We start from the raw sequence: 57,671 nt of genomic DNA, 5'->3' as shown, positions 1-57,671 counted from the left end.
AAATAGTGTGAAGTCATAAACAAAATTTAAACATTTAAACGTTAATTTCTTGTTAAATGCAGTTAACCTATTCTAGGATTGATGTGAATGCTTTATCTGTTGCTGTAAGAAATTATTTTAATTAAAAACTGAAAAGATCATTAATGCGCAACGAAGTGCAACGTTCCTGTACAAGTCAAAAGCATACCGATGATCGGAAACAGATTTATGGAGAACTGCAATTATGGCCTTAACTTCGCCAATGCTAATTACATTTACGATCTATATCTTGGGTATGCTTTTTATTGGCTACCTTGCTTATCGTTCAACAAAAAACTTTGATGATTATATTCTTGGCGGTCGGCGACTGGGCAGTGTTGTTACTGCGCTTTCAGCGGGTGCTTCAGATATGAGCGGCTGGTTATTGATGGGATTACCGGGCGTGGTTTTTTTCGCCGGTATTTCAGAAAGTTGGATAGCTATCGGGCTCTGTTTAGGTGCGTGGCTAAACTGGCGTTTAGTTGCTGGGCGTTTACGTTTGCAAACTGAGAAAAACAATAATGCATTAACGTTACCCGATTATTTGACATCGCGTTTTGATGATAAAAGCAAAATGCTACGTATCATTTCAGCACTTGTTATTCTTACTTTCTTTACTATTTATTGTGCATCAGGTGTAGTTGCTGGTGGAATGTTGTTTGAATCTACATTCCATATTCCTTATCACGAAGCGATGATTTATGGTGCACTTGCAACGATTGCATATACTTTTTTAGGTGGTTTTCTTGCTGTAAGTTGGACTGATACTGTTCAGGCAACGTTAATGATTTTTGCTCTGATCTTGACACCTATTATTGTTATTTTCTCAGTAGGTGGCATTGATACTTCTATTGCTATCATTAAAGCGAAAGATCCATCTTATTTGGATATGTTTAAAGGGCTTGATTTTATCGCCATTATTTCATTATTGGCATGGGGATTAGGTTATTTTGGACAACCTCATATCCTTGCACGTTTTATGGCGGCTGATTCTAACCAAACTATTCGTAAAGCTCGCCGTATTGGTATGACGTGGATGATCCTCTGTTTAGGGGGAACTGTTGCGGTTGGATTCTTTGGTATTGCTTACTTTGAAATGAATCCAGCACAAGCGGGTGCGGTAACGGCTAAAAATGAACGTATCTTTATGGAGCTGGCTTCACTGCTCTTTAATCCGTGGATTGCTGGTATTCTATTATCTGCAATTTTAGCAGCGGTAATGAGTACACTAAGCTGTCAATTATTAGTCTGTGCAAGTGCGTTAACTGAAGATTTATACAAACCATTTATTCGCAAAAGTGCGAGCCAAAAAGAGCTAGTTTGGGTAGGGCGTGGCATGGTGTTATTAGTTGCGATTATTGCCATCTTCTTAGCGCGTGATCCTAACAATAAGGTGCTTGATTTAGTCAGTAACGCGTGGGCAGGTTTTGGTGCCGCCTTTGGTCCTGTGATCCTTATTTCTGTTCTGTGGAAACGTATGACCCGTAATGGTGCTTTTGCCGGAATGTTGATTGGTGCTTTGACCGTGTTAGTGTGGATGCAATATAAATGGTTTGGTTTATATGAAATTATTCCTGGTTTTATCTTTGCCTCTATCGCTATCGTTGTTATTAGTTTAATGGGCAAAGCGCCAAGCAAAGAAAACCAACAACGCTTTGATGAAGCTGAAACTCAATATCAGAATACATAATAAAATATAGAAAATTAGATAAATAAAAGGCCACTTTAATTTAATAAGGTGGCCTTTGTTATGTAATATCATAATAAACTAAAAATAGAGTGTGATTTTAAATTTATAACACTGGTAACTTATTCATAATATTCATATTCATGGTAGACAGTGGCAGTACTAGTGTCGATTAATTTATCATCTTTTCTTACTTCACTTACCATATCCCAGATTAAGCAATTATTATATTTATCCCATTCTCGACAGGTGTTGTCATATTCTCTTATATCATCATATAGACTGGTAAATATTTGCATCTGGCGCAAAATTCGACCATCTTTATCATAATTAAATTCTAATATAACGTCACTATGATCCATCGCTTTTAAAAGACGCCCTTGTTCATCATAATAATATTTAATTGAATTGCCTTGATTTTCAGCCGTGGATTTAATAATTGTTTCTGCTACAATTTTTTTATTATTGTATATTAGTTCAGCAAAGTCAGTGCCAATTAATGAGCCATCATCATCATAAAAATGAGAGGTTTTATCTATCAACTGATTTTGATTGTTTTTTCCATAAAATTCAACTAGATAAAGAGAGTGTGTTCTATGTCTGTTTTTTAACTGATATTTATACTTAATGTTATAAGGTGTAGACATTCTTAAAAGATTTGTCTCAATATGTTCATGAATATATTCTTGTGTAGAAAAATCATATTTAGTAAGAACGCCACATTCATCAAATTGTGCCTCTCCTTTAAAGGCTTTAAGTCGGCCTTTTTCAGGTAATTTGCTGGTGGTGATAATTGTTTTTATTGGGCCATAATTGAAATCAATCATTATGAACATATTGTTAGATGCATTCACTTGTTTTTGTGATTGCTCACAAGATGTTGATATCGCAGAAGCAGGAAATGTAATAAAAAGTGTGCATAAAGAAAAAATAAAAAATAATGGAAATTTCATATAATGAACCATCTTAAATTTTATTAAAAGAGAACATGCGATAAAGCATATTCATCATTAATTGATTTAAGTAGTTTTACACAAATTGTTTTTTAATGAAAGTATCACGAGGGGTATCTAACTATAGATACTAACTATAGATAAGAATATATGTAATAAATATAAAAACCAGTCTATTTTTGATAGTCTGATTTTTATATTATCAACTTAAATTTGATACAAAAAACATAATATAAATATTATTCGTAGTAAATAAACTCGTTATGAAGCATAGCCTTACTAAAATTCACCACCTCATCATCAAATTTAATCGTACTCTCAAGTTCTTCTTTTGAACAATTAGCAAATTTGTCCCATTCAAGGCAAGTAGTGATAAAGGCTTTATCTTCTCCATTAATGCCTTTGATATAGTTCGATTGAGTCACAACTTTTCCTTCAGGATCATATTGATACTCTACATTTATTTTGCCGTCTTCTATTACAGATTGTAGTTTTCCTTGAGGATTATAGCTGTACTCTGTTGTGATAATCTTAGTTGTAGGATCAGACGATTTGCTAGTTTCTTTAATAATGCGCCCGTCTTTATAGTCGAATTGGCTGGTGACTGTATCCAGTAAAGCGCCATCATTTGAGTAATATTGAATTACTTTTTTGTTGAAGCGGTTCTGCTCATCTTTATGATAGGTTTCTTGCATATAGATAGAGTGTGAGCCGTAGGCATTTTTTCTCTGGAATTGATATCGGATAACAGAAGGGTTATTAGGTAATGTTCTTATTAAATTAGTTTCTACATTACCTTCAAAGTACTCCTGCATTGATGTGCTATCTTTTAATAACTTTCCACACTCATCAAAGTGAATTTCACCTTTAAATGCTTTAAAACGGCCGTCATGGGGGATGGTGCTTGTCATCGTGACTGATTTAACCGGACCGTTATAAGAACTGAGCAATATAATATCGTTATTGGCAATATTGGTTTGTTTTTCAATATCGGTGCATTGAGTTGAAGCCGCGATTGCTGAAAATGAGGAAACTGCATAAAGGGAAAAGGTGATAAGGAGTAGTTGTGATTTCATAAGACCGTCCATGTTATGTATTCGTCATACTTCAAGTCGTAGCGTTGTTGACTAGGCTCATTCGCATTAGTCACATACTTTTATACTCGTCATACTTCAAGTTGCAGTGTTGTTGACTGCGTTCATTCGCACTAGTCGCATACTTGTGTATGCTCCTAGAGACTCATTCACCTGTCGCCTAGCGGCATCTTGAATTATTTAGAGTATATGAATTCAAGCTACATTTTGATTTATAAAATATAGGTCTAGTATAGGGAATTGGTTTGCTAAATAGTATAGATAAAATCCTATATGATTAACCGGTATATAAAGAGAAAAGATATTTTGGTACGTTTAGAACTGTTTTGGGAGCATTAAGATGTCAAACGTGTTTTCTTTTATGACTGATACAGCAACTCTGGCAATTTTTGATTTACAAGCAATCCAACATAGAAAATCAGATACAGCCGATTGGTGGAGCATACCAGACGATGAATTAGAGGAAATGAACAAAGGTAATATTGCATTTATTGGGTTAGGTAATGATGGTTTTTACACAATAAACCTATGCGACAACATCGAAGATCCAGATGTAAAAATAAATATCAGTTGCCCATCAGGTGAAATTTTTATTGGCGCAGGGGAGGATACAACTGGTGGTGATTTAGAGCCAGATGATCCACAGTATCGTGCCGGAGAAATTATTTTTCTCTCTGTAGGAGATTATGAGGTTTTATTAAAAAAGGCAGAAAACAGACTTTGTATTTCTATCACCCCAAGTAAATCGAAAGCAAATAAATTTGAGAATGTTTTACGTTTAGATTAAAGAAATATATAACGGTAATATAAAAATATAATAACGAGTGAAAAGATGACGTTATTTAAAAATATCATCATTATACTTTATTAATAAGTTAATAAAAATAAATTAAACAATCTATGGTTGTATTAAATTTGATATAACGAATATGCTGATTATAAATTAGATTAATCAATTAACTAAATATTAATTGATTAATCTAATTTAAATATCTCTGAAAGAAAATAGTGATATAAGTAATTATTAGATAATCAAATAAAGAATAGAAACGATTTTATTTTTAAATTTAAAAATAATTAATGAATGATTGGTATTTTTTTATTAAAAATGACAAATATCAAATTAAAGTAAAATAATATTATTTTTGATATTAACCCTAATAAAATTAACATTTTTTTGTTAAAAAATGCGTAATAGTCGTATTTAGACTATAAGAATATGCTTAAAATCGAAAGATATATACGTATTAACCGCTATATATGATGAAGATAGTTGCATTTTATGAGTAAATAAGTCGATAATAATACATACTTAAATATTAGTACGTAATAAACATGAAATAAGGTTATTGAACCTATTTTATTTCGTGTCTGCCTTTTCATTTATTAAAATCCCAAAATAACTTATTTAGATATATTACCGGAGAGAGTTTTATTATGAATAAAATACTTCTTGCTGCGATGATCGCAGGTGTTTTTTCATCAACAGTTTATGCAGCTTCTGATAATACCATTCGCTTTCAAGGTGAAGTTTCTGATGAAACTTGTACTGTAACTGTTAATGGTAATTCAGCGCTTCCAGTTGTTTTATTACCTACAGTGCCTGTAACTGCATTAGATACTGCGGGTAAAACAGCAGGTCAAACACCATTTACTATCGCAGTGAGTGGTTGTACAGGTTCTAAACCAACAGATACAAATATTAAAACTATTTTTATTGCTAATAATCTGACAACAGAAGGTCGTATTGGCAATACTGCAGCAAATAACAACGTAAGCTTAGAAATTATTGATCCTGCGAAAACAGGCACTAAAATTGATTTAACTGGTGTAGGTAACGAAGGTTTAGTATTAAAAGCAAACGAAAAATCAGCATCTTATGATTACGCTGTGCGTTATTATGCTGATGATGTTGCAACAGCAGGCAAAGTAGAAGGTAGCGTGCAGTACTCTATTTCTTATCAATAATGCTTATATGTCTCCTTTATATAAAGGAGACATTTTTCTATTTATATAAGAGGAAGAGAAGTAATGAAAAAAATAATAATGTTAATTGCCGTATTTTTCTTAAGTTATAGCACAGCATCGTATTCTAGTGTCACCATGTTAAAAACACGTATTGTATATTCATCAGATTCACGCTTTGAAGTTTTAAAGTTTATGAATAACGATGAAATCCCTTACATTATGCAAATATGGGCGGATAAAAATAATCCTAATTCGACCCCAGATAATGCAGATGCGCCTTTTGTTGTTCAGCCCCCAGTTTTTCGTATTGATCCTAAAACAGGGAGAGACGCTCGATTAATTTATACTGGCGAAGGCTTACCACAAGATAAAGAATCTATTTTCTATTTAAATGTGGCGCAAATTCCACCTAAAGATCTGAATAAAGACATAAAAGAAGGAAATAGCTTTACGGTTATTGTGCATCATAGATTAAAAATATTTTACCGCCCAACAGCGATTGCCTCAAAGCTAAATAATATCGAGAAGCAAATATCATTCTCAAAAGAAAGTAATGGCAATATAAAAATTAAAAACGATTCACCATTCTTTGTGTCATTTGCACAACTTGAAGCCACTAATGCTTCGGGACAAAAATTTATATTTAAATCAACTATGGTTTCTCCGTTATCAACAGAAGTATTAGTCGCTGAAAATGGTGGGAAGCTTTCATTTTCACCCGATAAAATGACCTATAAATACCTCAATGATCTAGGTGGGCAGAATAGCGCGACAGATTTAATTCATTAATAAAAATGGCATTGAAATGAAATTCATGGAAAAAAGCACAGCACAATTAAATAAGAGAATAAAAGTCGTATTCTTAATCGGCTCATTTTCTCTATTTATTCAATCAATGCCTTTTGCCTTTGCTGATGATTATGAATTTGATCCTTCTTTATTATTAGGTAGCAAAAATAATATCAACATTAATCAGCTTCATGACAGTAATTATGTGGAGCCTGGTGATTACGATGTTGATATATATATTAATAATCGTTTTTTTGAAAGAAAAACAGTGAGTTTTCAATTAAATGATAAAGGTAAAGTGACGCCTTGTTTTAATCAACAACAGATTGATGAAATGGGCATTTTGCTTGATAACGAGATCAATCAAGATAATGGTCAATGTTTAGTATTAAACCAAATTGATAAAAACATTGTAGATTCATTTGATGCTTCTAACTTTAGAATAATGATTGCAGTGCCCCAAATCTTATTAAAACGAAGACCACAAGGTTATGTTAATGAAGAAGATTTAGATGCAGGCAACACCATGTTGTTCACCAATTATTCTGGTAATTACTATAAGAATAAATCGAACGGACAAACTTCGGACTATGGTTTTGGTAGTGTCAACATGGGCGTAAATCTGGGAACTTGGCAATTTCGCCAACAGGCGTCTTATTCTTATAACTCATCGAAATCGGGAAGTAATAGTGAATTTAATTGGATAAGAACGTATCTACAAAAACCTTTATTGACATTAAAGTCGATGTTAGTTGTCGGCGATATTTATACAACAGGCGCACAATTTTCAAGTCTGGCATTTAAGGGTATTCAATTAATGTCTGATGAAAGAATGTTGCCGGATTCTCAAAAAGGCTATGCGCCTGTTATTCGTGGTATTGCGACGACTACTGCACGTGTAGTGATAAAACAAAATGGCACTGAAATTTATCAAACGACGGTATCTCCCGGACAATTTGAAATAAATGACCTTTATCCAACCAGTTATGAAGGGGATTTATTAGTCGAAATTAACGAAAGTAATGGTAAAGTTTCTTCTTTCACAGTGCCATTTACCGCATTACCAGAGTCAGTAAGGGCCGGTCGCTTTAAATATAATTTTACCGCAGGCGAAGTGAATAATTTCGGTTCAGAAAATAGTTATTTTTCAGATATCGCTCTGCAATATGGTGTGAATAATACGGTAACCCTAAATACAGGAATGCGTGTAGGACATCAATATCAAGCAGTATTTGTCGGCTCTGTTATTGCTACAAAATTAGGGGCAATTGGTTTTAATTCGGCATTTTCAAATGCGGAAGTGGGCGGCAAAAATTATCAAGGTGGGCGATTAGGCGTTAGTTATAGCCGTACTTTTAGCCCAACAAATACCGTTATTACACTTGCAGGTTATAAATATTCAACAGAAAATTTTCGCGAATATAATGATGTCTTGGGATTAAGAAAAAGTGCAAGCAATGACATGGAATGGAATTCCAGCAGCTATAACCAAGAAAGCCAGTTTACACTTAGTGTTAATCAGTCTCTTGATAATTGGGGACAACTTTATATTTCAGGCTCTATCAGTAACTATTATGGTAATAAAGGGCATGATGCTCAGTATCAAATTGGTTATTCAAATACCTATAAAGATATAGCTTATAGCCTTGCCTACAGTCGCCAAAAAACGGGACAAATGACGGCAAATAATACCTTCACACCAATAACAACGGACCCGATATCGGAAGATATGGTGATGTTATCTGTTTCTATGCCATTAGGACGTTCTGATTATTCACCAATGCTATCGCTATCTTCTAGCCATTCTAGTGATGATTCGAGTTATCAAACGAATTTATCAGGACTTTTAGGTGAAGATAAAACACTTTCTTATAGTGTGAATGCAGATTACGACACACAAAATAGAGCGGTGGGCAGTGGTTTACATTTAATTAAACAGCTTCCTTTTACCACGTTATCGGGCAGTATCTCTAATGGTAAACATTACACTCAAGGCAGTGTGGGTATTCAAGGTGCGTTAGTCGCACACAGTGGTGGGGTAACGTTAGGGCCTCGTATTAGTGATTCTTTTGCTTTAGTAGAAGCAAAAGGTGCAAGTGGCGCGAGTGTGAGTAATGGTATGGGGGCACGCATAGATCCCTTTGGTTATGCCATAGTGCCTTCTCTTGTCCCTTACCAATATAATAATGTTAGCTTGGATGGGAAAAATATTAGGAATAACAATATCGAGTTACTGGAAAACACCAAGCAAATAGCACCATATTCAGGCTCAAGTACTAAAATCGTCTTTAAAACTCAAATCGGATATCCTGTATTGATTTCGGTTAAGCCTGAAAACCAACTGGCATTAGGTGAAAATGTTTATGATAAAGATAGACATATTGTTGGTATGGTGGGGCAAAGCAACCAAATTTATGTCAGGGTTGAAAATAGAAACGGGACACTGACTGTTGGTAAAGATGAAGATAGTTGCCAAATCGCTTACTCAATACCAGAAGAAAAAGAAGCCGATAAACTCATTTTATTATCAGGTCAATGCTTATGAAATTAAATCGCTGTTTACTTTCTTGTCAGTCCTCTATTTTATTGGCATTGATGCTATTTCCTTCTTTAGCTTTGGCAACATGTTATAAAATAACAACCACGACGACAAATCCTAATAATGTGCTTTATACCGAGCCTGGTAAAGGTTCAGCAAAAAATTGGCAAGGTGCTCGGGATGATTCAGGATCAATGGGAAGTACTCCAAAAGTAATCAATGTCAATAACGATCAGTTTCAAATTCCCGGTACATTAGTGGCAAGTGGCTTTGTCTCTTTTTTTGAGGCAGGTTATGAGGTTTACGATCCCGAACAAATATTATTTCGTTGCACTGCCGATGAAGAGGGTAAATTAAGAGAATTTTACTCAACTAATGGTGATTATAGCTATGGTGGCAAAAATTTAGTTAATCCAGCATTAGGCTTAAATGATACTTACATTAGTCTGGCAAGAGGGTTAGGTATTCGTATTAAGAACACCATTACAGGCGAATATTATAGTCGCTATTGGAAATCTCGCGCTTTAGAGAATTTAGAAAGAGATAGCCAAGGATGGATCTTAGTAAAAGCAAAAAATTTCTCTAATATGGAAGTCGAGTTATTTAAGATTAACTATGAAAGAACAAGTGATATGCCACCTGCACAATCAAGTAGTGGTTTAATTACTTTTATTAACCAACCTGCCGGTTATATCGCCTTTCAAAGTTCCAACTACTCTTATTTATTAAAAGATGGTTCAGATCACGCGACAAACTATCATGGCTTTTATGCTTATTGGCCTGCTGCTGTAAACATGTCTCGCCGTATTTATATTCGTAATGCATCCACTTGTTTTGTACGAAATGTTACGCCTTATGTTTCATTCCCATTGGTCACTATTAATGAGTTAGCAAGTGGTAAAAAAGTGACTTTACCTATTACTATTGATTTTTATTGCCAATTAACACCACCGGCGAGTGATGGTATGAGTAATATTTCTAGTGGAACAGGAGCAGGGCAAACTGCAATGGGATTTTTACCCAGACCTGCAAATGTTAATAAGGCAATTGAATTAGGATTAACAGTACCTAATGGTGCTGCAATTACCCATTTAGTGACCGATGGTTATGGTACTGACTCCAGTATGGCAAAAGGAGTTGGTGTAAGAATATATCGCCCATCAGGTATGGCATTAAATTTATTATCAACATTAGCCAATGAAGGACAAGGTGAGGGCTATGGTTGGTATCCTGTTTATGATGATGCTAGTTCGGTCTCATTTAATAATGGTATTGCCGATTTAACTAAAACATTATATGCCTCATTAGAAGCGCTACCGAGAGAGAAAATAACTGCGGGTAAATTTAATGCGACATTACAAGTGATTATACAGGTGCAATAAATATGAAAAGGATCAGTATTTTTATTCTGTTACTGTGTTTTTCGTTTATCGCCAAAGCGAATTTAGCATTAGATGGCTCAAGAGTGGTGCTTTATCACTCAGATAGAGAAGCATCATTAAATATAAAAAATGATGGTGAGTTTCCGGTAGTGGTTCAAACATGGGTGGATGATGGTAATCCAGAAAATACCCCAGAGACCATAACCGATGTTTCCGCTTTATCATTACCGCCAGTATTACAATTAAAACCGAGTGAATCACAACAGGTACGAGTGATTAATAAGTTTACCAATACAGATAAAGAGAAAGAGACGCTTTATTGGCTGAATTTATATGAAATCATGCCTAAGCCAGCGAATAAAAAATATGATGAAGGCTTAATTAATGTCGTTGTCAGATTACAAGTAAAAGTATTTTATCGCCCTGATGATTTAATTATGGCAATTTCCGACGTCAGTAGTGCTCTTATTTTTACGAAATCAGATAAACAATTAACAATTGAAAATCCGACACCTTTTTATGTCACCATTAAATCAGCATCGAGTGAAAATAATCCTAATATTCTTATTCCTATGATAGCGCCATTTTCCAAACAGCAAATCAACCTAGTGGATAGTAAAATAAACACCATTAACTATGTTTTGATTGATGATTTTGGCGGGGAATTTAAAGATAAAAAAGAGATAAAATAGGTTTGCTGGTGGTTTATATTGAGTTATCGAATTAAACCAGATTAATTGTTTTCTTTGATTAATTTTATCTACTATAGGTTTGGATAAAGAATAAGCGGGTGCGATTTTCTTTAATCACCGTATTATTTTGCATTTTCAGCTTAAGATAAATGCGACACTTTTGCGACACTCAGCTATAAAAGCAAAAAACCACTTCTTGCGAAGTGGTTCAATTGCCTGATTTCTCAGCGTAAATTGGTGGGTCGTGGGAGGCTCGAACTCCCGACCAATTGATTAAGAGTCAACTGCTCTACCGACTGAGCTAACAACCCGATGCGCTGATTATTCTCCTCTCAAATGCGATGGTCAAGCGCTTATTTTGATTTTTTATCAAATGGATAAAATATCGCCGAATAAATTAAAGAAAGGATCTTATCTGGTTATCAAAGCATCATTCATTTTACTAAAAGTGATCTTTTCATTACTTATACTGAGATTTGTGTCACAATAATTTCGCAAACACATTACCGCGCCAAAAAATAAAATAGCGGTAAAAATAACATCGAAAATATGAAAACACTTCAGGTATTGTATGGAAGATCAAACAGAAATTTCTCCTCCCGTTAGAGTGAAAAATGCCACTCTACAGCGCGGGCTAACAAATCGTCATATTCAATTAATTGCTATTGGTGGTGCTATCGGTACTGGTCTATTTATGGGATCAGGGAAAACCATTTCGTTAGCTGGGCCATCAATTATTTTTGTCTATATGATAATTGGCTTTGTCTTGTTCTTTGTGATGAGAGCCATGGGCGAACTGTTATTATCGAATTTAGAATATAAGTCATTTAGTGATTTTGCTGGTGATTTATTAGGGCCATGGGCTGGCTTCTTTGTCGGCTGGACATATTGGTTTTGCTGGGTCATTACGGGGATTGCCGATATTGTCGCTATAACGTCTTATATTAGTTATTGGGCACCTAATTTCCCTGAGTGGGGCACATCCTTTATTTGTGTGCTGACATTGCTTATTTTAAATTTAGCGACAGTCAAACTCTTCGGAGAAATGGAATTCTGGTTCTCCATGATAAAAATAACCGCAATTGTCTCTTTAATTATTGTTGGTATTGTTCTTATCAGTATTGGATTTGAATCTCCAGCAGGGCACACCGCAGCACTAGAGAATATTTGGAATGATGGAGGGATGTTCCCCAAAGGATTAAGTGGGTTTTTTGCGGGATTCCAAATTGCTATTTTTGCTTTTGTTGGGATTGAATTAGTCGGTACTGCCGCTGCGGAAACACGTAATCCAGAAAAATCCTTACCAAAAGCCATTAACGCTATTCCTATCCGTATTATTACTTTTTACGTATTAGCATTAGCCATTATTATGTCGGTAACTCCGTGGCGCTCTATTTTGGCGGATAAAAGCCCATTTGTTGAGCTATTCGTTATGATAGGAATACCTGCAGCCGCAAGTTTAGTAAACTTTGTTGTATTAACAGCTGCCGCTTCTTCTGCGAATAGTGGGATATTTTCCACAAGCCGGATGTTATTCGGTTTATCTAAAGAAGGCGAAGCGCCAAAACAATTTAGCCAATTATCTAAACGTGCTGTACCTGCCAATGGGCTGTTATTTACTAGCTTATGTCTGTCATGTGGAATTATATTAATTTATTTTATTCCTGATGTTATGCACGTATTTACCTTGGTAACAACAGTCTCGGCGTTATTATTTATGTTTATTTGGAGTATGATTTTATGCTCTTATTTGGCATATCGTAAAAAACGCCCACAATTGCATGAGAAGTCTATCTATAAAATGCCTTTGGGGATTATTATGTCGTGGCTATGTCTTGCATTTTTTGCATTTATGACAGTGCTATTAGCTTTTGAACATGATACTCGCCAAGCATTAAGTGTGACTCCACTGTGGTTTATTACATTAGCGGTTGGTTATCAATACGTTAAGAAGAACAAACAGAAAAACGGTGTTCAAAAATAACACAGCGATGACTGCATCGACTACATAGTAAAACGAGAGAGCCTTATTATTTAATAAGGCTTTTTATTAAAAGTAAAATGCCATTGCTAATAAAATAATTACCAGTTTTTAAAATAAAATTTATTAAAAATAAAGTTTATATTTATTTTAATTTATTTTTCTTACTTATTTTTTAGCATTATTTTGAGTGAAAAATAGACGTTATTTTTCCAAAATAAAATATTTTTAAAATATGTTAACTACATCCGGTATTTTTCTAAAAATACACTATCCTACAATTAAAATAAAAGGAGACGGTATGTATAAGAATATTTTGGTTCCCATTGATATTGATGAAGATAACCTAATGAACAAAGCAATTCCGTTAGTGGAAAATATTGCAAAAAATGAAGATCCTTATGTTCACTTTTTGTATGTACTTCCTAAACTTCCACAATCTTCTTATTATCGACTTGTTATGAATGGTGATCAATTAGATCAAGGATGCTTAAAAACGTCTGCGGAAAAAGAGCTTAAAAAAATAATCGAGCGTTTTGATTTACCTGACGATAGAATGCAAACTCACATTTGTATTGGTACGCCACGAGATGCAATATTGCAGGTTGCTGATGAAGTGAATGCGGATTTAATTGTGATTGGTTCGCATAATCCAGAAGATGATTCATATCATATAGGTTCAACGGCGGCGGATATTACACGTTATGCAAAACGTTCTGTTATGGTAGTAAGAAAATAGAGTAGTAAGATAAGCCTAATGTGCTTATAAGCGATAAATAAGAATATTTGCAGATTTAGTGATATCGCTGTTATGTTCCGTTTGCACGTAACAGCGATTATACAACTCAAAAGGTAAAGCAATCGCACAGAACGGTAGCTTTTATATTTGGAACAAATTCTTTTTTTAATTACTATAAGTTATCTCCTGATAATAATTAAAAACCCCTATGTTAACGATCACCGCATTACTAGAAAACAAATCGATTAATCCTGAACTTAACCATTATCCTGGTTTGTCATTATTGTTAGAAGATGATGAGTGCCAAGCTAAAATTCTCTTTGATACTGGAAAAGACCTTACTTTTATTTCAAATGCCAAAAAAATGGGTATTGATTTAACCACATTGAAAACGATTATTGTGTCTCATGGACATTATGATCATTTTGGTGGACTCACGCATTTGCCAGCGGATTTTTTTACTCATAAACCACGGATTGTCGCTCATCCTCATCTATTTTCTGTTCGTTATTCTGCACTTTTTTTAGGCAATAAAAATATTAAATTTAAACGGTTAGCGCCTTTATTTGATCGTGTAAAACTTGAAGCACAGTTCTCTTTTGAATTAACACAAGCACCGTTAGCGATTGAAGAAAACTTTATCTATTCGGGGCAAGTGACTCAACGTCAAGTGAATAAACGCTACGGTGTTATTATTCATGAAACAGGTGAAGAAGATGACTATGTTCTTGATGATAGCTTTGTTGTTTGGCAAGGAAAAAAAGGCTTAGTGATTATCACTGGTTGTAGTCATTCAGGAATTGAATCCATCATTGGGCACGCGAAAAAAATAACAGGAAATAACCAAATTCAAGCGATTGTAGGCGGGTTGCATTTACGTTGTGCAACACCATCGGCATTACAGCGCGCGAAGAAAGCCATAGATACAAATATTGATGTCTATGGATGCCATTGCACTGGCGTATTAGGGCGAAAATATCTTAATGCGAAAGATTTTAATGCAGGGCAGTCTTTATCTTTTGAATAAAAACAAACAATAAAATTTATATCCTCACTTTAGGAATAGTGTGAGGATATGAAATAAACAGGAGAATAGATTGCTTAAAGTGAATCAAAAATTCGCTGATAAATAGCTTTTACAACGTGATCTTTTTTCTGGTTATATTGATGTACATTCTCAACATCTTCTTTTGCACTAAGTTTTGCATCGATATACAGCTCTCTATCTTCTTTATGGTTAATTAACCAATCTCTAAATAAAATATGTCTAAGATGTTCAGGACAATTAGGCGCAAATACATGTAAATTCACCTTAGGTGTATCTAGTTTCAACATACGATGTTGATACCACGAAGGCTCTCTTACTGTAAGTTCATAGCCTAACTGATTTAACCAAGGAATATAGCTGGGTTCATCAGCGGGATCTGTAACAATTAAGTCAATATCAATGATTGGTTTCGCATCTAACTCAGGTACTGCTGTTGAGCCAATATGTTCAATAGCTAAACATTTATCTTTTAATTTTTGGATAATATTTTCTTTTTGTTGATTAAATAATGTTATCCATAATTTATTATACGGTTCAATCTTTATTACACTTGGTGTTGGTTTTCCATTTACCCACGGATTTTCATCAGGAGAACCTTCTTCAAATGTACAAATTTTTTGTTTTAGTTCTTGATTCATAAGTGTCTCATTTAAGGTTTGGAAGATAGAGAATGAAAATAAATGTATTGGAATTAAATTTAGGATAAAAGCAGAAATAGCGATAAAAAAAGACCTGAAATTTTAGTTTTTTGGTCTGTATTCTAACAAGTTAACTATTTGAAATAAAAAAATTAAGGTGCATTTAGTGCTATTTATAATGTAGGGGATCACAGAGTTCTTTTGGCAATAAATAACCTAGTATTATTGCCAAAAGAAAAGAGGGCTAGTGATTTTATTTGCGAATGACCATTACCGAACGTGACGTACTGTTTACAATATAATCCGCTGTCGAACCCAGCAATATATTGCGTTGGTTACGTGAACTTGAACCTATAATAATGGTATCTGCATCAATTTTTTCTGCTAACTCTAGAATATTGTAATTAGGCGTACCAATAACGGCATGACATTGGTATTGTTCTTTGGGTAAGTTAAATTGTTTTTTTACACATTGTTCTAATTTTTCAGTTAATAGAACTAAAGCTTGTTGCTTTTTCTCAACGACAGACGGGCTATCACAATTAAGTCCATAAGCTTCTAAAGAGCGTAAATTAGGCATAACTGTAATGAAATGGAAATAATTTTCTGGTTTCCTAGCTAGGAAGCGAATATCTTCGATCATGCGCTGAATTCTGCTATCTTCTAATAAATCAATTGCAACGAGGTATTTGTTAGCCATAGTGTGCCTTTTCAATAAATTAGCTCTTAAATTAAGTATAAGTAAACCCGCTTACAAGTTGAAATTTAAAAGTGAATATTGCGATTATTGCATCATTATTCTTGGTTTTTTGGCTCTAAAAGATAAAAAATAGTGTGATGAATGCATAAATCTATTAAAATTTAGCTAAATTGCCTAATAGGCCTTTTATCATTTTTTACACATCATGGAATGATCTCACTAGGTTATAGTTTATATGAGAAAATCAAGCGAAGACTTACTGAAATGTATTGCCACTATATTACAGTGGGTGCTTAATATTGGATTACTTATTTTAGCGATTGTATTAGTCAGTTTTCTTATCAAAGAAACATATGTAATTGCTTCATTATTATTTAATTTAGGTGCAGAAGAGTCGTCTTATCAATTGTTAGAAGGTATTTTGATCTACTTTCTTTATTTTGAGTTTATTGCGCTTATTGTTAAGTATTTTTTATCTGGCGGGCATTTCCCTCTTAGATATTTTATTTATATTGGAATAACGGCAATCGTACGTTTAATTATTGTTGAGCATAAAGACTCTGTTGATACGCTTATTCAGTCAGGCGCAATCTTGCTGTTAGTTATTGCGTTATTTATCGCTAACACTGAAAAATTAAAACGAACTTGATTTGCCTATAAGTTGTGCTTATTAAGCGACTTAGCATAGAAAGCATGATTTAAGATGAAAAATAAAGAGCAAGGTTTTCCGCAAGATTGGGAGAGGTATGTTATTATCTCTCCCAATTTTATTCTGGGTTATGCAAAAAATATTACTATGTCCTATCAATGTCCATTATGTCATCAGGCACTTTCTCTTCGCGCTCACAGTTGGGTTTGTGACAATAATCATCAGTTTGATTGCGCTAAAGAAGGGTATGTAAATCTGTTACCCGTACAATTTAAGCGCTCAAAAGAGCCTGGTGATAGCGCTGAAATGATAAACGCACGCCGTGATTTTTTAGATGCGGGGTTTTATCAGCCAATGCGAGATAAAGTGGCTGAGTTAATACAAACATTATTGCCTGAAGATAACAGTGTTGTATTGGATATTGGTTGTGGTGAAGGTTATTACACCAACCAGTTTTATCAAAATCTAAAATCACGTAACCCGCAAGTGTATGGTTTGGATGTTTCTAAAGTCGCGATTAAATATGCTGCTAAACGTTATTCATCAATTCATTTTTGCGTAGCTTCAAGTCAGCGCTTACCTTTTTGTGATGCCTCTTTAAACGCAGTTGTGCGCATTTATGCTCCTTGTAATAGTGATGAATTAGCAAGAGTTATTGCACACAATGGTTATATTATTACTGTTACCCCAGCACCTCGCCATCTCTATCAGTTAAAAGCACTAATTTATTCAGAAATACATCTTCATCCATTAAAAGAAGAATATTTTGATGGATTTAATAAAGTATCTGAACATCAAGTTGCTTATATGATGAATTTAAATGGCAAGCAGGCTTTTGATTTATTACAGATGACACCATTTGCATGGCGTGCAAGTGAAGAAGTAAAACAGTCATTAGCAGAAAATAAAAACTTTGAATGTGAAACCGACTTTTTAATTCGTGTTTATCAACGTCATGCTTAATCACATGAAATAAAAAATAGTTTATTTAGTTAATAAAAAAGCTTAGGTCGTAATATTTCAAACCTAAGCTTTTTAATATACTTTATTAGAGATTATTTGGCGTACATAAATAATTCTAGGTGTTCGAAGACAATATTAAAGCCGATTGCAATTAATACGATCCCACCAATAATTTCTGCTTTTTTTCCAAGTACTGGACCAATATAACGACCAATTAGCATACCCAGAGTTGCCATAATCATCGTCATCATACCAATTGTCATCGCGGTATGAACAATATTGACTTGAAGGAACGCTAAACCGACACCAATTGCCATTGCATCAAGGCTTGTTGCAATACCTGTTGCAATTAAAGACAGTGAGCCGTGGCGTTGTGGAGCATCTTCTTCACAAGGGCAATCATCACCACGTTTTAAGCTTTGGTAAATCATTCGGCTACCAAGAACAAACAATAATCCAAAAGCAACCCAATGATCCCATTGAATAATATATTGGCTAGTATATAAGCCTAGTGCCCAACCAATAACAGGGGTGCTGGCTTCAATAATACCGAATATAAATCCAGTGCGGAGTGCTTCACGAAAACGAGGTTTGTGTAATGTTGCACCTTTACAGACTGCAACAGCAAATGCGTCCATAGAAAGGGCTAGGGCGAGAATGATAGTAGCGTAGAAACTCATAATAAAGCCTCGGTTGGGGTATTTCCATATACACACAATTGACCCCCAACCAAAGAAGTACAATCATGTGTCTATGGTCTTGCCAACCGTATTACGGCATCTGCACCACGCTTGATGAAAATAAGCGAGTATGTTGATACAGATTTCTTAAAATAAGCTTTCTTATTTTAAGACAGGCTACTCCCCAATGACTTGGTGCAGAAGATAACATATTATTTTCGAAAGGCAACATATTATTTATTATATTTCAAAGATGATATTGATAATAATTATCATTATTAAATCGAGTGGTTTTAAATATATTATTAATAATCACAAAATGTTAAAAAAATGATAAATTTCAATATGATGAATAATTAACCATATAATAAACAATGGGTTTTAATTATTTTTATAATAAGAAGTCAAATTTTTATAGAAATAAATACACCTGAGAATTATAAGCTCTATTTCTTACAAAATTAAATGAATATTCAATGAGCCTATATTTAATGCGTATATTTAATGCTTATATTTAATATGGAAAAATAAGAAAGGTTTAAATTATAGAAAGGTATATTACTTAATTTTAAATGTGTATTTTATGATTATTATCTTTAGTTATCTAAGGGTTAAGTGATGATTAAAAATAAAGTAACCAAAATAAAAAAAGCCATTCAAAATGAATGGCTTTTCGTCTAAATAGTGCTAGTTAGTCACACTGTACTTTGATTGCAAGACCACCGCGTGATGTTTCACGGTATTTAGCATTCATGTCTTTACCTGTTTCATACATGGTTTCAATGACTTTATCGAGAGAAACACGAGGTTCACTGGTACGACGGATTGCCATACGTGCGGCATTAACAGCTTTAACTGAAGCAATAGCATTACGTTCAATACAAGGAACTTGAACTTGACCTGCAACTGGGTCACAAGTTAAACCAAGGTTGTGTTCCATACCGATTTCAGCAGCAATACAGACTTGCTCAGGGCTTCCACCTAATAATTCAGCAAGACCTGCAGCCGCCATTGAACAAGCTACGCCTACTTCGCCTTGGCAACCTACTTCAGCGCCTGAAATAGAAGCATTCATTTTGTAAAGAATACCAATTGCGCCAGATGCTAAGAAATAACGTAAGTAGGTTTCTGGTGTAACAGGTTCGATGCAACGATCGTAGTAAGCCAGTACCGCTGGAACGATACCACATGCACCATTTGTTGGTGCTGTGACAACGCGTCCGCCTGCTGCGTTTTCTTCGTTAACTGCCAGTGCAAACATATTGATCAGATCAACGACTTTCATTGGATCGTTTGACAGGCTGTTGCTTGATGTTAATAAGCGATTTAATGCAGCTGCACGACGAGGTACACGTAATGGACCCGGTAATACGCCTTCTGTATTTAAACCGTGTTCAATACACTCTTGCATTGTTTTATAAACATCGGCGAAATAAGCATTAATTTCTGCTTGAGTATGCAGATCTAGCTCATTTTTCATCATTAAGCTAGAAATGGATAAACCCGTTTCTTTACAGTGCTTTAATAACTCTTCTGCACTTGCATAAGGGTATGAAACTGGTTTGCTATTTAATGTTGATTTACCGAAATTTTCTTCATCAACGATAAAACCACCACCAATAGAGTAGTAGGTTTTTCTATAGACTTCTTTGTCGCCTGCAAAAGCATGGATTGTCATACCGTTTTCATGTAATGACAGGTTGTCATTGCTGAAATGCATACTTTCTGCTGGGAAATCGACCACTTTTAGGCCGTTTGCTAATGATAGCTTGCCAGTTTCTTCAACTTCACGAATAAAACCGGGAATGCTGTCAATATCGACAGTAGCTGGTGCGTTACCTGCTAACCCCATAATAATTGCGATATCAGTATGGTGACCTTTGCCTGTCAAAGACAAGGAGCCGTAAACATCAACAGCTACGCGAGTGACAGACGCAATCAATTCCTGGCTGACTAAATCATCGACAAATTCTTTACCCGCTTTCATTGGCCCTACGGTGTGAGAGCTAGATGGTCCGATGCCCACTTTAAACATGTCGAAAACGCTAATCACGTCAGACTCCTTAATAATAAGAGAGAGGGTTAAAAAGAATAAAATATAGTTATTTATAGTAAAGGGATCGTTTTTACGATTATATCGTCCCGTTAATGATGTAGTTTACAACATTTTTTTAAAATAGCTAAGTAGAGTTGTGAAGGCGGTGATAAAAAGCACAGGCTGAATATAAAATAGCGTATTAAGTGATATGCAAAGCGAGTCTATGTAAAATAGCGGCGGTTAATCCCCAGACAAGATGTCCATTATAGGGATAAAAGTAGATACGATGATTTTCACCAGCACGATGAAAATCTAATGGTTGATAATGTTGGGCATTAAGTACATGGCTTAATGGCATTTCAAAGATAGAGGCGACTTCAGCAGGATTATGTCGTAAAGGTAAGCCCGCAGGAATAACACCCACAATTGGGGTGACTAAATATCCGCTAGAACTTTGTAAAGGAGCTAACTGACCAATAACGGATACAGCATTGGGTGGAATAGCCACTTCTTCATGTGCTTCCCTTAGTGCAGTTGCAATAAGGTTGCTATCTTCAGGATCACGTTTACCGCCGGGTAAAGCGACTTGTCCTGCATGAGAGCGTAACGTTGATGCACGTTCAGTTAATAATAATGTTGGGTTAGGTTTATTGATAATCGGCAGCAAGACGGCCGCCGATTTTTGGGCATGAAGAGGCTGATTTACCTTGTCATCAGGCAATGTGAGTTGAAAACGATTGATAAAAGTATCAATGGGTGTCATCGATAGTAGACTCACTTAAAACAGTTAATATTTGCCCAAGTTTATCGAATGTTTCTTGGTACTCTTTTTCAGCAACGCTATCAGCAACAATACCACCACCAGCCCAGCAGTAAATTTTATTTTTTTCAGTCAATAAAGTGCGGATGCTGATATTGGTGTCCATTGTGCCACAAAAACTGATATAACCAATTGCACCACAGTATCCATGACGACGATGAGGTTCAAGTTCTTCAATGATTTCCATTGCTCTGATTTTCGGTGCTCCAGTGATAGAACCACCGGGGAAAGCCGCTCTTAATAAATCAGTCGCTGTTAAATGTGAAGGTAACTGCGCCGTGATCGTACTGACTAAATGATGTACCGCAGGGAAACGCTCAACAACAAATAATTCAGGTACTTTTACTGAGCCTGTTGCTGCAACTTTGCCAATATCATTACGCATTAAATCAACAATCATTAAGTTTTCAGCGCGATCTTTACGAGAGTTTGCTAATAACTGTGCTTGTTCATCATCTTCTTCTGGTAATACCTTACGAGGCAATGTTCCCTTTATTGGACGTGTTTCTATTTTATTATCAGCTAAATGAATAAAGCGTTCAGGTGAAACACTAATCACAAAATTGTTGGGTAAACACATAAAAGAAGAGAATGGCGCTTTATTAGCTTGATTTAACGTTAAGAATGCATTCCATTCACTACCAGTATAATTTGCACAAAAACGTTGAGCTAAATTAACTTGATAGCAGTCACCTGAAAGTAAGTATTGATGGATTTTAGCAATTTTCTCGTTATATTCATCACTACTAATGTTTGATTGCCAATCGGTTGTTAAGGCAAATGGGGTATCAATGGAGGTGGAGGTCTGGCTTTCTAACCACTGTAAGCGCTCATCAATATTGTGGTAGCTAATTAAAGTGGCTTTTTTTAAATGGTGATCAACAATAAGTGCCCAATCATAAATACCAATCGCCATATCTGCGAAATTAAGTTCATTTTTCGCTATTTCAGGCAAAGTTTCAAAACGACGGCCTAAGTCATAACTCCAAATACCCAAAGCGCCTCCCAAAAAAGGCAATGATTCATTATGCTCTGGGTGGAAATTGAATTGTTCTAACGCAGATTGAATAAGTGTGAAGGGATCTTTTTTAGAGCGTTTCACTGCACCATTTTTTTCTTTAATGGTTGTTGTTTGCTTACGCGTTTCCAAAGTTACAGCCGGATCGGAGACAACAATATCAAAACGGTTATGAGGATGTTCGGCAAAGCCAGAATGAAGTAAACTAGACCAAGGCAATGACGCAATAGGAGAAAATACCCGCAGTGCTAGATCAGGGGTATAAGTTAATTCACGTTGTTGTAATTGCATATCCATCTTATGACCATATAAACAAAGTGTGTTGTATTATTTGCACAATAAATTGTAATCAAAAAGATTACATTCATGTAAATACAAAATAGACGTTAATAAAGATAAGAGTAACATTATGTTTCTAGGAATGCCTACATTAACACATGAAGAGCAGCAAAAAGCAGTAGAAAAAATTCAATCTCTTATGGCTGAGGGAATGAGCAGCGGAGAGGCAATTCAGTTAGTCGCCCAAGAATTAAGAGAGAAACATACAACCCGTGAATCTGTTTCTATCGTATTTGATGATGAGAATGAATAGAACAATTTTTTAACAAATGTCACAATTGTGTTATTAACCATATGCTATGCTTATTGAAAACACATCCTGTTTTAAAGGATATTTTCGGGAGGTTATATGAAATTAAGCAAGTTTATTGGTCAAACAGGGATACTTGGAGCAGGTCTTTTACTTGCTGTTTCTTTTGGAGCATCTGCAGAAAGTATCGAAAAGGTTAATGAAGATATTGTGCGTTCCGCTCCCTTTGCGAGTTGCGTTAATTTAGATAACAATCAACTTGTTACACGAGTAAAAAATGATTATCTACAAAATCGTTTACCTCGCTGGCAAGATGATAAAAATGCATTAGGATCAAAACCTGTTGCAAGTATTAATGCCAATGAAGTTATCAAGATGGATAATAACTATCAGATGGTATTGAATGTAAGAGGTGCAAGAACAGACCTTCGTTACAATGTTCAAGTCAATTGTGATGACAATACTATTACGTATGTTTCTCCTAAATAATTGATAGGCGATAGCAAGTTTTAGTTAATCTATTGAAAGAAAAAGAGATAAACCTTGGTTTATCTCTTTTTTTATCATTATCAAAATAACGGAGAGTGTTTGACTATTTTTTTACCTGCGGTTCATAAGGTAAACGAGAATAGTGTTGGCTTCTTGCGCGATAAAATACCAGCCTTTCTTGAAAGAAGGCATGAAAAGCTTGAGGTTGTTCTCTTAAAACAGCATCTGCTACAACGGGCATGTTATAGCGTTCTTTAAAAGCGACGCCTGAAGCAGCTAAACTTATATTTAGCTTATCTTTTTCTTCTTGTGTCAATTCTGAAAGGTTATAACCCATTATTTATCCCTCTATAACGATATAAGTAAGGTAAAAGAGCATGCTTATTAATGCAAGCAAATAAAGATATTAGTCATTAATGTGTAGTAAAAATGATGTGCTTTATTTGGGTCGATTTTTAATCAAGGTCGTTAAATATAACAATAAAATCTTATTTATCTTTAATTGTTATACCACTTTGTAGGTAATTCAAATAAGGCTAATGATAAAACGAACATTTTCAACCCTTATTAAATAGATTTTAAAATGGAGAAAAAAGCAATTTACCTACGAAAAGAGTAAATAATATGAATGTTTAATTTGATTTAGATCAATGAAAAGAGTGAAGGATTTTGCATTAAAAATAGGTAAATAATGTTAATTTATTAAATGGTTGTTTTATGTGTTTTTATTTTTTATTACTTGACAAGGGGTTACGATAAGACACTGAAATATTGGGATAAAAAAATGCCCTGTTGGGGAAACAGGGCGAAAATTAATACAACACCAGGGAAAAACATAGTATAAATAAAATTAACTAAATGGTTAATAGGTAAACTTACGTGATTCTGCATTTTTTTATTAATATGAAATAAAGTGTTATTAAACTTTAATTAATGTTCAAAAAAAATAGAATTATTAATGAATAGCAACTGAATAAAAAAGAGAAGAGAAACTAATCAACAGTATTCTTAAAAATGTAAGATAACAAACGATGTTAGAATTAATGCAGTAGAGGCGTGTGATAAAATAAAAATGCAAAGTTTGTTTTTTATCTAATCTTAATATCTTATTAATATTAAAGCATTTTATTAATGCGACAATATAAAATATTTATTGTTAATTGTTGTAAAAATCTTTATTTCTGAAATGTTAATTATCAAAATGTTAAATTAGACATTAAAAAACACTTTAATTAATGACTTTAATCGTTCATTTAAATCTTATTTTAGATAAATAGAAAAGGTTATTAATTGATGTTTTTTTAATCTGTTTATTTTTTTTCTAAAATGACTGATTAACTTAATGACTAAAGTGTTTACTTTACTTTTTCGAGTTAATAAAATAAAGAAATAATTATTTATCCTAATGATATGTATGGTTTTTTTATTTTGCAATATTGTTTACTTTAGTTAACGAGATAATTAAAATAAAATAATAACATGTAAAAAAATAAACAAAAAATATACATATCACACAATATTGTGTTACATTTAGTTCGCTTTTCACACAGTAATCTTTGATATTACTTTAAGACGGATTCGATTCAGTAATTGACTCAATTACACGATATCTGCTTACTTTTTTATTTCAATAGCGATGTAAGGATAGGTTATATACGTTATTATATAAGGGGATTAATTTGACAGGGCTAATAAACTTTGCGAATAACATTTTATGGGGATATGTTCTTATCTACTTACTTCTTGGAGTAGGTATTTACTTTACTATCCGTACTGGATTTATACAAATCCGACATTTTAGTCATATGTTCTCTATTTTAAAAAATAGCCACAAGTCAGATAAATCAGGGATCTCTTCCTTTCAGGCATTATGCACCAGTTTAGCTGCGCGCGTAGGTACTGGAAACTTGACGGGAGTCGCGATTGCTTTAACAGCGGGTGGCCCTGGCGCTATTTTTTGGATGTGGGTCGTTGCTTTAATAGGTATGGCGACATCATTAATAGAAAGTACGCTCGCGCAACTTTATAAAACAAAAGATGATGATGGCAATTACCGGGGTGGTCCTGCTTATTATATGACTAAAGGACTGAAAATGCGCTGGATGGGTGTTCTCTTCGCCATTTTCTTGATTATCGCCTTCGGTTTAGTTTTTAATGCTGTTCAAGCAAATTCTATTGCTCAAGCCACAGCTTCTGCCTTTAATTTTGATCCACTCTATGTGGGGATCTTTTTAGTACTAACCAGCGGATTTATTATCTTTGGTGGCTTGCGTTGGATTGCACGAGTTGCTGAGTTAGTTGTTCCTATTATGGCAACGGCTTATTTATTATTAGCATTTTGGGTTGTTGCAGATCATATTGAGCGCTTACCTGAAGTTTTCATTTTAATTTTTAAAAGTGCTTTTGGATTACAAGAAGCTGCCGCAGGTGCAATTGCTTACGGTATTAGCCAAGCGATGACACAAGGTATTCAGCGCGGTCTATTTTCTAATGAAGCAGGTATGGGATCGGCACCTAATGCCGCGGCTTCAGCAACTCCTTATCCACCACATCCAGCATCTCAAGGCTATATTCAAATGCTAGGTGTTTTTATGGATACCTTAGTTATTTGTAGTGCTACTGCGGTGATCATTTTATCATCAGGCGTACTCGATAGTTATCCTGAAGGCATTAACGGGATTCAATTAACACAATTGGCATTGTCATCGAGTGTAGGAGGTTGGGGAAGTACCTTTATTGCGATTGCCATTTTCTTCTTCGCTTTTACCTCTATTATTGCTAATTATGCTTATGCTGAAAGTAATATGATTTTCCTTGGGCGCAATCACACAACAGGGCTGTTTCTTTTACGTTCAGCGGCTTTAGCAATGGTGATGTTTGGCGCTTTAGCGGATATGCCTCTTGTTTGGAAAATGGCCGATCTCTCAATGGGATTAATGGCAATGACTAATTTAATCGCAATCATCTTGCTTTCTGGTGTCGCCTTAAAATTAGTTAAAGATTATAACCAGCAACGACAAGCCGGTTTACTGCCTACATTTGATATTCGCCAATATCCAGAGTTGCAAGATGATATTGAAGAAGGAATTTGGGATGAGAATATTATTCCTGATGAGCCTTTAGTTCGATGTGAAAAAGTGGGCAATAACTAAAGCAATAATAAAAAAGCGTCAAAACACAAAACCCATATTCTTTAATATGGGTTTTTTTATTACAATTTAACTTTGGGAATATTAAATCAAGGATCAGAAATGAGATCTAGTCGGTATTACATAGGATTACTTATTGCAATAAGCCTCTTAACCAGTTGTGCCAAGCAACCAGAATTTATTGATAGAGGTGAATATATAGTTAAAGTTATTCCTAATAAGCAGGAAGCTAATGACTGTGTAAAATATTTAGTGATGCACTATACCGCGCTAGATGATGAACGCTCACTTAAGGTTCTTACTGGGGGACGAGTTAGCAGCCATTATTTGATCCCCACACATCCTTCATCTATTGACGGAAAACCAGTGATCACTTCATTAGTGGATGAAAGACAAATCGCATGGCATGCAGGCATTAGTCAGTGGGGAGATGCAACTAGCCTAAATAATTGCTCTATTGGCATTGAGATAGTCAATCTGGGTTACCGTGATAATGGTAAGTTTAGGTATTGGTATTCTTATACCGCAGATCAAATCGTGACTATGTCAGTCGTGATGAAAGATATTATTGAACGTTATGATATCGAACCTCAAAACGTTTTAGGTCACAGCGATATCGCACCTCAAAGAAAAGTTGATCCGGGACCTTTATTCCCTTGGGAAAGATTAGCAAATCAAGGAATAGGTGCTTGGCCTGATAAGGAATTAGTGCAAACTTATTTAGCGGGTAGAGATCCTTCAGAGCCGGTTGATGTGGCAAATTTCCAAAAGTTATTACAGCAATATGGTTATCAAACACCAACAAATGGTGTGTTAGATAATAAAGCACTAAAAGTGGTAAAAGCTTTCCAAATGCATTTTAGATCAACGAAAGCCAATGGCATCCCTGATGCTCAATCAGAAGCGATTTTAAGGGCATTGATTGAGAAATACCGAACTTAAAATTTCCTGTGATAAATAGACAAGAAAAAAGCGTCTCCAATATGAAATTTGGTAGACGCTTTTTTTATCAACTTACAATCGGCGTTACAAATTAGGTGTTATATGTTGATTATTTTGCTGTATTTCCTACTGGAAGGTTTTCTTCTTTAAGGTTTAAGCTAACAACCAGCGAAATTACGAATGCAATCACACCTGGTAATACCCAACCTAAACCATAATCAGAAAGCGGGATATAGCTAAATAATTGTAGCAAATCAGCATTTAACCACTTCAATTGTTTCAATGTATCGAAAAGGCTCATTAAGACGATAATTGCAATTGTGAAGCGATAGGTAAAGCGGGGTGCTTTTAATTTATTACGAATAAATTGCAGTAATACCAAGGTGACTGATGTTGGATAAATCATTAATAACGCAGGAATAGTCACTCGTAATAATGTATCAAGACCAAACGTTGATACGATTGTGGTCATTAAGGTAAATACCACAACCCAAAAACGATAACCTAAGCGATGATGGAATGTCGCAAAGTAGTCTGCAGCGGCACTTGTTACACCCACAAGTGTTGTCATACTGGCTAATAAAACAATACCACCCATCAGCCAAGTACCCACAGAGCCAAATAACGCATCAACATAACGTGAGAAAATTTGACCACCGTTAGTGGCATTAAGAGCAGGATCAGCAAAGACAGAAACAGAGTGGCTTGTCGCACCTAAGTAGAAAAGGCACAGATAAAGCGCGGCTAACAGTAAAACTGAAATCATGCCGGCTTTTACGGTAATAAAACCGATCTGGCGCGGTTCAGTAATGCCTTTGGTATATAAAGCACGAGCCACGATACCACCAAACGCCATAGCAGAAAGGACATCCATGGTTTGGTAGCCATCAATAAAGCCAGAGAAGAAACCATTAACAGCATAAAGACCTGTTGGCTCACCAATTGGGGAAATCGGTTTAGCCACAACAGCAATACCTACAACCACCAGCAGGACTAACAGTGCTGGAGTCATAAACTTACCAATGGCGCTGATCATGGTGCCTTGTTTTAGCATGAAGAACATACTAGTGATATTGAAAATAAGCGCAAAAATAAGGTGTGTTACCGTATTTTTCTCAATAAGCCCTAGGGGTAAGAAACCCATTTCATAAGCAGTATTGGTGACACGAGGCATTGCAAAAGTAGAGCCTACGATAAGATACAGTGCTACCCAGAAAATAACGGCAACCCATGAAGGCAAATCAACAGAAAGACGCTCACCACGCCCGCGAATTGCAACAATAACTAAGGTTAGGAAAGGGAGTAAGACACCAGTAACAAGGAAACCTAAAGATGTACTAAACCAGAGGTTTCCCGATTGAAAACCCGCCATAGGGGGGAAAATAATATTGCCAGCGCCAAGGAATAGTGCAAAAACCATCATTCCAAGAACGAGCATATCTTTTGTAGAAAGCATAACTTAAACTACCTGTCTGTGAAGAAAATATATAAATGATTTATATTTGTTATTCTACATCTAGCCTAATTAACAGCTTAATATGTTGTGAAAATGCAGTTTGAATAACGAAAAGTGAATTGATAGTAACAAATTCTGAAGGATATGTAAGAAGAAAGGCAGATTTAACGCTCATTTAACAGCAATTATAGAATAATAAAAGGCTATGTTTTTGGTCGAAAAGCAGTGTGATCCTCTGCTAAGGATCACAATTGCTATATAATTTTGTAGACATTCACGATAAAACACAAAAAAGATCGTGTTTAAATAAATTTATTGATAGCGGCTGCAACACCGTGCTCTTCATTAGAAAGTGTGACGAATTTGGCGACTTTCTTCACTTCTTCAGGGGCATTTCCCATCGCAACACCTAAACCAGCATATTTTAGCATTGCTAAATCATTACCTTGATCACCAATACACATGATTTTTTCTGGTGTAATTTTTAAATGTTCAGCCACTTTTTGAACCGCACTCCCTTTATTAACATTGGTGTTCAACACTTCAATAAAATAAGGAGCACTACGTAATATGCTATATTGCTCATAAATATTAGTAGGAAGATATTGAATGGCATTATCTAAAACAGCAGGTGCATCAACAATCATAAACTTACTAAAATACATATCCGTTTGCATTTCATTCAGTGGACGATAATAAAGCGGTGTCCAAGATAAAAAGGCTTCTTGGCAGGTGAAATGGCTAATATGACTATTGGTGGTATAAATCTTATTGTCACTAATAACGTGAAAATGGACGCCTATTTCACGAGCAAGGTTTTCAAAATAGAGGTAATCCTCGAAATTGAGCAGATCTTGAATAATAACCTCACCGTTATCTGCTTGATGGATTTGGCTACCATTATTGCTGATACAGTAACAATCAGAGGTATCAAGACCGAGTGTTTTTAAATAAGGAGAGATGCCATTAAAGGAGCGTCCTGAAGCTAATACAATCTTAACTCCCGCCTCTTTTGCTCGCTGAACTGCTTGTTTTACTTCAGGCGTAATTTCGTGTTGTTTGTTGAGCAAGGTTCCATCTAAATCAATAGCGATAAGCTTAATACTCATTAGCATCCCCATATTAAATAAAAGCAATCATGATAAAGGAAGGGCGAAGCGGTCTATCATCACATAGCTTGAGTATTATTTATGTGACATTAAAGGCTATCTGCATAATGCCACATAAATGGAAGGGTTAATCACAACAAGGTGATTGTAAATGTAAAGGCTGTTTGGTTTCTAAAACGATCTCTTGATTTTGCCGAAAATCGAAAGGCGTGATGCCATACTCTTTACGGAACATATAAGTAAAGTGAGATTGTGAACCAAAGCCGAAATCAAGGGCGATATCGAAGATAGAGCGCTCACTGGTACGTAATAAATGGATAGCGCCAGCTAATCTACGCTGACGGATATACTTTCCTAAAGAGGTGCCTGTGACTTCTTTAAAGATTTTCTGCATGTGCCAAAGAGAATATCCAGAATAAGCCGCCAACTCTTCAAGATGGATAACACGGCCTAAATGCTCCTCAATCCATTTACTTAGCGCGCAAACCAATGCGAGATGATTATCTTGTGGCATTACAGTTCCATTCTATCAATGAAGTTAAGGTAAAAATCAAAATTAACTCCCTAATCTTATACAAAAAATGGCAGACAGAGAAATCCATATTAATGGATAGCTATCTCTAATCGTTGGCAAAATGTGTAATTAAATAATATAAGGTCATTTTACATACAGTTTAGAGCGAAATAATGCAAATTATCTGAAGTCTGTCGAGGAAGCGTTTACCTTTCATAATGAAAGTTATGCTAAATTTACTCATAGAGATAATTGATTGCGGATTTTATAACAACAACTCCCTGTCTTGTTATCGTATTTAAGCGAATGCTTATAATGTGATAAGTCATACTAACAAAATGTATTTAAAGGATTTTAAATTGAACGCAAAGAAAATAATTATTAGCTTAATTATTGCATTAGCCATTACCTTTGGCCTCTATCTTGTGGCTTTAGATAATTTTTGCGATCGTGGAGAGGATTTCCAACAAGGTCTTTGTCGCTTTACCACATTATTCCCCTCTAAACATCACTAAAAGATAGCTTTTCTTATTATTTTTCGCCTAGCATAAAATGTATTTGTTATTCAAGTCAGAATAGTGTTTTAATGGTGGCTTGAAATAAACAAAATCGTAAACATTAGTTTACACGTTAAGTTGATAAAATAATAAAGAGAAGAGGATGTATGGCGAGAGAGTCGCAACAGACAGAACTTAAGCGCGGTCTGAAAAATCGACATATCCAGCTAATTGCGCTGGGTGGTGCTGTCGGCGCTGGTCTGTTTCTTGGTATAGCGCAAACAATTAATATGACAGGTCCATCAGTTATCTTAGGATATGCTATTGGTGGTTTTATTGCGTTTATGATCATGCGCCAATTAGGCGAAATGGTTGCCGAAGAGCCAGTTGCGGGTTCGTTTAGTCACTTTGCTAATAAATATTGGAGCCCATTTGCAGGCTTCTTATCTGGCTGGAACTACTGGGTGATGTTTATTCTTGTCGGCATGGCAGAATTAACCGCAGCAGGTAAATATATTAACTATTGGCTACCTGATATTCCTGTTTGGGTTTCTGTTGCTATCTTCTTTGTGGCAATCAACTTAATTAATCTGATTAACGTGAAAATGTATGGTGAAACAGAGTTCTGGTTTGCCATTATTAAAGTATTGGCGATTGTCGGGATGATTTTGTTTGGAAGCTACTTACTGGCGAGTGGGAATGGTGGCCCTCAAGCTTCTGTCAGTAATTTATGGGAGTTAGGCTTTTTCCCTCATGGTTTTACGGGCTTTATGTCTGCATTAGCCATTGTAATGTTCTCTTTTGGTGGACTTGAGCTGGTGGGGATCACCGCTGCTGAAGCTGAAAATCCAAAAGTCAGTATCCCGAAGGCGACTAACCAAGTTGTTTATCGCATTTTAATTTTCTATATCGGTTCGCTATTAGTGTTACTTTCACTTTATCCTTGGACTCAAGTTGTTAAAGGTGAAAGTCCATTCGTTCTGATTTTCCATAACTTGGATAATTTCCTAATCGCGAATATTTTAAATGCGGTGGTATTAACAGCGGCACTGTCTGTTTATAACAGTGGTGTTTATTCTAATAGTCGCATGCTTTATGGTTTGGCAAAACAGGGTAATGCACCACATGCACTTTCTCGTATTAATAAACGTGGTGTGCCAGTCGTGTCGTTACTGTTATCTGCAATTGCGACTTCATTGGGTATTTTAGTTAACTACTTATTACCTGATCAGGCATTAGAGTTATTAATGGCATTGGTTGTAACCACGTTAGTGCTTAACTGGATTATGATCTGTTTGGCGAATTTAAAATTCAGAGCCGCAAAAAACAAAGAGGGTGTAGAGCCTTTCTTTAAAGCACTTTGGTATCCATATGGTAACTATATCTGCCTTGCTTTCTTATGCATGATTTTAGTGATTATCTTATTTATGCCACAAGTGAATATTTCGGTGATTTTAATGCCATTCTGGATTGCATTCTTATGGGTTGGATTTAAGATTTCCCGTATGAAGAAAACACCTAATAGTACTCAAGCAAGCCAAGATATTTAAGTTATTACAGATTGATTGAGTCATTTTGTTGAATAAGAAAAACGCATCTAAATGATGCGTTTTTTTATGTTCTATTTTTATTGCTCACACTTATTCTGATAGACAAAAATAAGGAAACTACTGCCAACGTAACCAAGCAAATAATACGTTACCGTTGTTATAAGTGCCTGGTACATAGGTTGCTTGTAGTGAAAGATGCCCATAGCCGACAGAAACTAACGGTAAAGGAAGTGGCATAGGAATATAGTTGTATTCATGGCGCGCTGTAATACTCAGCGTAAATCCTGCCCCCATACGGAACCCGTCTTTATCTCCTGGATACCACATTTTCTCAAAACCATAGCCCATAATAGGCTGTACACGGTTATTTGAGTCCATAAATGCCATCGCATAAAGAGAGTGCCAATCACCGTCATTGTCATAACGATATTTCCCCATACCAAAGCCCCAAGGTGTTTCGTTATAGCGATCAGTTTTTTCTTTATCGTAAGTAAAACGGTTATGCCAAGTCCATACTGGTAAATAGTAATTATATTGGTCGTTATCCCAAGTTTGATTGACATTACGCTTAAATTTTCCCCAGTAGCTCTCTTCATTATTAGGTTGAGGCGCATTACTAGTGGTTTGCTGGTTTTCTGTCGTAATAATCTGATGGGTATTTGTGTTATTTTCAGAAGCGAAAGCAGACGTTGTTAATGCAAGAGATAACAACGTTGTGGCTAATACGCTAGGGTGAAAATAGGATGATGACATAATATAACTCCGAGTACGGCATAAACAGTGATTCTGGTGATGACAAATAAACATTACTAATAGTGTTATTTAATCGACAAGTATTTAAGATAAGAGGTATCTGAAACTTTACTTCTTAAATAAAATCTTAAGGGATTAGAATCGGTTAAGAAGAAAATAAATAGATTTATTGTACTTATAAACGTAATTTTGTCTGATATAAAATGCTGTTATTTTTTTATGATAATGTATTGTTTTTAATAAAAAATTAAGTTTTTATTAGATTTTAAATAAATAACTGATAAGTAAGGCCTGTAAGATATAATTTAGGCTTAGCCATTTTCAATAGAAAAAATCTATAAAATATCTATTTTTATGACTTAATTGAAATATTGATATCAATTTGAGATAAATTTAATATCAATAACATCAGCTTATCAAAAGAGGTTAATTTCCAGCAGGATAATAGAGTAACGAATAAAAAGAGTTAAATAAAAAAAAGAAAAATTCTGTGTTGGTTTATAAATCGTTTAAGTGGTGTAAGTTTTGTTTAGCGAAATGTCGGTTTTTTGTGCAGATTATCCTAAAGCAAAAACGTGCGAATAATGTTTATTCACACATTTTCAGGAAATATATTGTTTATTATTGAGATAATTTTTCTTGGCTAATGATAAGTAGCCGATGGGTATCGTGATCTTTACTCCAGTAATAATTTTCCCATTTTTCATAAAGTTCATCTAAACAGTTTAACGTAGTTAGTGAATGAATACCTTTTGTTCTATTTGAAAGAGATATAAAATATTTTTTGCTAAAAGCCCATGAAATCATTATGTCCCAAAATCGTTTATTTATCCCTAGTTGGTCTTCTAAAGTGATCATAATGTGATAATCATTTAGGATGTGATGGACTATAGGTCGTGGAAAATCATTATTTGCATCACGATGTTTAGAAAGACGGGAACGCCAAACTTTTATTTGAGTACACGTTGTTTTTCCATAAACAATATCTTGCCGAAGTCTAAGTTCAACAAGTTAGGCTGTTTCACTTTCTTTATCTGCGGTGATAAGTCTGTATTGATCTTTACGTAATGATTTAACTAAACGGTATCCGATTGGAATTTCAAAATAATTTATTGAAATATCGTTAACTCCTTCATTTAAAAAGTGAATTGTATTTTCAACATTGGCGCTATTTATTCTTAATAATTTATCAAGATTTATATTATAGTCTTTATAACTCATTGATTTTATTCTGTTATTTAATTTAATGTTCTATCATATTCACTTCTTCTGACAATTAATATATCGATTATCGTTAAAACGGATAAAAATATACAAAGCGATCCTCGCTGGTTACTAGCATCTTTATCTTGAGCGTGCGATACTCCTTATCGCCTGAATTTACAGGCTTTGGCTCGGGGCGCCTTATGGCTGAGATGAACCCGTATAACCTGATCTGGATAATGCCAGCGTAGGGAAGTCAAGGTAACTCTGCTGATTAACAGAGCCCGACTTTTCTGTAACTGGTGAAAGGAGGAGTTAATCAGTGAGATTCAATGCATTGTCTATCGCAGGCACCGATCCTAGTGGTGGTGCAGGTATTCAGGCTGATCTGAAAACATTTTCCGCACTGGGTGTTTATGGCACGACAGTAATGACAGCACTTGTTGCTCAAAATACCTGTGGTGTCCGTCGTGTCTATGATTTATCCCCCGATTTTGTTGCTGCTCAATTAGATGCTGTTTTATCTGATGTTCGCATTGATAGTGCCAAAATTGGTATGCTCTCTAATGCCGCGATTATTGATGTGGTTTGTAATAAACTTCAGCAATATGCGATTCCTTTTGTTGTACTTGATACTGTGATGATTGCAAAAAGTGGTGATCCGCTATTGCAGCCTGATGCAGTTAATAAAATGGTTAATCAGCTTTTGCCTTTGGTTGATTTGATCACGCCTAATTTACCTGAAGCAGCAGCACTGCTAGGTTGTGAAGTCGCTAAAGATGAAATAACGATGAAACAACAAGGTTATGCATTACTAAAACAAGGATGCAAAGCGGTGTTGATGAAAGGGGGACATTTAACTGAAAATGAAAGCCCTGATTGGTTATTTACTCAAGATGGCGAGTGGCGATTTACTTCAAAACGCGTTAATACAAAAAATACCCACGGTACAGGATGTACTCTTTCAGCCGCTTTAGCGGCTATTCGTCCTCAAGTTTCTGATTGGCAAACTTGTGTTGAACAAGCAAAAGCCTATTTACAGCAAGCATTAGAACATGCCGATAGTTTAGAAGTTGGACAAGGCTTCGGCCCTGTACATCATTTTCATCGCTGGTGGTAATGTGGCTTACAACAACACTTATCTTAAATAGAGTCTTTATGGCTCTATTTTCATTTTTATGATCAAACTCTCTAGATAATTAACACTGTCCTCAATATAAACAGCCTGTATATTGAGGAACTAAGGTAAGATATAATTTATTTTCATTAAGGGATGATATGAATACTGCTTTTCAAAAACCACGCTGGTTACGTGATTTACTTCGCTTTATTCCATTGAAAAGCCAGTTTGTGTTATTTGGTAATGTACGCGACTTACAAGCCAGTGAAATTGCGCCCAATATAATAACACCACTGCCTTTTAACCAGACACTTTATAACAGTTTGTATGAAGTGGGTTACGTTCATATCATCACTTACACGCCGTTAACGGGTTTTCAATGGGTAGCTAATCCTACGCAATCTTTACAAGATGGCGCAATGTTAATGCAACAATTAGGATTAACTGTCACGGGCGATCGCGCATCAGGTAATATCGACAGCTTAAATAGCGTATTAGAAAAATGGCAAACAATAACGGGTCAGCCGATTGCGTTATGTATCGATTTCGCCTCTTGCTTGCTTTCTCATCGTGATAATCTTACGCCTGCCGAACATAGCTTATTTACACGAGCATTAGTGACTTCTCATCAAGCTAAAGCAAGACCCGCCGGCGAACATAATCAACCTTTCTTTAATAGCGTTTTTTGGGTAGTGGAAAAAGAGACTGATTTACCGGATTGGTTTACCGTTAATAATCCTCGAATTCGCGCCATTCCTGTTGCAAAACCCGATAGCCAGATCCGCAGAGCGCTAGCACCTAATTTATTGGTGTCATTGGCAGGATTTTCATCGCTTATTGAGAGTGAAAAAGAGTCACTTCTTAATGATTTTATTGATGAAACAGAGGGGCTATTACTGCTGGATTTAGTCGCGATAGTGCAATTAGCGCGTATCGAAGAAGTGGAAATAACGCGAATTAGTGATGCGGTAAGACGTTACAAAGTCGGTATTACGGAAGATCCTTGGCAAAAAATCGATAAACAAAAAATTCGTAACGCACCACAAGTAATACAACGTCGTGTTAAAGGGCAACAACATGCGGTCACGCATTTGTTAGATATTATTAAGCGTGCAATGACGGGTGTCGGTAGCAATAAAGGCGGAAGACCTCGGGGCGTGCTATTTTTAGCCGGACCAACGGGGGTGGGTAAAACGGAGTTAGCGAAAACGGTGACACAATTGCTGTTTGGTGATGAAAGTGCTTATATTCGTTTTGATATGTCTGAATTTAGTGCCGAACATGCAGATCAACGTTTAATTGGTGCGCCTCCAGGTTATGTCGGTTATGACTCTGGTGGTGAATTAACCAATGCTATTCGTGAAAAACCTTTTAGTGTTGTGTTATTTGATGAAATAGAAAAAGCACATCCTCATTTAATGGATAAATTCCTACAAATTATTGATGATGGGGTATTAACTTCTGGGCGTGGTGATCGCGTCTATTTTTCTGAAGCTTTAATTATATTCACCTCAAACCTTGGAATTTATCGCGTTGATAATAATGGTGAAAGAGTGGCGAATGTCCTGCCTCATGAACCGTTTGAAAATGTCAGCCGTAAAGTAAAAAGTGAAATAGAGCGTCATTTTAAATTAGTTTTAAATCGACCTGAATTATTAAACCGTATTGGTGAAAATATTATTGTTTTTGATTTTATTCGAGAAGATGTTGCAGAGCAGATATTTGAACAAATGGTCGCAAATATCTTATCTAGCCTTGATAAACAATCACTCACATTGTCGATATCAGAGGCGGCTAAATCAACGTTAAAATCCTACTGTTTATCTGATTTATCAAATGGTGGTCGTGGTATTCGTAACCAATTAGAGGTTTATTTAATTAACCCGCTATCAAGAGCTATTTTTGACAGTGATTTAGCAGTCGGAAAAGCCTATCAAATTGCGGATATTCAAATAGGTGAAATGACCAATATTATTTTGGTGCCACAGGCAAATTAATGCAGATCAGTTTATCTCGAATTCACTTTCCAGTGACAACATTAGGGCCAGGAAAACGAATTGGTATCTGGTTTCAAGGATGCTCTTTACGCTGTAAAGGCTGTTTATCACCAGATACATGGGAAAGCAAAGCCGAAAGCTCCTCAGTTGATGCACTTATTCAACAAATTCAACCTTGGTTTGCATTTGCTGATGGTATTACGATTTCGGGTGGTGAACCTTTTGAACAGCCAGAGGCGCTTTATGCGTTATTAATCGCGCTACGTCAGCAATTCACAGGGGATATTTTTATTTACAGTGGTTATCACTGGGATGAGATAGAACCTCAAGTCACTAAAATGTCAGGCTTAATTGATGCGTTGATGAGTGGTCGATATCAAGTGGAAACTACGCAAAGTTTGATGTTACGAGGCAGTGATAATCAGCAACTTCATTGCTTAACGGCGATGGGGAGTGCGCGTTTTAGTGCTTTTGATAGAAGCGTAACCGAAGAAGATAAAGTGCTTGATCTCTCAATGGATAGCCAAGGACTTATTTACCTTACAGGTATTCCTCAAAAGGGTGATATGGCTCGTTTGCGTGAAGTATTAGCACAACAAGATATTCAATTAAAACAGATAAAAAGATAAGAGAGATAGAATAAAGGATGACCATGATACGTTTTTGTCCTCACTGCCAAACTGAGCGTCAGTTAACCGAAATTTTCTGTGCAGGACAAGTGAATGATAAGCTTTGTGGATGGGATCTAACGATTGAACCTATTCATGAGTCAGGGTGGCGTCCATCTCCTCCAATATCTTCTTCCATTGATACACCTGCGATAATTCCCGATCTTAATCACGATCAGCCTAGAAAGTGTATTAACGGACACTTGATGGGAGAAGATGATTTTATCTGTTTTGAATGTGGTGCTGATCCGGCTGATGAGATTGAAAATAACGACGTTAGCGATAATGAAACGTTTAGATTGATTGGTGATTGGCGTCTTGAACAACGTATCAATTCTATTAATAGTGAAAGAGAACGCTATAACGTAAGCAATATCAAAACAGATCAAGAAGGTGTGTTAACACTCTATCTTAAAGGTGAAGAGCCTGATCCTGCTATTTATCAAGTCTTAAATCTAATCTCTACTGACCATATTCCTGTATTTTACGAAACGGGGCGATGGGAGAATCGCGCTTGGCACGTTACTGAGCGATTAAACGGTGGTTCACTAAGCCAATTTATTGAACGCGGTGACTTTTGGCAACCAGATGAAATTAATGTATTAGTCTCCGAATTAGGTACGGCGATTGCGGCATTAACTGAACATGGTGTGCGTCATCGTGCTTTAAAGCCCTCAAACTTGATGATCCGCGCTCGTGATCCCCTTGATATTGTGGTGATCGAATATGGTTCGGCATGTTTATCTGAGTTCGATCTCGATATTGTCTCTCCGCTTGAAATTTCACGTTATAGTGCGCCAGAAATATTAGCGGGGGGTGTTTCGGCGGCATCAGACTGGTGGAGTTTGGGGATCATTTTACTTGAGCAATTAACGCAAGGAGCCTGTTTTAAACATATCCATGATAATGCGTTTTTAATTCAAGTCATGACTAATGGTGTTGAATTACCGGATGATTTAGAACCCAATATTCAATTACTTTTACGCGGTTTGCTTTGCCGTGATCGTTTTCAACGCTGGCAATGGAACGAGGTTAATGCGTGGTTACAAGGCTTAGCGGTACAAGCGCCCGATATTAATTACAACAATGGAAGCCAGCAATATTATCAATTTCAATTTGCAGATCATCAATTCAATCAACCTGATGCGTTTGCGATGGTGGCTGCACAAGCACAATATTGGGATCAAGCAACGCAATTACTTCTTCATGGTGAAATCACAACTTGGTTAAGCCAATTTGATAATAGCGGAAAGCAAGTCGCCCAATTGCAGTCATTAGTTGAAAAACAAGAGATTGAACCAAGTTTACGTTTTACTCTCGCGTTACGAATTTTAAATCCGAATATGCCATTGATTTACCGTGGCGAGATCATTACACCTTCATGGCTTTTAGAGCATCCTTCATTAGGTTATCAATTAATTTGTCAGCCTCTTGCCACGGAATTGCAATCTATTGATGAAACACATTGGCTTGTTCAGCTTTATTATCGTCAATGCACTGTTCGAGAAAGAGCACAACAACAACGTATTCCATTAAATGAAGAAAGCTTACAGCTTTATTTGTTAATCACCTCTTTAAGCCAATTAGTGGCTCGTTGGGAGATTATTCGTGCAGAATTTCCTGATGCTTATAATGAAAATCTACGAGCATTAATTGATCGTAAAAACATGCATGAAAATGACTATATTTTGTTATTAAGTGCAGAGATTGGGCAATATATCACATTAGATTTGCTGGTGAATAATGCAGCTAAATTAGCCAGTAATCTTGCTATTAATACGTTTGATAAACAACAAGCCAAAACATTATTAGCCACACCTCGATATCAACTTATTGAACAACTGAGTGAAAGAATAGGGGATTTTAAGCGTGTTAATATCGATATTATTGATAGATGGGCTGATGATTTCCTTTTAACTCGTAGATTGCCTCTTGAGCATATTATTGTGATGCTCTGTATTCCCATTGAACAATGGCAAATACCTGAATCACAAAAATATATTTTAGAAGTATTGCATTTTTTTGCTAAGAAACTAGTTTCTACAAGTCAACGCGGTAATTTAGTCAGAATGCGTTTAACACCAAATGCGGGGCGTGTTGATTTAATTGAATGCTGTTCTGATAATGAAAAAGCGACAAACTTACTTGAGCATTTAATTAACCGCAAGAAAAGGCTGTTTTCATTAGAGGGTGAAGTATTACGTCAGCGTGAAAAATTAAATAATCGCTTGTGGCTCTTACAACAGAATACTCAGTCTTACCAACGAGATACGGGTATCAACGGCATGTATTTAGGCTTTCCTTTTTTAGTACTAAATACGCAACCTAATAAAATAAAACCGCGCATTGCACCGCTTTTCTTGTGGCCTGTTTCAATGAATATTTTGGGTGGCACTCTAGGTGCTGTGCAAATTGGGTTTGATACAGAGCGTGCCTCAGTGCGTTTAAATCCTGCTCTGGCGAATTTTGTCGGTATTCCTGCGGTTAATGAATGGCAAAAGGTGCTCGATAGCTTAATGTCACAAACAGGCTTGAGTGTTAGTGAAATGATGAGCACACTTTCGTCGTTATTAACCACAACTGAACATTCACTAAGCTCGTTGCCTTCATTAACTAAAGAAATACCAGAAAACAGTGCTTATATTCATTGTTCAGCAGTGTTATTTCATACCTCTTTTATTGGGCAGATGATAAGTGCTGATTTACAACAAATTGCCAATTTACCTATCAACGGCACGGCTCTTGCCACTATGTTGCAAGTCAATACACAGGCAAAAACGTTAGAAACACAAGATCCATTGGCTGATAACTATTTGCTGTCGCTGGCAGATCCTTCTCAAAATACCATTATTCAAGCGGCAAGAAAGAAAACGGGGTTATTAATAGAAGGGCCTCCGGGAACAGGTAAAAGCCAAACTATTGTTAACTTAATTGCTGATGCAATAGGACGGCAAAAAACAGCACTGGTGCTTTGCCAAAAGCCTGCTGCGCTGGATGTAGTGTATAAACGATTAGTTGCAAATGGATTGCAAGATAGGGTGCTGATTATTCATCAAAACCCTAAAGGGCGAGAGATTATTTCAGCAATTAGAGAACAACTACAATTAGAGCGTAAACGGCAGTTGATTGCAGATGTTAAGCAAGATACCCCTTTTAATCGTGATAGAACGCTTAACTTAATTCAATTTTATGAAACAACATTAGATGCCTACTATAAAGCGTTATATCTAACGGATAAACAATATGATTATTCATATCGAGAAGTGTTATCTGGATTACTCGAATTAGAGTCACAACAAAAGCTAACAATAAGTTCGGATAAATTAACCTCACTGCTTTCTCAATATAATAAAACAACTTTTGTTCAGCTTATCGATAACTTAACGTTATATGGTTTAGATTGGTATGCGATTAATTATGAAAACACACCATTAAATGGTGTTGTATTGTTCTCACCTGAAAGTACGCTATATCGCCAATTTAATGAAAATATCACGCTATTTATCGAAGCAGAAAAACAACGTGATGCAGTATACAACTTGCCTTATCAACAAATTACAATCGATAAATTAACGACTCACGAAACAACACTAGAGCAGTGTAAACAGCAGTTAAAAAATCGTAATACTCAACAATGGGAAAATTTATCTCATTGGTTAACTCTGTTTTTAAATGAACAAGGTAAGCAAGGTAAAGGTGAGCAGTTAATTGCTCAATTGGCGCAATTAGAGACACGTTTACAGCAAATTGATAGTGAAGGTTGCGATCCTTTAATTTTCCGCTTACTCGCTTCGTTAGATAATGCCATGTTAGCAACGTTATCAAGAGCAGCTACTGACAAGATCAAACCTTCATTCTTACGCTTCTTAAATCCTTATTATTATAGTCGAAACAGCAAGTTAAAAGACTTTATGGCGCAAAGTGGTATAGAAGATAAAGCCGAACACTATATTACGCTACATAAAACCATCACCACAGAACAACAATGGCGTTTGTTGCACCAAGAGTTGCAACCTATTTATCAACAATTAGGGCTAGAACAGCACCTCAATCAACAAAATACGCAGTGGCAGAACACAATAAATAATGTTCTCATTGAGCTTAAAGCCTGTTGCGATGATATTGCGATATTAGCGTTATATCCTCAACCTGAACATTTTGTTGAGTCCATTCAATCAGCGAAAAAACAGGGCTTTGAACAGCAATGTTTAGAAATTGAGAACGCCATTGTTCGCGCTAAAGCACAGCAAACTAGCCTCGCTAAATTAGCTGGCTTACAAGCAACTCTCACCGAACTCTGTTATCAGCAATTTTATGATGCAATTAATCAAGGCGAGTTGCTGACAACCAGATTACAGCAACTAGCTCAAAGCTTACCTTTTTTAAGTCAATTTCAGCTATTTCGAGAAAGAACAACGCATTTTACGCACAATGATTGGCAAGTTTTAGCATTATCACGCCAATTGCTTGATGAAAATGAAAGTTCATTTTCTAATCCTGTCGAGCTTTTAAAAGCAACATTGAGTGATTTATTTTATGTTGCTGTTAAAACTGAAATTGAAATAAAAAACGCAGTATTAAAGACGCATACTGCTCAACAATTGCAGGAATATATCGAGCAATTGACAGAAAAATATCAGCGGTTACAACAAGTTAATCGTGAGCTATTAACTGAAAATATCGAATTATCAAAAATTGAAAATGCGCGTCATTGGGAGAGAATAACACGCTTAACTGGGCCTAGAGCATTACGGTTACGTGAGTTTATTGATGAAGCGACTCAAATGGGATTGTTAAGATTACGCCCTATTTGGTTGATGACGCCAGATGTGGCAAGCCAAATATTGCCTTTAAAAGCAGGACTTTTTGATAGCGTTATTTATGATGAAGCCTCGCAAATGCCTATTGAATTTGCATTACCGACGTTATATCGCGGCAAACAAGCCATTGTGAGTGGTGATGAGAAACAGATGCCGCCTTCATCTTTCTTCAGCGGTAAATTTAACGAAAATGAAGACGACGAAGATAACGATAACGAGGAAGATGAACAACAAGAGAAAAGCAGTGAGCAATGGGACTCAAGCCAAATTTGCCATTGCCCTGACTTGCTTCATTTGGCACGAACCGTATTGCCTATTCATACCTTAGATATTCACTATCGCTCGGTATTTAGAGAATTAATTAATTTCTCAAATTATGCCTTTTACGAAAATCGGCTGAATATTCCGGCTCAACACTCAGCGAAAACCATTAGTACGGTAAAACCACTGCATTTTATGGCGATTAATGGCACTTATATTAATCAAACCAATGAGAAAGAGGCATTGGCAATCGTTGAGCATTTAGCAGCATTATGGCAGGCGCCTTTTGATAAACGTCCTTCTGTAGGTGTGGTGACATTTAATCAGAAACAAGCTCAATTAATTAACCAACATATTCGTGATCGCAATGACTATGACGTGGATTTTTTAAAGGCTTATACCGAAGAATGCGCGCGCTTAGATAACGATGAAGATATGTCGTTTTTTGTGAAAAACGTTGAAAATGTGCAGGGTGACGAGCGAGATGTTATTTTGTTTTCGACGACATTTGGTCGTAATGCCCAAGGCACTTTTAGACGTAATTTTGGTGTATTAGGGCAAACTGGAGGAGAGCGTCGTTTAAATGTCGCGATCACCAGAGCGAAAAAGCAAGTGGTGATCATGTCATCAATGCCGATTGATGAAATCTCTGACTTATTAAGTACTAATAAACACCCTGAGATCCCACGTGATTACTTACAAGGCTATTTAACTTACGCAAGCCATTGCCATCAGATTAATAAACAAGAGGAAAATAAACGTTTATTAGCCCGTTTATGCCGAACTCAAGCCAGTGTAGCAACACAAGATCAGGTAAACGATCAGTTTGTTATTGATGTGAAACGCTTTATTGAGTCTCAGGGATATCATATTGCACCATCACAACAAGTTGGTATTTTCTCTTTTGACTGTTTAATCGAAGATGAGCAGCAAGGCAAATTACTGATGGGAATTGAGTGCGATATGCCACAACATGAGTGGTTATCTCAGGCTTGTGCTCGTGAGTTATGGAGAAAAGATATTTTGCGTAAAGTGGTGCCTTATCATTATCGCGTTTCGTTGACACAATGGTTTTATCATCGCCAAGAAGCACAACAACAACTTCTTGAAGCCTTACAATATGCCTCTTTACTGAATGAAAAAGTGAGTGAATGATGAGTTCATCAGTACATTATGTCTCTGTAAAAGAAACCAATGTTATCCGTTATCATCGACAATTAGCGAATAGCAAAAAACAATTTAAGCAATGGAAGGCATTAGTTGAACAACTCACCTATCAAGATGAACGTGTGAGCCAAATTGAATTTGCTTTTAATGCATTGATTAAAGATAACTCGCAATTGGATGCATTAGATGCCTATTCAGTGAGTCGATTAACAGAAAAATTAAGCCAGTTTATTGCACCGTTACGACAGGATATGAAAAATCTACGCGAACAAGTGATTGAAGAAAAAGCGCTTGCACGTCATATCCAACAGGGCAAACAAAAATCATCGGTACTGTTAAAACAATTAAAATCACAATTAGCTTCTGATAGTGTTTTGAAGGCTGAAATTGAACTCAGCGAAAACATGAGTGCGGAAGAAATTAGCTTATTGCTATTTCGTGTAACGGGTGAAATTGAGGCGCAAAAAGCACAACTTAGCCCCGCTCAAACTGAATTATTGACGCAATTAAAAGCACAATCCACATACACCCAACAGTTATGGCAAAGTGGTGAGCCTCAAAGCCCATTTGCACAGCAATGCCACCAAATTGAATTGATGATTGAAAAGTTACGGCTAGTGGGGAATGAAGTAGAAACTAATCATCATGCAAATCAGCTTATTGAAATGCAAAAGCTTTCTGATAGCAAGAAACAGCGTTTACTGGCAGATTCACTGATAATGAATATGGCTGAAAGCTTGCGTAATAGCATAAGACGCATTGAGTTAATGGAAGAATTAGCACGTCTATGTGCAGAGCTTGAAAGCTTTGATGATAAAGAGATGCTGACACTGAGTCGTGATACAGAAGCAGTTGCCTCATTAGCAACAGCCGAACAACTTGATGTGATGATCGCCAAGCTAAAACAGGCGATTGAAACTCACGAGCAACAATTTTCGATGAGGCAGCAATGCGCAGCCGTATTAGCTGGCTTAAGTGAGTTAGGCTATGTGGTGCATAAAAATGCAGTAAATTCGTGGCTTGATAATGGGCAAGTTGTTGTGCCTCATGCCACTATTCCTGATTATGGCTTAGAACTAGGCGGAAAACAGGCGCGTTTTCAAGCAAGAACAGTGGCGTTAACACATCAACGTGATACGACACGTGATAAAGATGTTGATGCCATTTGGTGTAGTCAACATCAGCAATTACAAGCGATTTTAGCGAAGTCTCACGCGGAGTTATTAGTTGAGCGAGCATTGCCCGCTGGGCAAAATGCAATGAAAGTGATCGAGCGTGAAGATACTGCCCATCAACATGCAGTAACACAAGTGCACAAACCAAAAACGTTTAACCGCTAAGCAATAAACAATAAAAGCCACTCAGTTCAAGTTGAGTGGCTTTCACGTTTAAATCGACCAGTTAAGCAATCAATTAAGCAATAGTGACAGATTTATTTAGATAAACATCTTGTACTGCATTAATTAGGGCAACGCCGTCTTTCATTGATTTCTTGAACGCTTTACGTCCTAAGATCAGACCCATACCACCAGCACGTTTATTAATAACCGCGGTACGAACAGCATCTTCAAGATCATTATTACCAGAAGCACCACCAGAGTTAATTAATCCCGCACGACCCATATAGCAGTTTGCTAATTGGTAACGAACTAAATCAATTGGGTTTTCAGTGGTGAGTTTTGTGTAAACACGCTCATCAGTATGACCAAAACCAATCGCTTTAAAACCACCGTTATTTTCAGCCATTTTTTGTTTAACGATATCAGCACCAATTGTTGCGGCTAAATGGTTTGCCTGACCAGTTAAATCTGCACTTGCATGGTAATCAACGCCATCTTTCTTAAAGGCTGGGTTACGTAAATAAGCCCATAATACTGTGACCATACCTAATTCATGAGCACGCTCAAATGCCATTGAGATCTCTTCAATTTGGCGACGGCTTTCTTGTGAACCAAAGTAAATGGTCGCACCCACTGCAACAGCACCCATTTCAAAAGCTTGTTCTACACTGGCATACAGTGTTTGGTCATATTGCGCTGGGTAGCTTAGGGTTTCGTTGTGGTTTAGTTTCACAAGGAAAGGGATTTTGTGTGCATAGCGACGAGAAACAGAAGCAAGAACACCATAAGTAGAGGCAACACAGTTACAACCTGCTTCAATCGCTAACTCAACAATATTTTTCGGATCAAAATAGAGTGGGTTTGCTGCAAAAGAGGCTGCGGCAGAGTGCTCAACACCTTGGTCAACAGGTAGAATAGACAGATAACCCGTTCCCGCTAAACGCCCGTGATTAAACAGGGTTTGCATTGAACGTAATACGCTATTAGGGCGATTGTTATCAATCATAACACGATCAACAAAGTCAGAACCTGGCAGGTAGAGATTTTCGCTCGGGATGGTTTGGCAACGATGTTCTAATAATGATTTTGCATCAGCACCTAACAAACTTACTATATCAGTCATTACATACTCCAGTTCATGATGAGATGAGAGTGATTGTCATTTATCTACATTAAGATAACAAGTCACATTGAGGCGGTAACCGGCAGTGGATCGCTTCAGGTAACACAATAAATTCAAATTTATTCCCTAAAAGGGGTTCTCCATCTAAATTAAACACCATTTCATGAGAAGCACTAATGTTTACCCAGCGACTTTCTCGCTCGATTATCTTGTCATTCTTTTTGCTATCAAACATGCTACTTAAAATTGAAGGGAGAAGTTCATGAGCTTCAACGATGGTGAGATTAAGTTTATTGTCATTAATTAAGGCTTCAGAACACAATTTCTGTCCGCCACCCGCTTGACGGCCATTACCGATAGCCAAAATAAGAGACTCACCTTCCCAGTGAAAATTTTCCGCTTCAATTGTGCAATGATCCGCTTTTAAAGAATCGATACTTAAAAGACCATTAATAAAATAAGCAGCGCCACCTAATGCAGACTTTAATGCTTCAGGCGTTTCTGTTGTGATTTTGGTTCCAAAACCCCCTGATGCCATATTGATAAAATAGTGAGTCTTATTCACCGCGATTACATCAATAGGTATTGCTCGGCCTTTAACGGCTAAGTTAAGTGCATTTTCCATATCACGAGGAATTTGTGCGCTGGTGGCAAAATCATTTGCTGTACCTAAGGGAATAATGCCAAGTGTCGGTAAAGATGAGGGTGAGAGGTTAATTAATTCAGAAACAACACTATTAATCGTTCCGTCGCCGCCTGCGGCAATCACCGTTTCGGCTTGCATATCGATAGCTTCTTGTACAAAACGTTGTATATCACTGGATTCCCAAGTCACTCTTACTTGGAGATCAAAACCTTCGTTACGTAATTGGTAAACCGCTTTTCTCAATGCACTGTTGTTAGCGCTTTTTCCATTAATGATTAGCAAACTAATTTTACTCATTGATGAGTCCCTTTAATTGAATCACTCTTTTAAAGGTAATGGATATCGAGAAAATTACTATTTTTTTTACAAATGATAACGAAAAAGGGAGTGGGCTTTATGTGAGAGAGAGTTACTAAGAAGGGTATAAAAAGAAAAGGCAAATCCAAGGGAGATTGGATTTGCCAAGGAGGTGGTTCCTAGTCTTACTGTATTCATTCTAGTTCTTTATTTTTCGGAACTGATGATACGGTAAACAAATCATTATTGATGTGATCTGTATTTGAAATTGACCACTTTAAATCAGATTATGACGCTTTACTTCACTTCTACCGCATCAATTTTATGCGGTTGGCGTGTTGTTGTACCTTGTAGGTTGCGGATCAGCAGTGCAAAATCTAAATCAACATCTTCAGGAACAGATAAATAAACCATGTGACCATTGCCTGGTGCAACATCGGTTGGCTGTTGTTTTTTGTTAAACAGCTCTTCTAACGTAAATTGAATATTTCCAGTTGGTGTCATTAATTCTAGGCTATCACCTAAAACAAATTTATTTTTAACATCAACTTCGGCTAAACCGTTTACACGTTTACCTGTAAATTCACCGACAAATTGTTGAGTGTCAGAGACAGAATAACCATATTCATAAGTTTGATATGCATCATGAGTATGACGACGTAAGAAACCTTCTGTATAACCGCGGTGTGCTAAGCCTTCTAATGTCGTTAGCAGTGTTGGATCGAAGGGTTTGCCTGCAACTGCATCATCAATAGCACGACGATACATTTGAGCTGTACGGGCACAGTAATAGAAGGATTTAGTACGACCTTCAATTTTCAGCGAATGCACACCCATTTGAGTTAATTGCTCAACGTGTTCAATCGCACGTAAGTCTTTAGAGTTCATGATATAAGTACCGTGTTCATCTTCGAACGCAGTCATATATTCACCAGGACGTTTTGCTTCTTCAATTAAGTAGACTTTGTCTGTTGGCGCGCCAACACCTAAAGTAGGCTCAACGTTTTTAACTGGGATTGGTGTGTATTTTTCAACGATATTACCTACATCGTCTTCTTTACCTTCTTCGACTTTATATTCCCAACGGCAAGCATTAGTGCAAGTACCTTGGTTTGGGTCACGCTTATTAATATAGCCAGATAACAGGCAACGACCTGAGTAAGCCATACATAATGCACCGTGAACGAAAACTTCTAATTCCATATCAGGAACTTGTTTACGAATTTCAGCAATTTCATCAATAGAGAGTTCACGAGACAGGATCACACGAGTTAATCCCATTTGACGCCAGAATTTTACGGTTGCCCAGTTAACGGCATTGGCTTGCACTGAAAGGTGGATATCCATTTCAGGGAAGGCTTCACGCACCATCATGATCAAACCCGGATCAGACATAATCAGCGCATCAGGGCCCATATCAATGACGGGTTTTAAGTCACGGATAAAGGTTTTTAATTTAGCATTATGCGGTGCGATATTAACCACAACATAGAAGCGCTTACCTAATTCGTGGGCTTCTTGAATACCTTTAGCAAGGTTTTCGTGGTTAAACTCATTATTACGCACACGTAAGCTATAACGTGGCTGACCTGCATAAACGGCGTCTGCGCCATAAGCAAATGCATAGCGCATATTTTTTAATGAGCCAGCAGGAGAGAGCAATTCGGGTGTAAACATGGTTAAATTTCCTGGTTCTGATTTCAAGTCAGTCCCCCACACATTGGGTAGGGGTATATCATAAAGGGGTGGATTCTAGCGCTTAAGTGTAGCGAGGTTCAATGTATTCCTGAAAAAATATCATCGAAAACGGTAAGCTTGGGTTTCCCAACGATAACCTTGACCATAAATTGAGCGAATAAATTCAATTTGATCGTTAAGTTGCTCAAGTTTACGTCGTAAGTTTTTAATATGACTATCAATGGTTCTATCCGTCACAATGCGGTAGTCATCATAAAGGTGATCCATTAGCTGATCGCGAGTTAATATTTTGCCGGGTTGCGTGGCTAAGGCTTTTAGTAAACGAAATTCCGCAGTCGTTAAGTCGAGAATTTTATTGTTGTATTGGATTTGATAAGCCTGTTCATCAATAAGGACTAATTTATCGCTTTGAACAATATCTTGTGGTCGATAAAAACGACGCAATAAGGTTTTGACTCTAGCTACCACTTCTCTTGGGCTGTAGGGTTTGCAAATATAATCATCAGCACCAATTTCAAGCCCAAGTAATCTATCAACTTCTTCTGTTTTAGCCGTCACCATAATGATGGGAATATCTGAAAACTGACGTAATTCTTTACAGACTGTAATGCCATCTTTAATTGGCAACATGAGATCTAACAAGATTAAATCGTAATGTTGCTGTTTTACACAATGGCTTACTTCGGCGCCATCGGCTAACCAATGAGTTTGATAACCCGATGCTTGAAGGTAATCAATAAGCAATTGGGCAAGTTTAGGTTCGTCTTCAACAATCAGGATTGAATAGGGCGATTCAGATACTGTCATTTATTGGCTCAATGGTTATAGGCTTAAAGATCATCAGAATATGCGGGTAATTCTATAAGGATTTTCATGCCACCTAAAGAGGAAGGCATAGCACTTATTTTACCATTATGAGCTTCAACGATATTTTCGCAAATCGCAAGACCTAAACCTGAACCCCCACTTGCACGATTTCGTGAGTTTTCTGCACGATAAAAACGTTGGAAAACAACTTTGTACTGAGCACTATCAAGCCCCGGAGCACTATCTTCTAATGTAATAAGCACATGGTTTTGCCCTTTATGGGTGCTGATATGTAATTGACCACCTGAATAAGTATAGCGCACGCTATTCTCTAGCAGATTATGGAAAAGCTGGATCAACCTATCAGGATCGGCTTGTACAATGAGTGGCGATAAATCATCTAACTCGGTGAGTAGCGTAATATCTTTAGTTTGATATGTGTGGCGATAAGAAGCCACAGCCAACAAAATCACCTCATTAATATCAATAAAATCTTTACGATAAGTTAAAGAGCCTCTATCTGATAATGAAAGCTGGTGGAGATCATTAACCAGTTTTGTCAGATTTGTGACTTCAAATAAAAGAGAGTTCAGCGTTTCTGTTGTAGGTTTTCTGACGCCATCTTGTAGCGCTTCAAGTTCACCTTTTAAAATAGCAAGAGGGGTTCGCAATTCATGTGAGATATCAGCCATATAATCACGACGAATTTGCTCATTTTTTTCTAGTGTGCTGGCAAGTTGATTAAAGTCGATAGCGAGTTGACTGATTTCATCTTTACTTGTAGGCGTTACTCGCACAGAAAAGTCACCGGCTGCTAATTTATGTGTCGCCTCAACGAGGCGTTTAACAGGGCGTATCATATTGCGAGAAAGAATAAGCGTGATAAATAAAGCAAAAAGAACCGTTAAACCTGCAATTATCCAGCTGGTAAGTAGTTGTTGTTTATCAAAACTAATATCAGCTTCACTACTGATTTTATCTGCCGCACTGACAATCACCCAACCCACAATTTCATCGTGAAAAGTAATGGGTTTTTTAAATGTCTCTGCGGGGAATTGATTGTCATGTCCAAATAGGCGCTTCATATCTTTATCAACGATCCAAAACTGTGTCCGCCAACCTCTGGGAGGAGGGCCTTCGCTACTTTGGCTTATTTGGTCAATACTTCGTAATATTTGATAAAGAGAACGATCATCCCTATTGAGGAAACGCCAATCTCCTGTTAAAGCATATTGTTCAGTTAAGGCTTCAGCTAAAAGAGTTGCACGCTGTTCACTGTTTTTCTTGATATAACCAATGAATCCTTGCTGGAAGCTACCACGGATACCAATATGCATGGCGAGAACAACCACCATACAAGTAGCGAAAACCACTAAGAACAGCTTGCTTCTCAATTTCATGCATTTGCCTCTTTTTTGCTGATACGTCGTTGTTGCCAACGTTCACGCAATCCATCAAAAAATAGATAAATAACAGGGGTTGTATAAAGGGTTAGTAGTTGGCTCATTAATAAACCACCTACAATTGTTATTCCTAAAGGTTGTCTTAATTCGGCACCATCTCCGCTACCTAACATCAATGGCAATGCCCCAAATAATGCGGCAAGCGTTGTCATAATAATAGGACGAAAACGCAGTAAACTAGCCTGAATAATGGCTTCTTTAGCCGACAATTTGCCTTCACGTTGCGCAGTAATTGCAAAATCCACCATAATAATGGCGTTTTTCTTCACAATACCAATCAGCAACATAATGCCAATAAGTGCAATCAGACTAAAAGGCGTATTAAAAAGCTGTAATGCTAATAAGGCACCCACACCCGCAGAAGGTAGGGTAGATAAAATGGTCAGCGGATGAATATAGCTTTCATACAGCACGCCTAATACCAAATAGACCGTTACAATCGCCGCTAAGATAAGAATAAGCTGTGATTTGATGGTTTCTTGGAAAATCTGTGCTGTACCTGCAAAAGTCCCTCTGACGGTATTAGGCACACCTAACTCTGTCATTGTGCGTTCAATAGAATCAATTGCATCAGCTAATGTATAGCCTTCAGGAATATTAAAGGCAATAGTTGAAGATGCAGATAACCCTTGGTGATTAACACTTAATGGCGCATTTGCCGGATACCAACTTGCAAATGCAGATAATGGAATGCGCTCACCTTGATTATTGACCACATACATTTTATCTAACGCAGAGACATCTTGTGTATATTGCTCAGAGACTTCCATCACGACTTTATACTGATTTAACGGCGCATAAATGGTAGAGATCTGACGTTGACCAAAAGCATTGTTCAGCAAATTATTGGCATCACTGACGTTAATACCTAATTGCGACATAGTATCGCGATCGTAAGTCAGTGCCATTTCAGCACCTTTATCTTCTTTATCAGAGTTAACATCGACAAGCTGGGGCAGTTCGCCTAAAGCTTTACGGACAATCGGCTCCCATTTACGCAACTCGCTTAAATCATCCGCTAATAATGTAAATTGATAACTGGCATTCGCTTGGCGTCCACCCGCTCTAACATCTTGTACTGGCATTAAAAAGAGGTTGGCACCCGGTTCATTAGCTAATTTTGCCCGTAGGCGGTTAATCACTTGATTTGCGCTATCGGTACGCTCTGACAGTGGATTGAGGGAAATAAACATAAATCCACTATTAATACGGCCTCCACCTGTAAAGCCTGTTACGCTATCGACGTCTTTATCTGCATTAATTTCTTGCATAAAACGGGTCATTTTTTCTTTCATCGATTGGAATGAAATACTTTGGTCTGCACGCACAAATCCCATTAAACGACCCGTATCTTGATCGGGGAAAAACGTTTTTGGCGCACTGATGTATAAATAAGCATTTAAGCCCAATGTGGTGAGAAAAATGGCCATAACCCAGCGTCGATGACGCAATGCAGCTTGCAATGTGACACTGTAACCTTGCTGAGCGCGGAAAAGTAACTTACCAAAACCGCGTAAATGCGACTGCGCTTTGGGTTTCATCCCTTTGAGTAAATGCGCGCACATCATGGGTGTTAGCGTTAGAGAAACAAATAGCGAGATAGCAATAGCCGTTGTTAAGGTGATGGCGAATTCTTTAAATAATCGCCCAACAAGACCATCCATTAACAGTAATGGAATAAAAACGGCAACAAGAGAAATACTCATCGAAAGGACAGTAAAACCGACTTCACCAACCCCTTTCAAGGCGGCTTCTTTAGGTTTTAATCCATTCTCAATATGGCGAGAAATATTTTCAAGCACCACAATGGCATCATCAACTACAAAGCCTGTCGCTACAGTTAATGCCATCAATGAAAGGTTATTTAGACTAAAGCCACAAAGGTACATGGCTGAAAAAGTACCAATTAATGAAACGGGTACAGCAACCGCTGGGATCAGCGTGGCGCGACCAGAGCGTAAAAATAAGAATACAACTAAAATGACCAGTGCCACAGCAATGGCTAACGCACGTTCAACTTCTGCTAATGATGCGCGAATAGTTGGTGTTCTATCTTGTGCGACTTTTAAGTCAACGCTTGCAGGAATAAGCTCACGTAATTCTGGAAGCTCATCACGGATACGATTTACAGTTTCAATGATATTGGCACCCGCTTCACGACGAATAACCAGCAAAATTGCAGGCTCTCCGCCGCTCATTCCTGCGGCTCGCGAGTTTTGTACTGAGTCGGTAACTTGTGCCACATCACTTAAACGTACAACGGCATCTTGATTGTAATGCACGATCACAGGGCGATATTCAGCCGCTTTACTGAGTTCATCATTAGTTTGGATCTGCCAACGACTTTCATCGTTATTGACAAAGCCTTGAGGTCGCCGCACATTCGCTTGGTTAATCGCTTTTCTAACATCATCAAGACTGACATTTTGGTTAAATAACGCATCGGGATTGAGGGCGACACGTATCGCGGGCAATGATCCTCCACCAACCGAAACTTCACTCACACCTTCAATCTGTGAGATTTTTTGTGCCAACCGTGTTGAGGCGAGATCGTAAAGCTCCCCTGTATTTTGAGTATCAGAGGTGAGCGTTAAGATCATAATCGGAGCATCAGAAGGATTCGATTTATAATAACGCGGACGGCTTGGCATACCTGAAGGCAACAAACTTTGTGAGGCATTTAACGCTGCCTGTACATCACGAGCTGCGGTGTTGATATCTTTGTTTAAATCGAACACCAGCGTAATGCTAGTACTTCCAAGCGAACTGCTTGATGTCATTTCATCAATACCGGCAATTCGCCCTAAAGAGCGTTCAAGCGGTGTTGCCACAGAAGATGCCATCGTTTCTGGCGACGCCCCGGGTAAGGAGGCGTAAATATTAATAACCGGATAATCAACTTGGGGCAATGGAGCAACAGGGAGCAACATAAACCCTAATGCACCACATAGCGAAATCGCCAAACTGAGCAACGTAGTTGCTACGGGTCGTTGAATAAAGAGGGCGAAGAACTTCATGATACAGCCCCGTTATTATTCTCGACGTGTTTATTACGGTTGATGTAGAGCGATAATTTATCAAATAACAGATAAATCACTGGTGTCGTAAACAGGGTTAAGATCTGGCTCATAATTAAGCCACCGACCATACAAACCCCTAATGGCTGACGTAATTCTGCCCCTACACCCGTACTTAACATTAAAGGTAGAGCACCTAAAAGGGCTGCCATTGTGGTCATTAAGATTGGGCGAAAACGCAATAAACACGCTTGGTAAATCGCTTCGTAAGGCGTTAAACCTTGTTCTCGTTCGGCAGCAAGGGCAAAGTCTATCATCATGATCGCATTTTTCTTTACGATCCCGATAAGCAAGATGATCCCAATAATCGCAATAATATCAAGCTCATTGCCTGCGGCGATTAACGCCAATAATGCGCCGACACCTGCTGTTGGCAGTGTAGATAAAATAGTAATAGGGTGAATAAAGCTCTCATATAGCACACCTAATACAATATACATTGCGACAATTGCTGCGATAATTAGCCACAAAGTACTTGAAAGCGCACTTTCAAACGCCAACGTCGCACCTTGGAATTGAGTCGTGATATCTCTTGGCATCGAAATTTGCTCTTCAGCCAATTTCACTGCTTTCACCGCTTCTTCAAGAGAAGATTGTTCCGCGACATTAAATGAGAAGGTTGCCGAAGGAAATTGCTCTTGATGATTAATAGAAAGTGGCGCTAAGCGTTGCTCAACGGATGCAATAGATAATAAAGGTACCATCGCACCCTCTTTACCCGTTAAATGCACGGCAGAAAGTGCCTGCAATCCATCACCATTACGAATATCTTGTTCTAATACCACGCGATACTGATTGGCTTGAGTGTAGATAGTTGAAATTAAACGCTGACCAAAAGCATTATAAAGCGCGTTATCAATTTCACTCATTGAAATGCCTAAACGACTTGCTGAGTCTCTATCCACTTTGATATACGCCATCATGCCGTTATCTTGCCAATCACTGCTGATATCAGTTAATTCAGGGCTATCTTTTAGTGCTTGAGAAAGTTTTGGCACCCAATAAGCCAATTCATCTAATGATGTTGCTTGTAGTGTAAATTGATACTGAGTACGAGAAACTTGCGTATCAATCGTTAAATCTTGGGTGGGTTGCAGATAGAGAGTCATTCCTGAAATAGAAGCAATACGCTCTTGTAAACGAGGAATAATCACATCAATACGGGAATCTCGCTGATCAAGAGGCTTCAATGTAATTTGCAAGCGGCCAGTGTTTAAGGTTGCGTTGCTTCCATCAATGCCCACAAAACTAGCAATATTATCAATAGCAGGATCATCAATTAATTTATCAACGACCTGTTGCTGTTTTTCTACCATTGCTTGATAAGAGATGGATTGTGAGGTTTCAATGGTTCCTTGCAATAGCCCATTATCTTGTAATGGGAAGAAGCCTTTAGGAATAAACATATATAGCAATACAGTCAGCACCAATGTGCTAAGTGCCACGCCAAGGGTTATCCATTGGTGGTTTAAAACACGTTTTAACCAAACTGCATACACTGCAATCATTCTTTCAAAGAAACGTTCGCACGCCATTTCAAAGCGGTTATGCTTGATTTCATTTTCGGGTTTTAGCAATCGAGCACACATCATTGGCGTTAATGTGAGTGAAACCACCGCAGAGATTAGAATGGCGACAGCAAGAGTGATTGCAAACTCTCTAAATAAGCGACCTACAATATCCCCCATAAATAGCAGTGGGATCAGTACGGCAATCAGAGAGAAGGTAAGCGAAATAATGGTAAAACCAATCTCTCCAGCGCCTTTTAAGGCAGCTGTTAGCGGTTTATCACCACGTTCGAGATAACGGGAGATATTTTCAATTACAACAATGGCGTCATCGACAACAAAGCCTGTGGCAATGGTTAATGCCATTAAGGTGAGGTTGTTGACAGAGAATCCACAAAAATACATCACGGCAAACGTACCCACTAATGAAAGTGGTACAGCAATACTTGGGATTAAGGTGGCGACACCATTACGTAAAAAGAGATAAATCACCATCACCACAAGGGCGATAGCTAAGCCGAGCTCAAATTGTACATCTTTAACTGAAGCGCGGATTGTTGTGGTTCTATCAGTTAAGATCTCAACATTCACTGATTTCGGTAAATTAGAGACTAAATCGGGTAATAAATTACGAATATTATCAGTGGTATCAATGACGTTAACGCCGGGTTGACGTTGAACATTAATAATAATCGCCTGCTCATTATTCGCCCATGCACCTAACTGATTGTTTTCAGGTGCTTGTTCAATAGTTGCAATATCAGATAGACGAATGGGCGCGCCATTTTTATAAGTAACGATTAATTGGCGGTAATCTTCTAATGATTTCATCTGATCATTAGCGGATAACGTCACAGAGCGAGTTGGCCCATCAAGGCTACCTTTCGCTGAGTTAACGTTCGCATTATTAATTGCTACACGAATTTTTTCGCTATCTAAACCGTAAGATGCTGCGGCTTGCGCATTGAGTTTGACTCTAACAGCAGGGCGCTGACCACCCGCTAATGCCACTAAACCGACACCATTAACTTG

At 37.0% G+C, this 57,671-nt stretch carries 44 protein-coding genes, 1 tRNA gene and 2 riboswitches (1 of these 47 running past the window's edge); of the genes, 23 read left to right on the top strand and 22 right to left on the bottom strand.

Annotated elements, in window-relative coordinates:
• Positions 1–223 precede the first annotated feature (223 nt).
• Positions 224–1,708: a sodium/proline symporter PutP gene (putP, locus tag EHE21_RS11545; RefSeq protein WP_194950757.1), complete on the top strand. Its 1,485-nt coding sequence runs from the start codon at positions 224–226 to the stop codon at positions 1,706–1,708.
• A gap of 119 nt (positions 1,709–1,827) precedes the next feature.
• Here the strand turns inward: putP and EHE21_RS11540 are convergent, their stop codons facing one another.
• Both EHE21_RS11540 and EHE21_RS11535 read right to left on the bottom strand, forming a co-directional pair.
• Complete coding sequence (locus tag EHE21_RS11540) at positions 1,828–2,658, bottom strand: hypothetical protein (RefSeq protein WP_194950756.1); 831 nt, start codon at positions 2,656–2,658, stop codon at positions 1,828–1,830.
• Positions 2,659–2,897: 239 nt separating this feature from the next.
• On the bottom strand, positions 2,898–3,734 hold the full coding sequence (locus EHE21_RS11535) for a hypothetical protein (protein WP_194950755.1): 837 nt from the start codon (positions 3,732–3,734) through the stop codon (positions 2,898–2,900).
• A 358-nt stretch (positions 3,735–4,092) separates the two neighbouring features.
• On the opposite strand from EHE21_RS11535, the gene EHE21_RS11530 reads away from it, so the two are divergent.
• The 6 genes from EHE21_RS11530 to EHE21_RS11505 all read left to right on the top strand — a co-directional run bounded on the left by EHE21_RS11530 (position 4,093) and on the right by EHE21_RS11505 (position 11,122).
• Positions 4,093–4,539, top strand: coding sequence for a DUF6386 family protein (locus EHE21_RS11530; protein ID WP_194950754.1), 447 nt, complete (start codon positions 4,093–4,095; stop codon positions 4,537–4,539).
• Between the two features lie 650 nt (positions 4,540–5,189).
• Complete coding sequence (locus EHE21_RS11525) at positions 5,190–5,720, top strand: fimbrial protein (RefSeq protein ID WP_088495248.1); 531 nt, start codon at positions 5,190–5,192, stop codon at positions 5,718–5,720.
• A gap of 63 nt (positions 5,721–5,783) precedes the next feature.
• A complete protein-coding gene (locus EHE21_RS11520) occupies positions 5,784–6,509 on the top strand; it encodes a molecular chaperone (RefSeq protein ID WP_088495249.1) in 726 nt (241 codons plus the stop codon).
• A 25-nt stretch (positions 6,510–6,534) separates the two neighbouring features.
• Positions 6,535–9,054 (top strand): fimbria/pilus outer membrane usher protein, encoded by a 2,520-nt coding sequence (locus tag EHE21_RS11515; protein ID WP_194950753.1) that lies wholly within the window; start codon positions 6,535–6,537, stop codon positions 9,052–9,054.
• Positions 9,051–10,430: a fimbrial protein gene (locus EHE21_RS11510; RefSeq protein WP_228766674.1), complete on the top strand. Its 1,380-nt coding sequence runs from the start codon at positions 9,051–9,053 to the stop codon at positions 10,428–10,430. The genes EHE21_RS11515 and EHE21_RS11510 overlap by 4 nt, the downstream gene beginning before the upstream one ends.
• 2 nt (positions 10,431–10,432) lie before the next feature.
• Positions 10,433–11,122: a molecular chaperone gene (locus EHE21_RS11505; protein ID WP_194950752.1), complete on the top strand. Its 690-nt coding sequence runs from the start codon at positions 10,433–10,435 to the stop codon at positions 11,120–11,122.
• 235 nt (positions 11,123–11,357) lie between these two features.
• On the opposite strand, the gene EHE21_RS11500 is transcribed toward EHE21_RS11505, so the two are convergent.
• Positions 11,358–11,433: transfer RNA gene (locus EHE21_RS11500), tRNA-Lys, on the bottom strand.
• Positions 11,434–11,693: 260 nt separating this feature from the next.
• Between EHE21_RS11500 and cycA the strand changes: the two genes are divergently transcribed.
• The 3 genes from cycA (at position 11,694) to EHE21_RS11485 (ending at position 14,869) form a co-directional block, all read left to right on the top strand.
• A complete protein-coding gene (gene cycA / locus EHE21_RS11495; protein ID WP_194950751.1) occupies positions 11,694–13,106 on the top strand; it encodes a D-serine/D-alanine/glycine transporter in 1,413 nt (470 codons plus the stop codon).
• A gap of 298 nt (positions 13,107–13,404) precedes the next feature.
• Positions 13,405–13,842 (top strand): universal stress protein, encoded by a 438-nt coding sequence (locus EHE21_RS11490; RefSeq protein ID WP_075674138.1) that lies wholly within the window; start codon positions 13,405–13,407, stop codon positions 13,840–13,842.
• A gap of 208 nt (positions 13,843–14,050) precedes the next feature.
• Entirely contained in the window at positions 14,051–14,869 is an 819-nt protein-coding gene (locus EHE21_RS11485; protein WP_194950750.1) for an MBL fold metallo-hydrolase, read from the top strand.
• Positions 14,870–14,943: 74 nt separating this feature from the next.
• Here the strand turns inward: EHE21_RS11485 and EHE21_RS11480 are convergent, their stop codons facing one another.
• Together EHE21_RS11480 and EHE21_RS11475 are read right to left on the bottom strand one after the other, a co-directional pair.
• Complete coding sequence (locus EHE21_RS11480) at positions 14,944–15,528, bottom strand: GrpB family protein (RefSeq protein ID WP_194950749.1); 585 nt, start codon at positions 15,526–15,528, stop codon at positions 14,944–14,946.
• 253 nt (positions 15,529–15,781) lie between these two features.
• Entirely contained in the window at positions 15,782–16,228 is a 447-nt protein-coding gene (locus EHE21_RS11475) for a universal stress protein (RefSeq protein ID WP_161711419.1), read from the bottom strand.
• A gap of 235 nt (positions 16,229–16,463) precedes the next feature.
• On the opposite strand from EHE21_RS11475, the gene psiE reads away from it, so the two are divergent.
• Together psiE and rlmA are read left to right on the top strand one after the other, a co-directional pair.
• Complete coding sequence (gene psiE / locus EHE21_RS11470; protein ID WP_023581865.1) at positions 16,464–16,877, top strand: phosphate-starvation-inducible protein PsiE; 414 nt, start codon at positions 16,464–16,466, stop codon at positions 16,875–16,877.
• Positions 16,878–17,024: 147 nt separating this feature from the next.
• Entirely contained in the window at positions 17,025–17,840 is an 816-nt protein-coding gene (rlmA, locus tag EHE21_RS11465) for a 23S rRNA (guanine(745)-N(1))-methyltransferase (protein ID WP_194952641.1), read from the top strand.
• A 92-nt stretch (positions 17,841–17,932) separates the two neighbouring features.
• Here the strand turns inward: rlmA and mntP are convergent, their stop codons facing one another.
• From mntP to pabB, 4 genes are all read right to left on the bottom strand, one after another.
• Positions 17,933–18,520 carry a manganese efflux pump MntP gene (mntP, locus tag EHE21_RS11460; RefSeq protein ID WP_006533102.1) on the bottom strand — a complete coding sequence of 196 codons (588 nt, stop codon included), beginning with the start codon at positions 18,518–18,520 and terminating at the stop codon, positions 17,933–17,935.
• Positions 18,521–18,605: 85 nt separating this feature from the next.
• A riboswitch (yybP-ykoY riboswitch) is annotated at positions 18,606–18,718 on the bottom strand.
• Between the two features lie 493 nt (positions 18,719–19,211).
• Entirely contained in the window at positions 19,212–20,573 is a 1,362-nt protein-coding gene (locus EHE21_RS11455; RefSeq protein WP_088495262.1) for an L-serine ammonia-lyase, read from the bottom strand.
• A 184-nt stretch (positions 20,574–20,757) separates the two neighbouring features.
• Positions 20,758–21,321, bottom strand: a complete 564-nt coding sequence (locus tag EHE21_RS11450) for a CoA pyrophosphatase (RefSeq protein ID WP_023581869.1) — start codon at positions 21,319–21,321, stop codon at positions 20,758–20,760.
• On the bottom strand, positions 21,308–22,693 hold the full coding sequence (gene pabB, locus EHE21_RS11445) for an aminodeoxychorismate synthase component 1 (RefSeq protein ID WP_194950748.1): 1,386 nt from the start codon (positions 22,691–22,693) through the stop codon (positions 21,308–21,310). Before pabB ends, EHE21_RS11450 begins: the two co-directional genes overlap by 14 nt.
• Positions 22,694–22,805: 112 nt before the next feature.
• Between pabB and EHE21_RS11440 the strand changes: the two genes are divergently transcribed.
• Complete coding sequence (locus tag EHE21_RS11440; RefSeq protein WP_069367593.1) at positions 22,806–22,988, top strand: YoaH family protein; 183 nt, start codon at positions 22,806–22,808, stop codon at positions 22,986–22,988.
• Between the two features lie 96 nt (positions 22,989–23,084).
• Positions 23,085–23,474 carry a protein YebF gene (yebF, locus tag EHE21_RS11435; protein ID WP_194950747.1) on the top strand — a complete coding sequence of 130 codons (390 nt, stop codon included), beginning with the start codon at positions 23,085–23,087 and terminating at the stop codon, positions 23,472–23,474.
• Positions 23,475–23,577: 103 nt separating this feature from the next.
• Here yebF and EHE21_RS11430 read toward each other — a convergent pair whose 3' ends face one another.
• Entirely contained in the window at positions 23,578–23,811 is a 234-nt protein-coding gene (locus EHE21_RS11430) for a DNA polymerase III subunit theta (RefSeq protein WP_075674064.1), read from the bottom strand.
• A 1,342-nt stretch (positions 23,812–25,153) separates the two neighbouring features.
• Here EHE21_RS11430 and EHE21_RS11425 point away from each other — a divergent pair.
• Positions 25,154–26,626, top strand: a complete 1,473-nt coding sequence (locus EHE21_RS11425; protein WP_161711422.1) for an alanine/glycine:cation symporter family protein — start codon at positions 25,154–25,156, stop codon at positions 26,624–26,626.
• Between the two features lie 99 nt (positions 26,627–26,725).
• Complete coding sequence (locus tag EHE21_RS11420) at positions 26,726–27,565, top strand: N-acetylmuramoyl-L-alanine amidase (protein ID WP_161711423.1); 840 nt, start codon at positions 26,726–26,728, stop codon at positions 27,563–27,565.
• A 109-nt stretch (positions 27,566–27,674) separates the two neighbouring features.
• Here the strand turns inward: EHE21_RS11420 and brnQ are convergent, their stop codons facing one another.
• The 3 genes from brnQ to EHE21_RS11405 all read right to left on the bottom strand — a co-directional run bounded on the left by brnQ (position 27,675) and on the right by EHE21_RS11405 (position 30,644).
• Complete coding sequence (gene brnQ / locus EHE21_RS11415; protein ID WP_194950746.1) at positions 27,675–29,021, bottom strand: branched-chain amino acid transport system II carrier protein; 1,347 nt, start codon at positions 29,019–29,021, stop codon at positions 27,675–27,677.
• A gap of 302 nt (positions 29,022–29,323) precedes the next feature.
• Entirely contained in the window at positions 29,324–30,130 is an 807-nt protein-coding gene (yidA, locus tag EHE21_RS11410; RefSeq protein ID WP_194950745.1) for a sugar-phosphatase, read from the bottom strand.
• Positions 30,131–30,257: 127 nt separating this feature from the next.
• Positions 30,258–30,644 (bottom strand): helix-turn-helix domain-containing protein, encoded by a 387-nt coding sequence (locus tag EHE21_RS11405; RefSeq protein WP_006533085.1) that lies wholly within the window; start codon positions 30,642–30,644, stop codon positions 30,258–30,260.
• Positions 30,645–31,003: 359 nt separating this feature from the next.
• Between EHE21_RS11405 and mgrB the strand changes: the two genes are divergently transcribed.
• Entirely contained in the window at positions 31,004–31,159 is a 156-nt protein-coding gene (gene mgrB / locus EHE21_RS18925) for a PhoP/PhoQ regulator MgrB (protein WP_226892284.1), read from the top strand.
• A 149-nt stretch (positions 31,160–31,308) separates the two neighbouring features.
• A complete protein-coding gene (locus tag EHE21_RS11395) occupies positions 31,309–32,691 on the top strand; it encodes an amino acid permease (RefSeq protein WP_088495270.1) in 1,383 nt (460 codons plus the stop codon).
• A gap of 117 nt (positions 32,692–32,808) precedes the next feature.
• On the opposite strand, the gene pagP is transcribed toward EHE21_RS11395, so the two are convergent.
• Together pagP and EHE21_RS11385 are read right to left on the bottom strand one after the other, a co-directional pair.
• Complete coding sequence (pagP, locus tag EHE21_RS11390) at positions 32,809–33,444, bottom strand: lipid IV(A) palmitoyltransferase PagP (RefSeq protein WP_194950744.1); 636 nt, start codon at positions 33,442–33,444, stop codon at positions 32,809–32,811.
• Between the two features lie 1,011 nt (positions 33,445–34,455).
• The gene (locus EHE21_RS11385; RefSeq protein WP_194950743.1) at positions 34,456–34,665 is read right to left on the bottom strand and encodes a hypothetical protein; all 210 of its coding nucleotides are present in this window, start codon (positions 34,663–34,665) and stop codon (positions 34,456–34,458) included.
• Between the two features lie 164 nt (positions 34,666–34,829).
• A riboswitch (TPP riboswitch) is annotated at positions 34,830–34,918 on the top strand.
• A gap of 51 nt (positions 34,919–34,969) precedes the next feature.
• On the opposite strand from EHE21_RS11385, the gene thiD reads away from it, so the two are divergent.
• The 5 genes from thiD to EHE21_RS11360 all read left to right on the top strand — a co-directional run bounded on the left by thiD (position 34,970) and on the right by EHE21_RS11360 (position 46,020).
• The gene (thiD, locus tag EHE21_RS11380; RefSeq protein WP_194950742.1) at positions 34,970–35,767 is read left to right on the top strand and encodes a bifunctional hydroxymethylpyrimidine kinase/phosphomethylpyrimidine kinase; all 798 of its coding nucleotides are present in this window, start codon (positions 34,970–34,972) and stop codon (positions 35,765–35,767) included.
• Between the two features lie 158 nt (positions 35,768–35,925).
• Complete coding sequence (locus EHE21_RS11375; protein ID WP_194950741.1) at positions 35,926–37,764, top strand: AAA family ATPase; 1,839 nt, start codon at positions 35,926–35,928, stop codon at positions 37,762–37,764.
• On the top strand, positions 37,764–38,393 hold the full coding sequence (locus EHE21_RS11370) for a 4Fe-4S single cluster domain-containing protein (protein ID WP_194950740.1): 630 nt from the start codon (positions 37,764–37,766) through the stop codon (positions 38,391–38,393). The genes EHE21_RS11375 and EHE21_RS11370 overlap by 1 nt, the downstream gene beginning before the upstream one ends.
• Positions 38,394–38,416: 23 nt before the next feature.
• On the top strand, positions 38,417–44,668 hold the full coding sequence (locus EHE21_RS11365; RefSeq protein WP_228766673.1) for a protein kinase domain-containing protein: 6,252 nt from the start codon (positions 38,417–38,419) through the stop codon (positions 44,666–44,668).
• On the top strand, positions 44,665–46,020 hold the full coding sequence (locus tag EHE21_RS11360; protein WP_194950738.1) for a hypothetical protein: 1,356 nt from the start codon (positions 44,665–44,667) through the stop codon (positions 46,018–46,020). Before EHE21_RS11365 ends, EHE21_RS11360 begins: the two co-directional genes overlap by 4 nt.
• Before the next feature lie 73 nt (positions 46,021–46,093).
• Here EHE21_RS11360 and fbaB read toward each other — a convergent pair whose 3' ends face one another.
• The 7 genes from fbaB to EHE21_RS11325 form a co-directional block, all read right to left on the bottom strand.
• Positions 46,094–47,143 (bottom strand): class I fructose-bisphosphate aldolase, encoded by a 1,050-nt coding sequence (fbaB, locus tag EHE21_RS11355; protein WP_006533078.1) that lies wholly within the window; start codon positions 47,141–47,143, stop codon positions 46,094–46,096.
• Positions 47,144–47,192: 49 nt separating this feature from the next.
• Positions 47,193–48,086 carry a lipid kinase YegS gene (gene yegS, locus EHE21_RS11350; protein ID WP_194950737.1) on the bottom strand — a complete coding sequence of 298 codons (894 nt, stop codon included), beginning with the start codon at positions 48,084–48,086 and terminating at the stop codon, positions 47,193–47,195.
• 297 nt (positions 48,087–48,383) lie between these two features.
• Positions 48,384–49,763 (bottom strand): tRNA 5-hydroxyuridine modification protein YegQ, encoded by a 1,380-nt coding sequence (gene yegQ, locus EHE21_RS11345; RefSeq protein WP_075674055.1) that lies wholly within the window; start codon positions 49,761–49,763, stop codon positions 48,384–48,386.
• Between the two features lie 120 nt (positions 49,764–49,883).
• Positions 49,884–50,591, bottom strand: a complete 708-nt coding sequence (baeR, locus tag EHE21_RS11340) for a two-component system response regulator BaeR (RefSeq protein WP_194950736.1) — start codon at positions 50,589–50,591, stop codon at positions 49,884–49,886.
• Positions 50,592–50,614: 23 nt separating this feature from the next.
• Entirely contained in the window at positions 50,615–51,991 is a 1,377-nt protein-coding gene (gene baeS, locus EHE21_RS11335) for a two-component system sensor histidine kinase BaeS (protein ID WP_194950735.1), read from the bottom strand.
• Positions 51,988–55,071: a multidrug efflux RND transporter permease subunit MdtC gene (gene mdtC / locus EHE21_RS11330; protein ID WP_194950734.1), complete on the bottom strand. Its 3,084-nt coding sequence runs from the start codon at positions 55,069–55,071 to the stop codon at positions 51,988–51,990. The genes baeS and mdtC overlap by 4 nt, the downstream gene beginning before the upstream one ends.
• A protein-coding gene (locus tag EHE21_RS11325) for an MdtB/MuxB family multidrug efflux RND transporter permease subunit (protein WP_194950733.1) crosses the window boundary here: on the bottom strand, positions 55,068–57,671 show its 3' portion. 528 nt of this gene lie beyond the right edge of the window; only the last 2,604 of its 3,132 coding nucleotides appear in the window; its start codon lies off the right edge, out of view; it ends in the stop codon at positions 55,068–55,070. Before EHE21_RS11325 ends, mdtC begins: the two co-directional genes overlap by 4 nt.

This window comes from Proteus sp. GOKU (genome assembly GCF_015475555.1).
Lineage (GTDB): Bacteria > Pseudomonadota > Gammaproteobacteria > Enterobacterales > Enterobacteriaceae > Proteus > Proteus mirabilis_B.
This window is presented reverse-complemented; position numbering and strand designations above follow the sequence as displayed.

Excerpts from the sequence above, each read along its gene's own strand:
- putP (WP_194950757.1), top strand. The coding sequence starts at position 224 with ATGGCCTTAACTTCGCCAATGCTAATTACATTTACGATCTATATCTTG.
- EHE21_RS11540 (WP_194950756.1), bottom strand. The coding sequence starts at position 2,658 with ATGAAATTTCCATTATTTTTTATTTTTTCTTTATGCACACTTTTTATT.
- EHE21_RS11535 (WP_194950755.1), bottom strand. The coding sequence starts at position 3,734 with ATGAAATCACAACTACTCCTTATCACCTTTTCCCTTTATGCAGTTTCC.
- EHE21_RS11530 (WP_194950754.1), top strand. The coding sequence starts at position 4,093 with ATGTCAAACGTGTTTTCTTTTATGACTGATACAGCAACTCTGGCAATT.
- EHE21_RS11525 (WP_088495248.1), top strand. The coding sequence starts at position 5,190 with ATGAATAAAATACTTCTTGCTGCGATGATCGCAGGTGTTTTTTCATCA.
- EHE21_RS11520 (WP_088495249.1), top strand. The coding sequence starts at position 5,784 with ATGAAAAAAATAATAATGTTAATTGCCGTATTTTTCTTAAGTTATAGC.
- EHE21_RS11515 (WP_194950753.1), top strand. The coding sequence starts at position 6,535 with ATGGAAAAAAGCACAGCACAATTAAATAAGAGAATAAAAGTCGTATTC.
- EHE21_RS11510 (WP_228766674.1), top strand. The coding sequence starts at position 9,051 with ATGAAATTAAATCGCTGTTTACTTTCTTGTCAGTCCTCTATTTTATTG.
- EHE21_RS11505 (WP_194950752.1), top strand. The coding sequence starts at position 10,433 with ATGAAAAGGATCAGTATTTTTATTCTGTTACTGTGTTTTTCGTTTATC.
- cycA (WP_194950751.1), top strand. The coding sequence starts at position 11,694 with ATGGAAGATCAAACAGAAATTTCTCCTCCCGTTAGAGTGAAAAATGCC.
- EHE21_RS11490 (WP_075674138.1), top strand. The coding sequence starts at position 13,405 with ATGTATAAGAATATTTTGGTTCCCATTGATATTGATGAAGATAACCTA.
- EHE21_RS11485 (WP_194950750.1), top strand. The coding sequence starts at position 14,051 with ATGTTAACGATCACCGCATTACTAGAAAACAAATCGATTAATCCTGAA.
- EHE21_RS11480 (WP_194950749.1), bottom strand. The coding sequence starts at position 15,528 with ATGAATCAAGAACTAAAACAAAAAATTTGTACATTTGAAGAAGGTTCT.
- EHE21_RS11475 (WP_161711419.1), bottom strand. The coding sequence starts at position 16,228 with ATGGCTAACAAATACCTCGTTGCAATTGATTTATTAGAAGATAGCAGA.
- psiE (WP_023581865.1), top strand. The coding sequence starts at position 16,464 with ATGAGAAAATCAAGCGAAGACTTACTGAAATGTATTGCCACTATATTA.
- rlmA (WP_194952641.1), top strand. The coding sequence starts at position 17,025 with ATGTCCTATCAATGTCCATTATGTCATCAGGCACTTTCTCTTCGCGCT.
- mntP (WP_006533102.1), bottom strand. The coding sequence starts at position 18,520 with ATGAGTTTCTACGCTACTATCATTCTCGCCCTAGCCCTTTCTATGGAC.
- EHE21_RS11450 (WP_023581869.1), bottom strand. The coding sequence starts at position 21,321 with ATGACACCCATTGATACTTTTATCAATCGTTTTCAACTCACATTGCCT.
- pabB (WP_194950748.1), bottom strand. The coding sequence starts at position 22,693 with ATGGATATGCAATTACAACAACGTGAATTAACTTATACCCCTGATCTA.
- EHE21_RS11440 (WP_069367593.1), top strand. The coding sequence starts at position 22,806 with ATGTTTCTAGGAATGCCTACATTAACACATGAAGAGCAGCAAAAAGCA.
- yebF (WP_194950747.1), top strand. The coding sequence starts at position 23,085 with ATGAAATTAAGCAAGTTTATTGGTCAAACAGGGATACTTGGAGCAGGT.
- EHE21_RS11430 (WP_075674064.1), bottom strand. The coding sequence starts at position 23,811 with ATGGGTTATAACCTTTCAGAATTGACACAAGAAGAAAAAGATAAGCTA.
- EHE21_RS11420 (WP_161711423.1), top strand. The coding sequence starts at position 26,726 with ATGAGATCTAGTCGGTATTACATAGGATTACTTATTGCAATAAGCCTC.
- brnQ (WP_194950746.1), bottom strand. The coding sequence starts at position 29,021 with ATGCTTTCTACAAAAGATATGCTCGTTCTTGGAATGATGGTTTTTGCA.
- yidA (WP_194950745.1), bottom strand. The coding sequence starts at position 30,130 with ATGAGTATTAAGCTTATCGCTATTGATTTAGATGGAACCTTGCTCAAC.
- EHE21_RS11405 (WP_006533085.1), bottom strand. The coding sequence starts at position 30,644 with ATGCCACAAGATAATCATCTCGCATTGGTTTGCGCGCTAAGTAAATGG.
- EHE21_RS11395 (WP_088495270.1), top strand. The coding sequence starts at position 31,309 with ATGGCGAGAGAGTCGCAACAGACAGAACTTAAGCGCGGTCTGAAAAAT.
- pagP (WP_194950744.1), bottom strand. The coding sequence starts at position 33,444 with ATGTCATCATCCTATTTTCACCCTAGCGTATTAGCCACAACGTTGTTA.
- EHE21_RS11385 (WP_194950743.1), bottom strand. The coding sequence starts at position 34,665 with ATGAGTTATAAAGACTATAATATAAATCTTGATAAATTATTAAGAATA.
- EHE21_RS11375 (WP_194950741.1), top strand. The coding sequence starts at position 35,926 with ATGAATACTGCTTTTCAAAAACCACGCTGGTTACGTGATTTACTTCGC.
- EHE21_RS11370 (WP_194950740.1), top strand. The coding sequence starts at position 37,764 with ATGCAGATCAGTTTATCTCGAATTCACTTTCCAGTGACAACATTAGGG.
- EHE21_RS11365 (WP_228766673.1), top strand. The coding sequence starts at position 38,417 with ATGATACGTTTTTGTCCTCACTGCCAAACTGAGCGTCAGTTAACCGAA.
- EHE21_RS11360 (WP_194950738.1), top strand. The coding sequence starts at position 44,665 with ATGATGAGTTCATCAGTACATTATGTCTCTGTAAAAGAAACCAATGTT.
- fbaB (WP_006533078.1), bottom strand. The coding sequence starts at position 47,143 with ATGACTGATATAGTAAGTTTGTTAGGTGCTGATGCAAAATCATTATTA.
- yegS (WP_194950737.1), bottom strand. The coding sequence starts at position 48,086 with ATGAGTAAAATTAGTTTGCTAATCATTAATGGAAAAAGCGCTAACAAC.
- yegQ (WP_075674055.1), bottom strand. The coding sequence starts at position 49,763 with ATGTTTACACCCGAATTGCTCTCTCCTGCTGGCTCATTAAAAAATATG.
- baeR (WP_194950736.1), bottom strand. The coding sequence starts at position 50,591 with ATGACAGTATCTGAATCGCCCTATTCAATCCTGATTGTTGAAGACGAA.
- baeS (WP_194950735.1), bottom strand. The coding sequence starts at position 51,991 with ATGAAATTGAGAAGCAAGCTGTTCTTAGTGGTTTTCGCTACTTGTATG.
- mdtC (WP_194950734.1), bottom strand. The coding sequence starts at position 55,071 with ATGAAGTTCTTCGCCCTCTTTATTCAACGACCCGTAGCAACTACGTTG.